General features: G+C 64.8%; 56 protein-coding genes and 1 tRNA gene (2 of these 57 only partly in view). 15 read left to right on the top strand and 42 right to left on the bottom strand.

The features are described from left to right. On the top strand, window positions 1–23 hold the 3' end of the coding sequence (locus ACZY1F_RS14490) for a DedA family protein (protein ID WP_463942607.1). 730 nt of this gene lie to the left of the window's left edge; the window shows 23 of its 753 coding nt (coding positions 731–753); its start codon lies beyond the left edge, outside the window; the stop codon is at window positions 21–23. Between the two features lie 102 nt (window positions 24–125). On the opposite strand, the gene rdgB is transcribed toward ACZY1F_RS14490, so the two are convergent. The 6 genes from rdgB to clpS all read right to left on the bottom strand — a co-directional run bounded on the left by rdgB (window position 126) and on the right by clpS (window position 4522). Continuing rightward, complete coding sequence (rdgB, locus tag ACZY1F_RS14495) at window positions 126–782, bottom strand: RdgB/HAM1 family non-canonical purine NTP pyrophosphatase (protein WP_463942474.1); 657 nt, start codon at window positions 780–782, stop codon at window positions 126–128. 11 nt (window positions 783–793) lie between these two features. After that, window positions 794–1552: a ribonuclease PH gene (gene rph, locus ACZY1F_RS14500; protein ID WP_463915035.1), complete on the bottom strand. Its 759-nt coding sequence runs from the start codon at window positions 1550–1552 to the stop codon at window positions 794–796. Between the two features lie 87 nt (window positions 1553–1639). Further along, a complete protein-coding gene (locus ACZY1F_RS14505) occupies window positions 1640–2437 on the bottom strand; it encodes an MBL fold metallo-hydrolase (protein WP_463915036.1) in 798 nt (265 codons plus the stop codon). Then, window positions 2434–3501: a glutamate racemase gene (gene murI, locus ACZY1F_RS14510; RefSeq protein ID WP_463942475.1), complete on the bottom strand. Its 1068-nt coding sequence runs from the start codon at window positions 3499–3501 to the stop codon at window positions 2434–2436. The genes ACZY1F_RS14505 and murI overlap by 4 nt, the downstream gene beginning before the upstream one ends. A 69-nt stretch (window positions 3502–3570) precedes the next feature. Continuing rightward, the gene (locus ACZY1F_RS14515) at window positions 3571–4137 is read right to left on the bottom strand and encodes a DUF2017 domain-containing protein (protein ID WP_463942477.1); all 567 of its coding nucleotides are present in this window, start codon (window positions 4135–4137) and stop codon (window positions 3571–3573) included. Then, on the bottom strand, window positions 4130–4522 hold the full coding sequence (gene clpS / locus ACZY1F_RS14520) for an ATP-dependent Clp protease adapter ClpS (RefSeq protein ID WP_463915039.1): 393 nt from the start codon (window positions 4520–4522) through the stop codon (window positions 4130–4132). Before clpS ends, ACZY1F_RS14515 begins: the two co-directional genes overlap by 8 nt. Before the next feature lie 273 nt (window positions 4523–4795). Here clpS and ACZY1F_RS14525 point away from each other — a divergent pair, with 273 nt between their 5' ends. Further along, window positions 4796–6124, top strand: a complete 1329-nt coding sequence (locus tag ACZY1F_RS14525) for a nicotinate phosphoribosyltransferase (protein WP_463942478.1) — start codon at window positions 4796–4798, stop codon at window positions 6122–6124. A 9-nt stretch (window positions 6125–6133) separates the two neighbouring features. Then, window positions 6134–6766, top strand: a complete 633-nt coding sequence (locus ACZY1F_RS14530; protein WP_463942480.1) for an isochorismatase family protein — start codon at window positions 6134–6136, stop codon at window positions 6764–6766. 103 nt (window positions 6767–6869) lie between these two features. On the opposite strand, the gene ACZY1F_RS14535 is transcribed toward ACZY1F_RS14530, so the two are convergent. The 8 genes from ACZY1F_RS14535 to ACZY1F_RS14570 form a co-directional block, all read right to left on the bottom strand. Then, on the bottom strand, window positions 6870–8654 hold the full coding sequence (locus ACZY1F_RS14535) for a DEAD/DEAH box helicase (protein WP_463942481.1): 1785 nt from the start codon (window positions 8652–8654) through the stop codon (window positions 6870–6872). Then, window positions 8654–8995: a DUF3039 domain-containing protein gene (locus tag ACZY1F_RS14540; protein ID WP_056349372.1), complete on the bottom strand. Its 342-nt coding sequence runs from the start codon at window positions 8993–8995 to the stop codon at window positions 8654–8656. Before ACZY1F_RS14540 ends, ACZY1F_RS14535 begins: the two co-directional genes overlap by 1 nt. A gap of 136 nt (window positions 8996–9131) precedes the next feature. Further along, on the bottom strand, window positions 9132–9914 hold the full coding sequence (gene nagB / locus ACZY1F_RS14545) for a glucosamine-6-phosphate deaminase (protein ID WP_463942482.1): 783 nt from the start codon (window positions 9912–9914) through the stop codon (window positions 9132–9134). 29 nt (window positions 9915–9943) lie between these two features. After that, complete coding sequence (locus ACZY1F_RS14550; RefSeq protein WP_463942484.1) at window positions 9944–11515, bottom strand: transporter; 1572 nt, start codon at window positions 11513–11515, stop codon at window positions 9944–9946. Further along, on the bottom strand, window positions 11497–12303 hold the full coding sequence (locus ACZY1F_RS14555) for an ABC transporter ATP-binding protein (RefSeq protein ID WP_463942485.1): 807 nt from the start codon (window positions 12301–12303) through the stop codon (window positions 11497–11499). Before ACZY1F_RS14555 ends, ACZY1F_RS14550 begins: the two co-directional genes overlap by 19 nt. Before the next feature lie 72 nt (window positions 12304–12375). Further along, a complete protein-coding gene (locus ACZY1F_RS14560) occupies window positions 12376–13476 on the bottom strand; it encodes an NADH:flavin oxidoreductase/NADH oxidase (protein WP_463942486.1) in 1101 nt (366 codons plus the stop codon). Further along, window positions 13476–14480 carry a tetratricopeptide repeat protein gene (locus ACZY1F_RS14565; protein ID WP_463942488.1) on the bottom strand — a complete coding sequence of 335 codons (1005 nt, stop codon included), beginning with the start codon at window positions 14478–14480 and terminating at the stop codon, window positions 13476–13478. The genes ACZY1F_RS14560 and ACZY1F_RS14565 overlap by 1 nt, the downstream gene beginning before the upstream one ends. A gap of 65 nt (window positions 14481–14545) precedes the next feature. Beyond that, window positions 14546–16246 carry a DUF8094 domain-containing protein gene (locus ACZY1F_RS14570; protein ID WP_463942490.1) on the bottom strand — a complete coding sequence of 567 codons (1701 nt, stop codon included), beginning with the start codon at window positions 16244–16246 and terminating at the stop codon, window positions 14546–14548. Between the two features lie 217 nt (window positions 16247–16463). Between ACZY1F_RS14570 and ACZY1F_RS14575 the strand changes: the two genes are divergently transcribed. Then, the gene (locus ACZY1F_RS14575) at window positions 16464–17792 is read left to right on the top strand and encodes an AI-2E family transporter (protein ID WP_463942492.1); all 1329 of its coding nucleotides are present in this window, start codon (window positions 16464–16466) and stop codon (window positions 17790–17792) included. Window positions 17793–17816: 24 nt separating this feature from the next. On the opposite strand, the gene ACZY1F_RS14580 is transcribed toward ACZY1F_RS14575, so the two are convergent. Together ACZY1F_RS14580 and ACZY1F_RS14585 are read right to left on the bottom strand one after the other, a co-directional pair. Continuing rightward, on the bottom strand, window positions 17817–18617 hold the full coding sequence (locus ACZY1F_RS14580; protein ID WP_463942494.1) for an alpha/beta hydrolase: 801 nt from the start codon (window positions 18615–18617) through the stop codon (window positions 17817–17819). 96 nt (window positions 18618–18713) lie between these two features. Then, on the bottom strand, window positions 18714–19070 hold the full coding sequence (locus ACZY1F_RS14585) for an Rv1322 family protein (RefSeq protein ID WP_463942495.1): 357 nt from the start codon (window positions 19068–19070) through the stop codon (window positions 18714–18716). Between the two features lie 37 nt (window positions 19071–19107). Between ACZY1F_RS14585 and nucS the strand changes: the two genes are divergently transcribed. Both nucS and ACZY1F_RS14595 read left to right on the top strand, forming a co-directional pair. Then, window positions 19108–19803 carry an endonuclease NucS gene (gene nucS, locus ACZY1F_RS14590; protein ID WP_463942497.1) on the top strand — a complete coding sequence of 232 codons (696 nt, stop codon included), beginning with the start codon at window positions 19108–19110 and terminating at the stop codon, window positions 19801–19803. 317 nt (window positions 19804–20120) lie between these two features. Continuing rightward, on the top strand, window positions 20121–20324 hold the full coding sequence (locus ACZY1F_RS14595) for a cold-shock protein (protein WP_011692441.1): 204 nt from the start codon (window positions 20121–20123) through the stop codon (window positions 20322–20324). Window positions 20325–20472: 148 nt separating this feature from the next. Here the strand turns inward: ACZY1F_RS14595 and ACZY1F_RS14600 are convergent, their stop codons facing one another. The 14 genes from ACZY1F_RS14600 to ACZY1F_RS14665 form a co-directional block, all read right to left on the bottom strand. After that, window positions 20473–23022, bottom strand: a complete 2550-nt coding sequence (locus ACZY1F_RS14600) for a bifunctional lysylphosphatidylglycerol flippase/synthetase MprF (protein WP_463942499.1) — start codon at window positions 23020–23022, stop codon at window positions 20473–20475. Next, window positions 23019–24326, bottom strand: coding sequence for an alpha/beta hydrolase (locus ACZY1F_RS14605; protein WP_463942500.1), 1308 nt, complete (start codon window positions 24324–24326; stop codon window positions 23019–23021). The genes ACZY1F_RS14600 and ACZY1F_RS14605 overlap by 4 nt, the downstream gene beginning before the upstream one ends. A gap of 4 nt (window positions 24327–24330) precedes the next feature. Then, the gene (locus tag ACZY1F_RS14610) at window positions 24331–24762 is read right to left on the bottom strand and encodes a DUF2550 domain-containing protein (protein WP_463942502.1); all 432 of its coding nucleotides are present in this window, start codon (window positions 24760–24762) and stop codon (window positions 24331–24333) included. A gap of 10 nt (window positions 24763–24772) precedes the next feature. Beyond that, window positions 24773–25057: a F0F1 ATP synthase subunit epsilon gene (locus ACZY1F_RS14615; protein WP_463942503.1), complete on the bottom strand. Its 285-nt coding sequence runs from the start codon at window positions 25055–25057 to the stop codon at window positions 24773–24775. A gap of 1 nt (window position 25058) precedes the next feature. Then, entirely contained in the window at window positions 25059–26513 is a 1455-nt protein-coding gene (gene atpD / locus ACZY1F_RS14620) for a F0F1 ATP synthase subunit beta (protein WP_463942504.1), read from the bottom strand. Between the two features lie 80 nt (window positions 26514–26593). After that, window positions 26594–27487 carry a F0F1 ATP synthase subunit gamma gene (locus ACZY1F_RS14625; RefSeq protein WP_463915062.1) on the bottom strand — a complete coding sequence of 298 codons (894 nt, stop codon included), beginning with the start codon at window positions 27485–27487 and terminating at the stop codon, window positions 26594–26596. A gap of 74 nt (window positions 27488–27561) precedes the next feature. Beyond that, window positions 27562–29199, bottom strand: coding sequence for a F0F1 ATP synthase subunit alpha (gene atpA / locus ACZY1F_RS14630; RefSeq protein ID WP_463859097.1), 1638 nt, complete (start codon window positions 29197–29199; stop codon window positions 27562–27564). 83 nt (window positions 29200–29282) lie between these two features. Continuing rightward, on the bottom strand, window positions 29283–30110 hold the full coding sequence (locus tag ACZY1F_RS14635) for a F0F1 ATP synthase subunit delta (protein WP_463942506.1): 828 nt from the start codon (window positions 30108–30110) through the stop codon (window positions 29283–29285). Beyond that, on the bottom strand, window positions 30110–30661 hold the full coding sequence (locus tag ACZY1F_RS14640) for a F0F1 ATP synthase subunit B (RefSeq protein ID WP_463942508.1): 552 nt from the start codon (window positions 30659–30661) through the stop codon (window positions 30110–30112). Before ACZY1F_RS14640 ends, ACZY1F_RS14635 begins: the two co-directional genes overlap by 1 nt. Before the next feature lie 53 nt (window positions 30662–30714). After that, window positions 30715–30933, bottom strand: a complete 219-nt coding sequence (atpE, locus tag ACZY1F_RS14645; protein WP_003804776.1) for an ATP synthase F0 subunit C — start codon at window positions 30931–30933, stop codon at window positions 30715–30717. A 79-nt stretch (window positions 30934–31012) separates the two neighbouring features. Further along, window positions 31013–31813 carry a F0F1 ATP synthase subunit A gene (atpB, locus tag ACZY1F_RS14650; RefSeq protein WP_463942509.1) on the bottom strand — a complete coding sequence of 267 codons (801 nt, stop codon included), beginning with the start codon at window positions 31811–31813 and terminating at the stop codon, window positions 31013–31015. A gap of 81 nt (window positions 31814–31894) precedes the next feature. After that, complete coding sequence (locus ACZY1F_RS14655) at window positions 31895–32233, bottom strand: hypothetical protein (protein ID WP_463942511.1); 339 nt, start codon at window positions 32231–32233, stop codon at window positions 31895–31897. Continuing rightward, window positions 32226–32708 (bottom strand): Cg1360 family ATP-synthase-associated protein, encoded by a 483-nt coding sequence (locus tag ACZY1F_RS14660; protein ID WP_463942513.1) that lies wholly within the window; start codon window positions 32706–32708, stop codon window positions 32226–32228. Before ACZY1F_RS14660 ends, ACZY1F_RS14655 begins: the two co-directional genes overlap by 8 nt. Window positions 32709–32801: 93 nt before the next feature. Next, window positions 32802–33914, bottom strand: a complete 1113-nt coding sequence (locus ACZY1F_RS14665; RefSeq protein WP_463942515.1) for an MraY family glycosyltransferase — start codon at window positions 33912–33914, stop codon at window positions 32802–32804. Window positions 33915–34221: 307 nt separating this feature from the next. Between ACZY1F_RS14665 and ACZY1F_RS14670 the strand changes: the two genes are divergently transcribed. Next, a complete protein-coding gene (locus tag ACZY1F_RS14670; RefSeq protein WP_463942517.1) occupies window positions 34222–35118 on the top strand; it encodes a glycosyltransferase in 897 nt (298 codons plus the stop codon). On the opposite strand, the gene ACZY1F_RS14675 is transcribed toward ACZY1F_RS14670, so the two are convergent. From ACZY1F_RS14675 to argS, 10 genes are all read right to left on the bottom strand, one after another. Next, complete coding sequence (locus tag ACZY1F_RS14675; RefSeq protein ID WP_463942519.1) at window positions 35115–35873, bottom strand: WecB/TagA/CpsF family glycosyltransferase; 759 nt, start codon at window positions 35871–35873, stop codon at window positions 35115–35117. The genes ACZY1F_RS14670 and ACZY1F_RS14675 overlap by 4 nt on opposite strands. Next, window positions 35870–36676, bottom strand: coding sequence for an L-threonylcarbamoyladenylate synthase (locus ACZY1F_RS14680; RefSeq protein WP_463942521.1), 807 nt, complete (start codon window positions 36674–36676; stop codon window positions 35870–35872). The genes ACZY1F_RS14675 and ACZY1F_RS14680 overlap by 4 nt, the downstream gene beginning before the upstream one ends. A 15-nt stretch (window positions 36677–36691) precedes the next feature. Beyond that, on the bottom strand, window positions 36692–37561 hold the full coding sequence (gene prmC, locus ACZY1F_RS14685; protein ID WP_463942522.1) for a peptide chain release factor N(5)-glutamine methyltransferase: 870 nt from the start codon (window positions 37559–37561) through the stop codon (window positions 36692–36694). Window positions 37562–37573: 12 nt separating this feature from the next. After that, a complete protein-coding gene (gene prfA / locus ACZY1F_RS14690; RefSeq protein WP_463942524.1) occupies window positions 37574–38647 on the bottom strand; it encodes a peptide chain release factor 1 in 1074 nt (357 codons plus the stop codon). Between the two features lie 108 nt (window positions 38648–38755). After that, entirely contained in the window at window positions 38756–41017 is a 2262-nt protein-coding gene (rho, locus tag ACZY1F_RS14695) for a transcription termination factor Rho (RefSeq protein ID WP_463942526.1), read from the bottom strand. 300 nt (window positions 41018–41317) lie between these two features. Then, window positions 41318–42292 carry a homoserine kinase gene (gene thrB / locus ACZY1F_RS14700; RefSeq protein ID WP_463942527.1) on the bottom strand — a complete coding sequence of 325 codons (975 nt, stop codon included), beginning with the start codon at window positions 42290–42292 and terminating at the stop codon, window positions 41318–41320. 2 nt (window positions 42293–42294) lie between these two features. Continuing rightward, on the bottom strand, window positions 42295–43401 hold the full coding sequence (thrC, locus tag ACZY1F_RS14705) for a threonine synthase (RefSeq protein ID WP_463942529.1): 1107 nt from the start codon (window positions 43399–43401) through the stop codon (window positions 42295–42297). Beyond that, window positions 43402–44718, bottom strand: a complete 1317-nt coding sequence (locus ACZY1F_RS14710) for a homoserine dehydrogenase (protein WP_463942531.1) — start codon at window positions 44716–44718, stop codon at window positions 43402–43404. Then, window positions 44711–46231, bottom strand: a complete 1521-nt coding sequence (lysA, locus tag ACZY1F_RS14715) for a diaminopimelate decarboxylase (RefSeq protein ID WP_463942533.1) — start codon at window positions 46229–46231, stop codon at window positions 44711–44713. The genes ACZY1F_RS14710 and lysA overlap by 8 nt, the downstream gene beginning before the upstream one ends. A 4-nt stretch (window positions 46232–46235) precedes the next feature. Beyond that, the gene (gene argS / locus ACZY1F_RS14720) at window positions 46236–47885 is read right to left on the bottom strand and encodes an arginine--tRNA ligase (protein ID WP_463942534.1); all 1650 of its coding nucleotides are present in this window, start codon (window positions 47883–47885) and stop codon (window positions 46236–46238) included. A gap of 170 nt (window positions 47886–48055) precedes the next feature. Between argS and ACZY1F_RS14725 the strand changes: the two genes are divergently transcribed. From ACZY1F_RS14725 to ACZY1F_RS14740, 4 genes are all read left to right on the top strand, one after another. Next, a complete protein-coding gene (locus ACZY1F_RS14725) occupies window positions 48056–48529 on the top strand; it encodes an FMN-binding protein (RefSeq protein WP_463942536.1) in 474 nt (157 codons plus the stop codon). 3 nt (window positions 48530–48532) lie between these two features. After that, window positions 48533–49399: an FAD:protein FMN transferase gene (locus ACZY1F_RS14730; RefSeq protein WP_463942538.1), complete on the top strand. Its 867-nt coding sequence runs from the start codon at window positions 48533–48535 to the stop codon at window positions 49397–49399. After that, complete coding sequence (locus ACZY1F_RS14735; RefSeq protein ID WP_463942540.1) at window positions 49396–50952, top strand: ferredoxin--NADP reductase; 1557 nt, start codon at window positions 49396–49398, stop codon at window positions 50950–50952. Before ACZY1F_RS14730 ends, ACZY1F_RS14735 begins: the two co-directional genes overlap by 4 nt. A 78-nt stretch (window positions 50953–51030) precedes the next feature. Beyond that, a tRNA-Arg gene (locus tag ACZY1F_RS14740) sits at window positions 51031–51103 on the top strand. Window positions 51104–51339: 236 nt separating this feature from the next. Here the strand turns inward: ACZY1F_RS14740 and ACZY1F_RS14745 are convergent. Beyond that, window positions 51340–52803: an HNH endonuclease signature motif containing protein gene (locus ACZY1F_RS14745; protein WP_463942541.1), complete on the bottom strand. Its 1464-nt coding sequence runs from the start codon at window positions 52801–52803 to the stop codon at window positions 51340–51342. A 258-nt stretch (window positions 52804–53061) separates the two neighbouring features. Here ACZY1F_RS14745 and ACZY1F_RS14750 point away from each other — a divergent pair, with 258 nt between their 5' ends. Next, window positions 53062–54120 carry a M4 family metallopeptidase gene (locus ACZY1F_RS14750; RefSeq protein WP_463942543.1) on the top strand — a complete coding sequence of 353 codons (1059 nt, stop codon included), beginning with the start codon at window positions 53062–53064 and terminating at the stop codon, window positions 54118–54120. 60 nt (window positions 54121–54180) lie between these two features. After that, complete coding sequence (locus tag ACZY1F_RS14755; protein WP_463942545.1) at window positions 54181–54522, top strand: protealysin inhibitor emfourin; 342 nt, start codon at window positions 54181–54183, stop codon at window positions 54520–54522. A 31-nt stretch (window positions 54523–54553) separates the two neighbouring features. Here the strand turns inward: ACZY1F_RS14755 and ACZY1F_RS14760 are convergent, their stop codons facing one another. Further along, the gene (locus tag ACZY1F_RS14760; RefSeq protein WP_463942547.1) at window positions 54554–55522 is read right to left on the bottom strand and encodes a GlxA family transcriptional regulator; all 969 of its coding nucleotides are present in this window, start codon (window positions 55520–55522) and stop codon (window positions 54554–54556) included. Between the two features lie 81 nt (window positions 55523–55603). On the opposite strand from ACZY1F_RS14760, the gene ACZY1F_RS14765 reads away from it, so the two are divergent. Further along, window positions 55604–55771: a hypothetical protein gene (locus ACZY1F_RS14765; RefSeq protein ID WP_463915088.1), complete on the top strand. Its 168-nt coding sequence runs from the start codon at window positions 55604–55606 to the stop codon at window positions 55769–55771. A 196-nt stretch (window positions 55772–55967) separates the two neighbouring features. Then, window positions 55968–56288: the 5' end (the start) of an ATP-dependent RNA helicase HrpA gene (gene hrpA / locus ACZY1F_RS14770; RefSeq protein ID WP_463942549.1), read on the top strand. The gene runs 3633 nt beyond the window's last position; the window shows 321 of its 3954 coding nt (coding positions 1–321); the start codon lies at window positions 55968–55970; the stop codon falls past the right edge of the window.

Consider the following 56288-nt stretch of genomic DNA (forward strand, 5'->3'; position numbering starts at 1 on the left):
AGCGCAAGACCAACCTGGACTAATTCGTTGCAGCGTCGCTGGCCGGCGCTGGATCCAGGACAAGGCTAAGGGAGCCCCACCGTGGTGGGGCTCCCTTAGCTGTTAACGCGTTTCGGGTGTGCGCGCTACTGCCGCGCCAATGCGTCGACGATAGCCGGCAGGAGGGCCCGGAAGGCCTGCCCACGGTGGCTGATGGCGTTCTTTTCCGCCGCCGACAATTCGGCGCAGCTGCGGTGCTCACCGGCTGGCTGCAGCACGGGGTCGTAGCCGAAGCCGCCCTCACCGCGGGGTTCGCGCAGGAGGGTCCCCTCAAGCTGGCCGTACTCCACCACTTCGCGGCTCCCGGCACCGGGTCCCGGGACCGCCAGGGCCGCAGCGCAGACAAAGGCGGCCCCCCGGTGCCCGTCCGGGACATCGGCGAGCTGGTCCAGCAAAAGCCTCAGGTTGGCGGCGTCGTCACCGTGCCGGCCAGACCAGCGCGCGGAAAAGATTCCCGGCGCCCCGCCCAGCACGTCCACGGCCAGCCCCGAATCATCGGCGATGGCCACCAGTCCGGTGGCCTCGGCCACGGCCCGCGCCTTCAACAGCGAATTCTCGGCGAACGTCACACCGGTTTCGACGACGTCGGGCGCACCTGCCGCCGCGGCGTCCACCACCTGGGTGTCGACGTCGAGCCCGGGGACCTGGCCCCGCAGCAACTCGCGGAGCTCCTTGAGCTTGCCTTTGTTGTGCGTGGCCAGGACGAGGCGAAGCACGGGCGCGCTGCCGGATTCAGCGTTCACGGGGTTCGGGTTCACAGTGCGTCTGCGAGGGTTTCGCGCTGGATCGCCGCCAGTGCGGTGGTGCCCATCAGGGCCAGGTCCAGCAGTTGGTTCAGTTCGTCGCGGTCGAAGGGTGCGCCCTCGGCGGTGCCCTGGACTTCCACGAACTTCCCGGAGCCGGTGACCACTACGTTCATGTCGGTTTCGGCGCGGACGTCTTCAACGTAGGGCAGGTCAAGCATGGGCACGCCGTCGATGATGCCCACCGAAACGGCTGCGATCGTGTCGATCAGGGGCTGGGCGTTCTTGGCGATCAGTTTGTTGTCGCGGGCGAACCGGATGGCGTCCGCAAGTGCCACGTAGGCGCCGGTGATGGCCGCGGTGCGGGTTCCGCCGTCGGCCTGGAGGACGTCGCAGTCCAGGACGATCGTGTTTTCGCCCAGGGCCTTGGTGTCAATGATGGAACGCAGCGAGCGTCCGATCAGCCGGGAAATTTCGTGGGTCCGCCCGCCGATTTTCCCCTTGACGGACTCGCGGTCGGAACGGGTGTTGGTGGCCCGTGGAAGCATGGCGTATTCCGCCGTGACCCAGCCGCGGCCTTCGCCCTTGAGCCAGCGCGGCACTCCTGCCGTCAGGGACGCCGTGCACAGGACCCTGGTGTTGCCGAATTCGATGAGGGCCGATCCCTCGGCCTGCTTGGACCATCCGCGGGTGATGCTGATGGGGCGGAGCTGGTCGGGGGCGCGGCCATCGGCGCGCACTACGGGCACTGCGGTTGTTTCAGAAGTCATGCCTTTAGCTTATCGACTCGGGGCGATCCGTCCCGCAGTAGAGAGGACAGTCGACCACGCAGGGCGGCGGACCAGAGAAGTATTGGATCAGACGGTGTAGTGCACACCGGCCACGGCAACGGCCACGTCGCCGCCGAACACGGGGCGCGCTTCGGCCATCACAGTGGTGGGCGAAGTCCACACGGGGATGTGCGTGAGCAGCAACCGGCGTGCGCCTGCGCGCCCTGCAGCCTCTCCGGCGCGTTTTCCGGTCAGGTGGACATCCTTGATGTCGTCGTCGCGGCCTTCCTCAAAGGCGGCCTCGCACAGGAACAGATCAGCATCCTTCGCTGCTTCCTCCAGCCCGGCACAGGAATCGGTGTCCCCGGAATAGGTGAGGACCCGGCTGACCGGATTTCCCTGCTTGTCCGGTTCTGTCACTTCCACCCGCAGGGCGTAGGCCTCCTCCACAGGGTGGTTCACCGCGAACGGCGTCACGGTGAACGGCCCCACCGTGACGGATTCGCGTTCGGTCCAGTTGGTGAAGTCGAATTCCTCGTGCATCCCTGGATCCAGCTCCAGGCCGTAGGCGGTGGCCATCCGGTCCGCCGTCGCGGCTGGGCCCCAGACCGGAATCCTGCCGCGTCCCCAACCGCCGGGCTTCCAGCGGACCGCCACGTGCAGCCCGCACAGGTCCATGCAGTGGTCCGGGTGCAGGTGGGTCAGGAAGATCGCGTCGATGTCTTCAAGGTCCGTGTAACGCTGGATGGCGCCCAGGGCTCCGCTGCCCAGGTCCATCACGATCTTCCAGGTCCGCTCGCCGTCGTTGGCGGTCAGGAGGTAGCAGGACGCCGGCGAGCCGGGGCCGGGAAAGGATCCGGTGCAGCCGACGATGGTGAGCTTCACTGGGCAGGACCTCCGGCCCGGTGGGCGCCAACGAAGTTCGAAATCCTGGGTCCCGACGACGATTGCCGGGCGCTGGCGGTCTGCGCGGCGGCGATCATCTCGGGGGTGATCCGGGCCAGGCTGCCGGTGGGGTACTGGGCCGCCACGTGGTCCACATGCCTGACGGACAGGACCTCCGGGCCCAGGAAACGGCGGGCCAGCGTTTCGAACTGGCTGGCGTCACCGGTGGCGATGAAGTGGTGTTCCGGGGGTGTCGCGGCGGTGCGCTGAAGATCGTGGGTGGCGAGGGCCCGGTACACGTCCTTGGCAGTTTCCTCGGCGCTGGACACCAGCGTCACGGCGTCGCCCATCACGAAGGAAATGACGCCGGTCAGCAGCGGATAGTGTGTGCAGCCCAGCACCACGGTGTCCACGCCGGCTGCCTTCAGCGGCGCCAGGTACTCTTCGGCGATGGCCAGCAGGGCGGGTCCGGTGGTGATCCCGGCCTCCACGTAGCTCACGAACTCCGGGCAGGCCACGGACGTGATCGTCAGGTCCGGCGCGGCGGCGAACGTGTCTTCGTAAGCCCGTGAACCAACAGTGGCGGAGGTTCCGATGACGCCGATGCGCCCGCTCCGCGTTGCAGCGACCGCCCGCCGGACGGCCGGCTGGATCACCTCGATAACGGGGATGCCGTATTTTGCCGTGTACCGCTCGCGGGCGTCCCGCAGGACAGCGGCCGACGCCGAGTTGCAGGCAATGGTCAGAAGCTTGACGCCGGAATCCACCAGTTCGTCCATCACACCCAGGGCGTTGGCGCGGACTTCGGCGATGGGCAACGGCCCGTAGGGCCCGTTGGCAGTATCCCCCACATAGAGGATGGACTCATTGGGGAGCTGGTCGATGATGGACCGCGCCACGGTCAGTCCGCCGACGCCGGAATCAAAGACGCCGATGGGGCGGGACCCCACCGGGCCGGTGGTGCTGCTGGCTGCGGAGTCCGATGCGGCTGCGTCTGACGGATCCATGCTCGAGGCTGTAGTCATGATTATTCGAGGATAGGTCTTCCCCGGGGCCGCAGCCATCACATTGTGGCGCCCGACTCATGTCAAATTTGTCACACTGGCGGACGTATCACGGAAGAGGACAGCTGTTCAGGCCCGGGAATCCAGGGACTGGAGCATCGCCTGGACCAGGGATTCCTGCAGCCAGGTGGTGAAGTTGTACACCAGGGCGAGGTAGCTTTCCACGTCCTCGGCCTGGGACCAGTCCTGCATCAGGTGCACGTGTTCGGCATCCTCTTCATCGCGGATATCCAGGCGCTCCGCCAGCACCAGGCGCACATCGTTCAGTGCCATGGACCAGAGCCTGGCCCCTTCAGCGGTGAGGACCACTTCGTCCTTGTCCAGGTCCAGCGCGGCGGCGCGCAGCGCGCCGATCTTGGTTTCGCGCAGCGAGCGCTCGGTGAGCTGGCGGAACTCCAGGGACGCGCCGTCGTCGTTCTTCATCACGTTGGGCAGCAACCGCTTAACCGCACGGTCCGTCGGTTCCTGGACATCCATGTCCAGTCCGATCAGGGCGGCGAGCGGATCCTGGCTGGCGTGTTCGGCCGGCTGGAGCATGGAGATGACGTCATCGATCAGGCTGCGGAGCAGTTCCCGTTCGGCGGGTTCCAGGAACCCGGTGATGCCTTTGAGCCCGTATTTGAATGCCTTAGCCACGTTTCCCCTTGCCCTGCCCGGACCCGCCGGATTTTCCTGAGTTTTTGGAGTTTCCACCATTCCCGCCGGTGGCCTTCTCCACCGTGGCCCAGAGGCCGAAGCCGTGCATGGCCACGGCATGCCGCTCAACCTGTTCCTTGCTGCCGTGCGCAACAATGGAACGGCCCTTTTTGTGGACTTCCATCATCAGCTTGTTGGCTTTGGACTCGGAGTAGCCGAAGTAGCTTTGGAAGACGAAGCTGACATAGCTCATCAGGTTGACGGGATCGTTCCAGATCACCAGGTTCCAAGGGATGTCCGGGGCGGTCAGGGAGTCGGTGGACGCCTCTGTCCCGGTCCGGGTGCCCTCCTGTGTATCAGGGCCGAGCGCAACGCTTAAGGTCATCTGTCCATTCTATGGGGAGCATGGGCCCACGCCGGCGAGGGCCCCGCGGCGAAGCGCAGCGAGACGAGGGAGCCGGTGGGTGGGCCCACGCCGGCGAGGGCCCCGCGGCGAAGCGCAGCGAGACGTGGGAGCCGGTGGGTGGGCCCACGCCGGCGAGGGCCCCGCGGCGAAGCGAAGCGAGACGAGGGAGCCGGTGGGTGGGCCCACGCCGGCGAGGGCCCCGCGGCGAAGCGAAGCGAGACGAGGGAGCCGGTGGGGACTAGAGTGAATTTCGTGAGTACCTCCGCCGGCTGGGACCATCCCCGCACGTCCTTTTACACAGACCACTACGAACTGACCATGCTGCAGGCGTCGCTGCATTCGGGCGCCGCACACCGCCGTTCGGTCTTCGAGGCCTTTGCCCGGCGCCTGCCCGACGGCCGGCGGTACGGGATTGTGGCGGGAACAGGCCGCCTGCTGGAAGGCATCGCCAACTTCCGCTTCGGCGAAGCGGAACTGGACTACCTGGGCCGGACCGGCGTGGTCAACCAGGACACCCTGGACTACCTGGCGAACTACCGGTTCTCCGGTGACATCTGGGGCTACCCGGAGGGCGAAGCATACTTTCCCAACTCCCCCATCCTCATTGTTGAATCAACGTTTGCCGAAGCCTGCATGCTGGAGACCTACCTGCTCTCGGTCCTGAACCATGACAGTGCCATCGCCTCCGCCGCATCCCGCATGATCACCGCGGCCGGCAACCGGCCCTGCATCGAAATGGGATCCCGGCGCACGCACGAGGAATCGGCGGCAGCGGCCGCCCGCGCCGCCGTCATCGCCGGATTCGACAGCACCTCCAACCTCGAGGCCGGCATCCGCTACGGCATCAAGACGGTGGGCACCGCCGCACACTCCTTCACGCTTCTGCATGACACCGAACGGGACGCCTTCGAGGCGCAGATCGCCTCCCTCGGTCCCGGCACCTCGCTGCTGGTGGACACGTACGACGTCGAAGCGGCGGTGCGTGCCGCCGTCGAGTTGGCGGGGCCCAAGCTGGGGGGCGTCCGGCTGGACTCCGGGGACCTCGTGGCCCAGGCCCAGTGGGTCCGGCAGCTGCTGGACGAGCTCGGCAATGTGAACACGAAGATTGTGGTTACCTCGGACCTGGACGAGTTCGCCATTGCCGCGCTGCAGTCCGCTCCGGTGGATTCGTACGGCGTGGGCACGTCCCTGGTCACCGGCTCCGGTGCACCCACCGCGAGCATGGTCTACAAGCTCGTCAGCCGCACCGACGACGCCGGCAACTTCGTCTCCGTAGCGAAGGCCGCCAAGAACAAAACCAGCATGGGCGGCCGCAAATATGCGCTGCGCAAGCTCAACGAGCGGGGGGTCGCCACCCAGGAAATCGTGGGCATCGGCCATCGCCCCGAAGACGACGGCAACGACCGGCCACTGCTTCAGCAGTTTATGAAGAACGGCGAGCTGCTGCCGGGCTGGACCGGACACGAGGGCGTGGTCCGCGCCCGCCAGCGGCATGCGGACACCATGGCCGAACTGCCCGGCGTCGTCAACCGCCTGCAGCGCGGCGAGCCTGCTATCCCCACTCTCTATGAAGAAAACTGAGGAGAACTGATGTCCCGCGCCCTGATTATCGTTGACGTCCAGAACGACTTCTGCGAAGGCGGCTCCCTGGCCGTGGCCGGCGGTGCCGACGTTGCCGGGGCCATCAGCGAGTACGTGGACGCCCATCACAACGAGTTCGACCATATTATTGCCACCCAGGACTGGCACATCGATCCCGGAGCGCATTTTTCCGACGCGCCCGACCTCAAGGACAGCTGGCCCCGGCACTGCGTCGCCGGCACGCGCGGCGCCGAACTCCATCCGGACCTGGACACCGAATACATCCAGGCCTACTTCCAGAAGGGCCAGTTCACCGCGGCGTACTCTGGCTTTGAGGGACTGCTGGCCCCTGAGGACGCCGTCCCCACCGGGGAACGCCAGCCGGGCGCTATGCCCGCTGACCCGGATGCCTACGCCCCGGCGGACAACGCCATCGGACTGGACGACTGGCTGCAAAGCCACGACGTGGAGGACGTTGTACTGGTGGGGATCGCCACGGACTACTGCGTTATGGCCACCTCGCTGGACGCGGTCCAGGCCGGCTACTCCGTCACGGTCATCCGTTCACTCACCGCCGGCATCGCCAAAGACCTAGAGGATGCCGTCGCCGAAATGGAGCTCGGCGGCGTCGAAGTCGCCTGACGCCTGATACCAGCCGCCTGACTGCGCCTGAAACCTGACATAGGACCAAGAACAAGCGTGGCCCGGGATGCACACCACCGGGCCACAACTGTCTTCTGGGCCGCTACTTCCGGCCGATGAACCAGTCCTGCAGCTTGCGCAGCCTGGACTGGAGCTGTTCCTCGTTCGCCTGGGCCACGGGCGGGCCGCCGCAGACCGTCCGCAGCTTGGTGTGCACCACGCCGTGCGGGGTTCCGGTCCGCGCCGACCAGGCCGCCACGTTTTTGGCCAGCTCGTTGCGCAGGTCCATCAGCATCCGGTGGTCCGGTATGGCCGGCGCGGCGGCGGCCGGCTCGGCTGCCGGCGCACGCCGGTTCTTGCGGTTGAGCTGTTCGTGCTGGCGCTGCCGAAGCAGCGTTCCCACCTGCTCGGCGTCCAGCAGCCCGGGGATGCCCAGAAAGTCCAGTTCGTCCTCCGAGCCCACTTCTCCCCCAGTGCCGAACTCGCCGCCGTCGAACAATACGCGGTCGAAGGACGCCTGCGAGTCGAGGGCCTCGAATTTTCCCTTGGTGAGGCTGTCGGACGCCTTGTCCTCCCGGTTGGCCTCCTCCATCAGCGAGTCCTCGGGATTGAACAGGCCGTCGCTGTCCTCTTTCTCGGGGCGGTCCAGCGCGTGGTCGCGTTCTGCCTCCATCGAGTTGGCCAGGGCCATCAGCGTCGGCACGGACGGCAGGAAGACCGAGGCCGTTTCCCCGCGCTTCCGGGCACGCACAAAGCGGCCCACCGCCTGGGCGAAGAATAGCGGCGTGGAGGTGGACGTCGCGTAGACGCCGACGGACAGCCGGGGCACGTCCACGCCTTCTGACACCATCCGGACGGCAACCATCCACCGTTTCTCGCTCACGGTGAATTCCTCGATCTTGCTGGAGGCTTTGGCGTCGTCGGAAAGGATCACGGTGGGTGATTCGCCGGTGATGCGTTTCAGCTGCCCGGCATAGGCCCTTGCATCATCGTGGTCCGTGGCGATGACCAGCCCGCCGGCGTCCGGAACCGTGCGGCGCACTTCGCTGAGGCGTTTGTCCGCCCCCGCCAGGACAGCGGGAATCCATTCGCCGGTGGGGTTGAGGGCTGTGCGCCACGCCTGCGACGTGATGTCCTTGGTGACCGCGGCCTCGCCGAGGGAAGCCGCCATTTCCTCGCCGGCACTGGTGCGCCACCGCATCTGGCCCGAGTAGGCCATAAACATGACGGGGCGCACCACGTGGTCACGCAGGGCGTTGCCGTAGCCGTACGTGTAGTCAGCTTTCGAGCGCCGGATGCCGTCCTTGTCCTGCGCGTATTCAACAAACGGGATGGGCGAGGTGTCGGAACGGAACGGCGTACCGGTGAGGGAGAGCCGCCGTGTCGCAGGGTCAAACGCTTCGCGGAGGCCATCGCCCCAGGACAGGGCTTCGCCGCCGTGGTGGATCTCGTCAAGGATCACCAGTGTGCGGGCGGCCTCGGTCTTGGCCCGGTGCAGCATGGGTTTGCTGGCCACCTGCGCATACGTGACGGCCACACCAACAAAACCGCGGCCGTGCTGGCCGTCGGAGTTCTTGAAGTTGGGGTCGATCGCGATGCCCACCTTGGCAGCGGCGTCGGCCCACTGCCGTTTCAGGTGGTCCGTGGGCGCCACAATGGTGACCCGGTTGACCGCCCCGGAATCGATGAGCATGGAGGCCACGCGCAACGCGAAGGTGGTCTTGCCGGCGCCGGGAGTTGCTACGGCCAGAAAGTCGCGGGGACCGGTCCTGAAGTAGAGGTCAAGGGCTTGCTGCTGCCAGGCACGGAGTTTTTGGGCGGTACCCCAGGCTGCGCGTTCCGGATAAGCCGGTGGCAGGGTGGGGCCGCCAAAGAGCGTCTCCGTCACTACTTGTTGTTGCCCGAGTCCCCTCCGGGACCCTTGCCGCCGTCGTTGCCCGGGCGGAGGCCGTCATAAACCTCTTTGCACATGGGGCACACCGGGAACTTCTGCGGATCCCGGCCTGGTGTCCACACCTTGCCGCAGAGGGCAATGACAGGGTCACCCGTCAACGCGGATTCCATGATTTTTTCCTTGCGCACGTAGTGCGAGAAGCGTTCCCGGTCACCGGGCTCCACTTCCTGGCGCAGCTCTTCGCGCTCGATGGTTGCCGTGGACGTTCCAGCCCCGGAAAGCTCGCGCATCGGGTCGTTTTCGAGAGGGTCCGTCATGCTAGTCATGGCATCCATCTTAGCGTCCCGGGAGGGCGGACGTTCGACGGCGGGAGGACCGTTTTCCACTCACCGCGCCGTTTGCCGTCGCCCGTTCCGCGCAACGCGGTACCCGCCCACCCGTGGCGTGTGGCCTGAATTACAGCCCCCGGAGTTACAGATCCTGCCATGCAGGCTTGTGATCGTATGTGTGCCGGTAGAAGTCAGCGAGCTTCAGCGACGACGCCGCAGCCTCATCCACCAGGATGGTGGCGTGCGGATGGAACTGGAGGACCGAAGCCGGGCAGATGGCGGCAACGGGCCCCTCCACGAAGTCGCGGACCGCCGGCGCTTTCTGCGCCCCGGTGGCGATGAGGACAACGTGCCGGGCCTCGAGAATGGTGCCTAGCCCCTGGGTCACCACGTGGTGGGGCACCTCTGCCAGGCTGGTGAAGAACCGGGCGTTGTCGCGGCGCGTCTGCTCGATCAGCGTTTTGATGCGGGTCCGGGATGCGAGCGAGGACCCGGGCTCGTTGAACCCGATGTGGCCATCCGTGCCTACGCCCAGGAGCTGCAGGTCCACTCCGCCCGCCGCCCGCATGGCGTCTTCGTAGTCGCGGCAGGCCGCGGCCAGGTCAACGGCCGCGCCGTCAGGCGTATGGACGTTGCCTTCGGCGATGTTGACGCGGCTGGTGAATTCCCGCCGGATGACTTCCCGGTAGGACTCCGGATGCCCGTGGGCAAGCCCCACGTATTCGTCCAGGGCAAAGGCGTGGGCATTGCTGAAGTCCAGTCCGTCATTCTGATGCCGCGCCTCCAGCTCGTCGTAGACGGGCAGCGGCGATGACCCCGTGGCGAGGCCCAGCACACTGGCTGGCTTCCGCCGGAGCAGGGCCTCGATGGCGTCGGCGACGAGCCGTCCGATCTGTTTGCTGCCCTGGAGGATGACAACTTCCATGTTGGCCGCCTTTCTGGTGCATTTCGGAATCAGCGGTTGACGGTCAACTGGGCCAGCATTTCGGGGCCACGGGCCTCCAGCCAGCGGCCACCGATCCTGATGCCCAGCACAAAAAGTACCAATCCCAGGATGGGGCCCACTGCAAGGTTGAGCCATCCGAAGACCGGATTTCCCGTCACGCTTTGGGCAATGACCAACGCGGCTTCCGGAAGCACCAGGATGGACAGGACACCCATGCCGCCGAACTGCACGGCCATGGTCTGGCCGACGCTGCCGGGGGGCTTCTTGAACGGGCTGTCCCCGGGCAGTGGCACTGCGACGTTGTACCGCGCCGAGACTACCGACGAGAGGCCAAGACCGGTCAGCAGAATTCCTACCGACAGTCCCAGCACGCCGGGCAGCCATTCCCAGCTGCCGGTGAACATAAACGGCACCACGGAAAAGACGAGCACCACCGGGACGGCAAGAATCAGGCAGGCCAAGGCCCGGCCCAGCCGGTCGGGGACACCCCGTACGCCCGTGGCAAGGTGAAGCGCGAACGCTGTGTTGTCGTAGGAAACGTCGGCGGAGATCGACCAGGCCATAAGGAAAGCGGTCAACGGGCCCAGCATCGCGAGGATCCCGAAGCTGTCCCCCTGGCTCGCCTGGAAGAACATCACCACGGCCAGCAGCGGAATCACAATGAGCGATCCGCCGTAACGGGGATCCCGCAGCCAGTAGGTCAGGGCCCGGGCTGTAACGGCTCCGGTAGGCGTGGCGGGCAGGAGCGCGAACAGCCCCAGCTTGCCGCCCTTCCGGCTCCCGCTCCCCTGGTACGGAGGGTTAACGAGAGCACGTTCCAGGAGGACTTTCCAGCACCATGCAAGTCCCGCGAGGGTGAGCAGCGAAATGAGCAGCTTCACGGCGGCCTCGGCGGGCCGTCCGGCGTCGACGTCGCCGCCCAGGGACCAGGCAGCGCCGAGCGGCGTCCAGGCTAGCGTCCGGGCAAAGTCAGGCAGGAACCCGGCGGACGCTGAGATCCCCTGCGACACCCCCGCAACAATGGGGCCCATCAGAATCAACGGAACCATAAAAACAATGCCGCTGACGTCCTTGAAGCGCCGCGACGCCGCCAAGCTGGCCGTGGCGGTGGTGACCACTTTAGACAGCACAATGCACGTCAAAACACCGAGGGCCGCTCCCAGTAAGGCGGCCACGGCAGGAACGAAGCCACGCGCCCACGTGCCCACGGTGGCCAGCGCAACAAGTGACGTGGCTACCCCCGGAATTCCGATCAGGCCGCCCAGGGCCAAGCCGGTCAGGAGCTGCCGCATGGGGACAGCAAATGTGGTGAAGCGGGCGGGATCGAGGGTCATGTCGGTTGCCGAAACCGCCACCGGGACGATCCCCCAGCCCAGGATGGCAGCTGAACCGCCAAGCACTATGGCCGTGTACGCCAGCTCGTTGTTCTCCTGCCGCAACATCACCAGGGCCACAACGAGAGCACCCACGATGAAGAGCGCATAGAGGACGCCGAACGCCAGGCCCACGAGCTGCCAGGGGCTGCGGCGGAGGCCGTTCCGCAGCAGCGTCAGCTTGAGCCTTAGGAGGTGCGCAACCATTCCAGGCCCTCCGTGTGGTTGCGTCCGCCGACAAGCTGGACAAACCTTTCCTCCAGCGTTGCCCCGGCGCGGACTTCGTCCACGGTCCCGGCAGCGAGAAGCCTTCCGGCCGCCACCACGGCGACGTGGTCGCACATCCGCTGGACCAGGTCCATCACGTGGCTCGAGACGATCACCGTCCCGCCGGAGGCTACATAACTGTCCAGGATGGAGCGGATGTTGGCGGCCGAGACGGGATCCACGGACTCGAAGGGTTCATCGAGCACCAACAGTCTCGGGGCGTGGATCAGTGCCGACGCCAGGGCTATCTTTTTTGTCATGCCGGCCGAATAGTCCACCACGAGAGTGCCGGCGTCCTCGTTGAGGTCCAGGGCGGACAACAGCTCCCCCACGCGGGAGGCCACCACGTCTTTGTCCATGCCGCGCAGCAGCCCGGCGTAGGTGACCAGCTGTTCGCCGGTGAGCCGGTCAAAGAGGCGGACACCGTCAGGGAGAATGCCCATCAGTTTCTTTGCTTCCAGCGGCCGGGCCCAGACGTCAACCCCGTGGACAATGGCTGTGCCGAAGTCGGGCCGCATCAGGCCGGTGGCCATAGACAACGTTGTGGTCTTGCCGGCGCCGTTGGGTCCCACGATGCCAAAGAACGAACCCGCCGGGACGTCGAGGCTGATACCGTCCACGGCGATTTTTCCGCCGAAACGCTTGGCGAGCCCGCGGATGGACAGGGCAGGAACGGGCCCGGTGTGCGCCACCGGATCAGAGTGGGGATCAGGATGCGGAGCAGTCATAACGCCAGCCTAGACCCAGGGCCCTGCCGAGGGGGTCCTCCCGCAGGACTAGGGCCAAAGGCGTAGGGAAGGCTAGAACGAATGCCGCGGCAGTGCCCGTTCATACTGCGGCGCCCACGGGAGGTCATGCCCAAGTTCAAAGGCCGCCCGGAGCCACCAGTGCGGATCCCGAAGCGCGGCCCGGGCAATAAACACACCGTCTGCCTGCCCGGTGGCCACGGCATGCTCCGCCTGGCCCGCGGAGGTCAGCAGGCCAACGGTGCCTGTGGGGATCCCGGCTTCCCGGCGGATGCGTGCGGAGAACTCCGTTTGATAGCCAGGACCCGGAGTGATGTCCTGATGGGCCACGGCCCCTCCGCTGGAGACGTCGATGAGGTCCACCCCGTGCTCCGCCGCCTGGGCGGCCAGCCGGACCGAAGCCTGGACATCGACGCCGCCCGGCGCCCAGTCGGTGGCTGAAATGCGCAGCAACAGGGGCATAGATTCAGGGATGACGTTGCGGACGGCATCAACAACGGCGAGCATCAGCCGGTTCCGGCCGGCTTCGTCCCCGCCCCAGGAATCGATCCGGGTATTGATCAGCGGGCTTTGGAACTGGTGCAGGAGATAGCCGTGCGCGCCATGGATCTCCACGGTGTCGAAGCCGGCGTCAACCGCACGCACTGCGGCCGCCGCGAAATCGGCAATAACGTCCTGGATCTGCGCCTCGGTCAGCGCAGCGGGGTCAGCATAGCCATCGAAAGCAAGCCCGGACGGACCCACCGTGGGCCAGCCGCCCTCGGATTCCGGGACGCTGCCCCGCAGGCCGGCGAACGGCCAGTAGGTGGACGCTTTCCGGCCGGCATGGGCGAGCTGGGCCCCGATCTTCGCTTCCGCCGCACCGTGCCGGTGCACAAAGGACGTGATCCGCTGCCAGGCCTCTGCCTGTTCGTCGTTGTACAGCCCGGCGTCACGGGGGCTGATCCTGCCGGCGGCATTCACGGCCGCCGCCTCGGTGAGGATCAACGCGGCGCCACCCGCGGCGAACGAGCCCAGATGCATCAGGTGCCAGTCATTCGGAATCCCCGGGGCGCCGTCGGGATCACAGCTGTACTGGCACATCGGTGAGACCCAGCCGCGGTGCGTAAGTTCCAGGGAACGGAGCCGGAGCGGCTGGAACAGGGCGGCCGGCACTAGAACAGGACCCTGGCGAGTCCTTGGCGTGCCTTGGCAACACGGGGGTCGGAGGTGCCCACCACGTCAAAGAGCTCCAGGAGGCGTACGCGGGCGGTCTCCCGTTCCGGGCCGAAGTTCCGGCCGATGAAGCTGACCACGCGGTTGAGCGCGTCCTCCACGTGGCCGCCGGACACGTCCAAGTCCGCCACGCCCAGCTGGGCGGCCAAATTGTCAGGCTCGTTGGCGGCGAGGGTACGCAAGGCTTCAGAGTCCTCTGCGGAGAGCGGCTGGAGCCGGGCCATCAGCTCCACCTGGGCGAGGCCGGCCTTGGCCTCCGCGTCGGCGGGCATTTCCAGCAAGGCCTGGCGGTAGGCCACCGCTGCTGCCTCATAGTCGCCCGCTTCGATGGCGTCGAAGGCGGCCTGGTGCAGCGGCGGAAGGGGTGCCGGTTCGGTTTCCGGCGGCGTACCGCCACCGCCGAGGCTTCCCGTGACACCATTGGCGGCGGCCACTTTGAGCAGTTCATCCAGGAGGGGCCGGATCTGGGCTTCCTCGGCGCCACCTTGGAAGAGCGGTACGGGCTGGCCCTTGAGCACGGCGACGGCGGTAGGGACGGCCTGGACCTGGAAGGCCTGAGCCAGCTGCGGGAAGGCTTCGATGTCCGCCGCCCCCAATACGATGCGGCCGCCGTAGCTGTTGATGACCCGCTCCAGCGAGTCGAGCATCGCGGCGGATTCCGGCGAGTACGCCGCCCACAGCGCGAAGACCACCGGCACCTGCGCGGAGAGCTCCACGAGTTCCTGGAAATTGCCTTCGGTAACTGTGACCCGCAGCGGCGCCGCGCCGTCGTCGGGCGTTACCGCCCCTGGCTCTGCGCTGGCACCCGTATCCCCGGGAACCGGCGGATTGCCGGGAGCAGGAGGTGCCTGGCGCTGCTTCAGGGACGAAAGGTCGACGGCGCCACGCAGGTTAAGCAGGCTGGCAGCGGCTGGAGGGACTGGGCGGGAAGCTGGCGAACTCATGCTTTCCACTCTAGCCACTCCGGCCGCTGCCGGGGGTACTGCTTCAGGGACTGGACCCTGCGGACCTACTTGAAGCTTGCGCCCACAAGCCCGCGCGTTGCCGCCACCAGCTTGATGGGATCCGTCGAACCTGTCGGCGGGACGTAGACCGCCATTGATTCTGCAAAGTTCAGCACCATGCCGGTGGTGGTGTCCTTGCCGCCGGCAAGCGCCGCCGCGTCGTCGCCGATGGTGAGTTTGTCACCGGAGGCTTTCGGTGTGCCATCAAAGCCGAAGTTGATCCGGCCCAGCACCAGCGCCCCGCCGTCGGCCGTGCGGAACACCACGGTGCTTTCCGGCACCACCTTGTGGGTGAAGGAGAAGTTGCCGTTCGCGCCCGAGGCGACCACCTCGGCCTGGTAGGACAGTGTGTCAGCAATGTAAGGCGAAGAAGCGCCCTCCACCAGCTTGTCCTTGAAACTCGACTCTGCGTTGCTCAGGCGGTCGGCCAGCCCGGCCAGGGCTTCTTCGCCGCTGTACAGCAGGCCCGATTTGTCGTTGGCGGCCAGTGTGTCGGTGCCGTCCCGGCCAATGGCGGGGAAGGTAGTTCCCGGCTGCAGCGGGGTAGTCTCGGTGAGCTTGTAGTTCTCCCGGGGCGAGGGCTGAACCAGGGTGAGCAGCTGCGGGACGACGTTGCCGTCGCCCTGTGTGACCGCGAGGACAGAACGGGGCCAGCTCCGGTCGCTGGTGACCACGGTGGTGAGGAGCTTGGTGGAACGGACAGGCATCCGGGCTTCATAGGTGCCCACCTGGGAACGGATCTTGTAGTTCTGGGTACGGACCTCAAGCTCCGTCCCGGCGACCCGCTCTGCGAGCTTGGCTGCGTCCTTCGCGGCGTCGCCGGCATCGGCAGCGCTGGAGACCTGTTCCAGGATCCTGCGGAACTGGGCATCCAGGAGGACCGGCGCAGCGGCCTGGGCGGCTTCCGGTGTCGCAGATCCGGTGGCGGGAGCCGGAGCGGGTGTGGTGGCCGCGTTCGCAGCAACACCCGTTCCGGCCATAACGAGGGCGGTCACTGCGGCCGTGACCATGCCGCCGGAAACCATGCCGAGCCGTGCGGAGGACTTCGCTTCAGCCTTGGCCCGGGCACGCCGGGCGAACAGGCTGCCCTTGCCGGTGCCTTCACCATCCCGCTTGCGGGTGGACAGAACCACCAGAGCGAGGCCGGCGAGGATCAGCAGGCCGCCAATCACCATGAGCGGGATGGCCCAAGGGGTGGAGGTGTCATTCGGGAACGTCATGGAGATCGACGACGGTGCGGGCTTGGTGCCGTCGGACGCCAGCAGCAGTGACCATTCGCCGTCAGCCGGCGGCGTCCACGAGTACTCCAGCTCACCGCTCGCGTTCTCAGTGGACACCCAGAGGTCGGATCCGGACGGATTCGGCGCCGCGGCGTCGCCGTCGGCGTGCTCAACCTGCAGGGATTTGTTGTCCTCGGAAACCCCCGTGATGGTGTTGTGGGCCGTCGGGCCCACCCAGGCGTCCACGTCGCCAGGCCGGCCGGCCGCGAGCAGGAAGTTACCGTCGCCTTCGATCTTGATCTTCACCGTTCCGCCCTGCGCGGTGCGCAGGTTCTGGTCGATGACGGTCAGTGGCGCCTCTGCGGCATCTGCCGGGGCGGAAGCCGTAAAGGTCTCGGAGGGAGCCCAGATTGTCTTTTGGCCGATACCGGCCAGAAGTGTCAGGAGGCCGAGCAGCACGAGTGCAACTGCAGTCTTGAAACGCAAAGGAAACACCTATCATTCGCGGGGGTTTACTTTCAATAGTAACCGTTTTGTTACCAGAACCCCCGTTTGGGCGCCGGCAGAGTCCGGAAACAACGGCGCCCGGGCAGGCCCGACGGGCGCCCTCGCTCCAGTTGGCAAGGCTGCTGATAGTGTTTGCGATGATCATCACACCGGCCCGCAAAGGCGGCGCCACGCACGGAACAGGCCCCATAAACCAGTGACTGACAAGACGGAAGAGTCCTCCACGGGACACGAAAATCAACCGGCCGCTGGCGCTGTGGAATCCTCGCCGGACATGCCTGCGACGGCGACGCGACGAGGGTCAGCAGCTGCGGCCCTTGGCCAGCTTGTGCGGCGCCTGCGCCAGCCGCTGCCGGGCGCCCAGCCCAGGCTCCGGTTTGAGTTCCCGCCGGAATACAACCACACGGAAGAACCTGCCGCTACCGAAGCCGACGAGACTGACGGAACGAGTGGTAGGCCCGAGCAGTTCGGCCGTCCGGGTCCGCGGATGTCGATGCAACATCCCCTTTATATGGGCTTCATGGGCACTGTGGGCGTGGGGCTTGCCCTGCTGGTCTACTGGATCGGCTCCAACACCACGCAGCTGCTGCTGTGGATTGTGGCTGCCCTGTTCATAGCCCTGGGCCTGGAACCTGTGGTGGGCTGGCTGGAGTCCCGCCGGATTCCCCGCCCGGCCGGCATTCTCCTGGCCGTCCTGGTCCTGGTGATGGCTGTGGGAGGGTTCTTCGCCACCCTCATCCCCACCATCGTGGAACAGGTCACCGAAATCGTGGAGCAGGCACCCACCTGGGTACGGGACTTCATCGACTCTGAATTCTTCCGCAACGTGGATGACCAGTTTGGTGTGCGCGACCGCATCAGCGAGGAACTCGACAAGTTCGTCAACAATCCCGAGGCCATGGGCGGAATCTTCGGCGGGGTGGTGGGCTTCGGCTCCACGCTGGCCAACGGCCTCTTCGGCACGTTGATTGTCCTGGTCCTGAGCCTCTATTTCCTCGCAGCCCTTCCAGCCATGAAGAAGTGGGGCTACCGGCTCGCTCCGCGGTCCCGCCGGGCCAGGGTGGAGGCCCTCTCCGAGGAAATCACCCGGTCGGTCGGCAACTACGTGATCGGGCAGGCCTGCGTGGCTTTGCTCAATGCCACGTTCGCGTTCATCGTGATGTCCATTGTGGGTGTCCCATTCGCCCTCTTGCTGGCCTTCGTGGTGGCCCTGCTGGCCTTTATCCCCCTGGTGGGCGGCATGATCGCCGGCGTTGTGGTCCTGCTGGTATCGCTGACGGAGGGCTGGCAGACCGCCGCCATCTACGGCATCTGCTACTTCGCCTACCTCCAGTTCGAGGCCTACTTCATCTCGCCGCGCATCATGCAGAAAGCCGTGGCCGTGCCGGGCGCCGTCGCCGTGATCTCCGTGATTGCCGGCGGTAGCCTGCTGGGAGTCCTGGGGGCGCTGATCGCCATCCCCACAGCGGCGGCCATCCTGCTGCTGGTCAAGGAGATCTACATCGTCCGCCAGGACAAGCACTAACTCTCCACCACCAGCGGCCAGGAACTAGGCGGCCGCGCTGGCCACCGGGCCGTTCCACACCTGCGGCAGACCTTCGGGTCCGGAGCCTACCTCCGTTACCTCATCCACAATTTCGTTGAGCACCCGGGAAGCGTACTTCTCCCCCACCCAAAGGTGCTTGGCGCCGTCGACGCCCACCACCCGGGCCTGCGGCACCAGGCTGAAGCGTTCAGCGGCGGCCGTGGGCTGGAGGTAGTCGTCATGCTCCGGCACGAGGACAGTAAGCGGCTTGGCGGATTCCGCCCAACGGCGCAGGTGGGCGTCCGATGCGCGATGCAGCGGCGGCGACAGCAGCACGGCACCTTCGATCTGGCTGGCCACCGGCTCAACCGCCCCGTACATCAGCGCCAACTCGGTGCCGAAGGACCAGCCCACCAGCCAGCGGTTGGGCAGTTGGCGTTCGACGGCGTAACGCACCGCCGCCTCAACGTCCTGCCGCTCGCCGATCCCCTCTTCGAAGGACCCGGCACTGGTTCCCCGCGGCGACGCAGTCCCGCGGGTGTTGAAGCGAAGCACGGCCACGCCGGCGAGGGCAGGAAGCCGGTAGGACGCCTTGCGGTACACGTGCGAGTCCATAAAACCGCCGTGCGTCGGCAGCGGATGAAGTGTGATCAGCGTCGCCGTAATCGGGCCGGACTCCGGCAGCGCCAGTTCCCCCACCAGAATGTGGCCATCCTCGGTGCGGAGCTCGATGTTCTCACGCCGGGCAGGCAACACTGTTGACGCGCGGATGGGGGTGGGCCCTGTTGGCTGGCTGAATTCGTACGACGCCGGATCAAAAGTCATGCCTGCCAGCTTAGCGACTCCCGTGGACCGCAACGTGCGGTGTTGCGACTCGTAGCGGGGCTTCTCCTGAGCGCCGTTCGCCCGGGCCAGTGCCAGTCAGCGGTAACGGTAGGTCCGGGACAGCCAGCAGTTTGTGTGCCAGTGCCGGCGTTCAGCCAGGCCTGCGGCCGCACCGAAGATATGATCGTCCTTCCACACCACCAGATGGGCGATGCCGGGGACAACCGCGGTGGAGCAACCCGGGCAAATATAGGTCTTTTCCGCATTCCTGGCGGTCATGGTCCTGACCATCCACTCGCCGTCGGGCGCGCTTTCCCGCCGCGCGATTCCAGCCCGTGCCCGCTCCAAATCCAGCTCGGGAACGGGGCTGTTGCCCTTCTTACCGGCCGGCTTTCCGGCAACTACACCCGGCCTACCGGAGGCTGGTCGGCGGGGGCGGTTGGAACGCGGCATGCCTCCATTCTGCCCCAGCCCCGGTAGTGTGTACGGCGTGCGACTTGTGATAGCCCGATGTTCAGTTGATTATGTTGGCCGGCTTAAAGCCCATCTCCCCCTTGCCACCAGGCTCCTGCTGGTCAAGGCAGACGGCTCGGTGCTGGTTCATTCCGACGGCGGCTCGTATAAGCCGCTGAACTGGATGAGCCCGCCCGCCACCCTCCGGGTGTCCTCGCCGGAGGACATTGACCTGGAGCTGGGCGTCACTGAACAGTGGACCGTCCAGTCGGCCAAGACCGATGACCGCCTAATCATCAACATCCACGAGCAGCTGCACGAGTCCTCCCACGACCTCGGGGTGGATCCCGGCCTGATCAAGGATGGCGTCGAAGCTGACCTCCAGCGCCTGCTCGCCGATCAGATTGAGACCCTGGGCTCTGGCTTTTCACTTATTCGCCGGGAATACTTCACCGCAATCGGCCCCGTGGACATCCTGGCCCGCGACTCCAGCGGGGCCACCGTGGCCATTGAGCTGAAGCGGCGGGGCGACATTGACGGCGTGGAGCAGCTCACCCGCTACCTTGAACTCCTGAACCGCGACCCGCTGCTGGCCCCGGTCCGCGGCATCTTCGCTGCCCAGCAGATCAAGCCGCAGGCCAAGGTGCTGGCAAACGACCGCGGCATCGACTGCATCACGCTCGACTACGACGCCATGCGCGGTGTAGACGACAGCGACTCCCGGCTTTTCTGAGTCCAGCAAACCGCTCTTCTGACGCCGGGTATCCGCACGAGTTACGGCCTTCGGCCCCTGACAAGGGGATTCGTCCGCTTTTATGCCCAAAATTTGCCGTATTGACCGGTCAGAGGCGTTGACCTGACGGAATCGGCGTGAAATTCTTAGATCAGTCTTTGTGTAGGTGTTTTTCATGCTCGCAAGACATGTTGCGAGCGCGAAGCTCCTGCAGCGCATGTTCCCAGGAACGGCATTGAAGGATTCTTCTCGCGGAGTGACCGAGTCCGGCACGAGGTGTGCCGGACTTAGACAAGTTCCATAATGAGGAGAAATAAATGGCACAGGGAACCGTCAAGTGGTTCAACGCTGAAAAGGGCTTCGGCTTCATCACCCCGGATGACTCCGATGGCGATGTCTTCGTTCACTACTCGGAAATCCAGACCGGTGGCTTCAAGACCCTCGACGAGAACCAGCGCGTTCAGTTCGAAATCGGTCAGGGCGCCAAGGGCCCCCAGGCTACCGGCGTAACGCTGGTCTAGTCCCCCGCCCGGCGGCCGACGTCTGCGCGGTCTCCAGGGAAAGAAAAGATCCCCGGCATTCCTGCCGGGGATCTTTTCTGTGTCCCCAGCGTCTGTGTCGACCATGACTGCTCCAGTCACAAGTGTTTTGCGCCGCCTCCCATGGCGATTAGCTTCCCTGGCCCACCAGGCCCCGAACCAGCCGCGCCCCCTGCTGCAGCGAGAGGCCGGGCAAATAGGCCCGCGTGAGCGCCCGCCCGATCGCCGGCAGCTGCAATGGATCCTGGTAATACAGGTAAAGCGCCCGGTACTCGGGTTGGAAGCGTGATTTGAAAGCCGCCAGGGACCGGAATCCGTAGACCGGTTCGAGGGCGTGGCCCACCACATTGAGGATCCGGACAAGATTCTCTGCCTGCAGCGGCTCCCCCGGCGTTTCGTCGCCGGGCCGGCTGGCGAGCGGGGACCCGGAGAGCGAGATCACTTCGACGGATTCGCGCAACTCCAGGACCGCCGAAGCAATGAGGAACTCCATCACCCCGGGAAATCCGTCGGCACCCCGGCGCATGACGTCCAGCGTGCGGCTCACCAGCGTCCCGCCGTCGTAAACGGGCAACCAGCTCGTTAGCCCGTGCACGTGGCCGTCGCCGTCCACGGCCAGGCAGCACAGCACTTCGTCGTCCATCAGTTCGTCCATGCCGCCGAGCGTGAACCCCATTTCCGGAACCGTTTTTCCTGCCGCCCATTCCTCCGACACTTCGCTGAGGCGGGCCCGCAGGGCGGACGGAAGCCCGTGGTAGGTGCCCCAGACGGCTTTGACGCCCATCTTTGCGGCGCGGTTGCGGGCAGTCCTGACGTTCTGCCATTCCTTGCCGGTGAATTCGAGGTGCTTGACGGACAGCCTGGTCTCCTGCGCCACGGACACTCGTTGGAAGCCCCGGTCCTGCAGTAGGGGCCACAGCGTGTCATCGCACGAGTAGAAGGCCGGGATAAGCGCGCGGTTGCCGCAATAGGAAAGAAACCCTTCGGCGGTCTGCTGACGGGCGTCCGCCGCACCGAAGGGGCCCGCCAGCGTCAGGGCTACACTGCCGTGCAGCTGGTAGGCGACCGCACCGCGGCCCTCCGGGCTGAACCAATACCGGTTGGGCTCCCAGAGCGCCATCCACGACAGTGAATCTCCACCCTCGTGCAACAGCTTCCGCGCCGCGGTCCTGTCGTCGTGGCCTGAATCGCTGCCGTGGTGGCGGCCCAGGAGCACGGACCAGACGCCGGCCAGCGCAACGAGCCAGAAGACCGGTCCTGCATAGCCAAAAATCAGGGACTCGAGGCCGTCCCGTTCAGCAAAAACCCGGCGGTAGAGATTCGGCAGCGGAACCGGCAGATACTGCCTGGACAGTTCAGCCAGCAAACCCAGTAGGCCGCCGTCGCGTGTCATCCCCCCAGCGCCAATCCAGGCCACGGCGTAGCTCCCCGACAGGAGGAGCCAGACGCCACCTACCACCGCCAAGAGCCGACGGCGGGCGGCTGGAATGGTCTCGACGCGGAACTGGCGGCGGTTAGCCCAAAGCAGGACGGCCAGCAGCAAGGGGACGATCACCAAGGGAAGGATGTGGGCAAAACCCGAACCCATGGCGGCAGTATACGGCCGCGCGGGATAGTGCGGGATCAGCGCGAACAGGGCCAGGTAGACGGCGGCCATCGCCGTGACCGCCACCTGAAGGGCCAACGTGATGCGCAGCGCCATGCGGCGGCCCCGGCGCATTCCGTCAGCACAGATGAGGAGCAGAACCACCGGGACCACTGCCAGGGCGAGGCCAAAGGGTCCGGCGAAGCCCGTCCGCCCCACCTCCAGGCAGGATGCCTCCACTGTTGCTCCGCAGTTTGCTTCGAGCTGACCCAGTGTGGGCATGGGGTTCAGCAACACGTCCCGGAGCAGCGCCAGTGGACCGGTGGGCGTCCGGGCAACGGCTGTAAGAATAGGTCCCACGGCGAACACGGCCACCGTCAGGGCAAGCAGGTTCCTGGTTTCCCTGCCGCTTGAACGGGGCGGGTGAAGCTGGCCGTGGTCGCCCTGGTTCCACCAGCTGGCTACGAGACCCACCAATGCACCTACCAGGCCGATTACCGTCTCGGCATGCCCCACATACAGAACCAGCAGCAGCGACACCGAGAGCACCGCCGTCCGCAGCCGGCGCCGCCACAGGACAGGAATCCTGCCGCTCGCTGCCAGCGAAGCCGCAAGGACAGCGGCGTAGGGACCGATCAGGCTGTAGTCCGCCATCAGCCCCAGCCAGCCGTCTCCCGCATACCGCGCCAACTGGGTCAGAAGCAGGAAGACTGTAACACCAGCAAACTGGCCTCCGAGGAAAAACGCTGCAGCCTGAAGCGGCCCCAGGTTCCTCTCGGCCAGGCCCAGCAGCAGCAGGATCATCAGGGACGCCACCAGATAGGCCAGCGGGTTCGTGGCAAAGAACAGTGACGTCACCAAGGCCCACCAGTTGCCGGCCTTCAGACCGGGGGCGCTGACACCTGCGACGGAAAGTAGCTCCTCCGGCGGTCCGCTGAGGAAGCTGCTGGTTACCGCCCCAACCAACAGGAAAATGCCGAGGATGCTGAGCGTCAGCGGCACCGAGCGCAGGTAACCCCCCATTCTTCGGCCAGCCGGAAGCAGGACGGTTGACCAGAGCAGTCCCGGCGCACGGGATTCGCCAGCTTCCCTCATGTCGCCCACCCCCAGTGTGCTGCCAGCAGCTCAAGCCCATTGTCCATGCCGGGAGTCAGCACGTCCCACGAATGGCCGGTGTGGGCCACCACGTCCGAGCCCACGGTGAAACCCGCTCCGCTGGCCGCCGCCTCCAGGGTCCGCAGATTTGCCACGAACTCCGGATCGGTGGCCCCGGCCGCGAAATACGCCACGCTGCCAGGATACTTGCGCTCCTTCAACAGCGTCAGCGGTACCTGGGCATCAAAGGCGTCGGTGTCGCCGTGGAAGGCAGCGTCGACCGTCTTCTGGCGTTCCTTGGCGAGCGCGGGCTCGCTCTCGCTGGAAAAGGCGAGAACACCCGTGTACAGCTCCGGGTGTCGGGTGGCCAGCTGAACTGCACAGGTGGCACCAAAACTGAAACCGCCGATGGCCCATTGCCGGTGATCAGCGTCCACGTCCAACTTTCCTGAGATCCAAGCGGGAACGTCCACGGAGAGGTAGGTATCTGCCTTGGCGATGGCGCTGTCCATGCAGAGATTGTTCGCTGACTGGTTGCCGTTGGGATCAACCACCACAACGACTGGTGCCACTCCCCCGTGCCGGGCGGAGAAATTGTCCATCCGTGCCGGAAGCGACCCGCCGGTCAGCCAGTCGGCGGGGCCGCCGGGCTGGCCGGGCACCAGAACCAGTACCGGAAAGCTGGGACGGTTCGAAGCAAAATAGGCCGGCGGAAGGTAAATGTAGGCGTCGCGGGTCTGGAGGCCCGAGGCGGTTCCTGGAATGGATGCGGAACGGAGAACGCCGTGGGCAGGGAGCTCATTGGCGGGTTTCCATCCGTCCAGGGACGTTTCCGGGCTGTTCGGCTGGCGCATCAGCTCCTGTTCCAGGGCCGGTATGCGGCTCAGCGCCGTTCCCGTCAGGTCCGCGACTGTCCGGTTGAGGCCGAAATAAGCGTTGATCTGCACCGCAGCCAGCAGCACCACTGCGAGGAGGGCAAGCACATCCAGCGCACGGCGGCGCCACGACGCCGCACGGAGCCGGAGCAACACGAGCAGAAGTGCGGCCACAGCGGGAAACACCCACGCCAGGACGTCGAACGGCAGTTCTTCGGGGAAGGTTGAGGCCCAATAGATGAGGACCCAGTGGACCAGGAGCACCATTACGGCCGCGGCGGCCACTGCTGTGGCAACACTGAGGAACCAACGGCGGCAGCCAAGGGCGCGCGGACGCCAGACCAGGGAAAGTGCGGCGGTGGCACCAAGTACCCAGGCGGCCCAGTACACCGGTCCGTCGGTCAACCGGATATCAGCGATCCAGTCCACGTGGCTAGCGCCAGGTACCCACGCCGATGACCGGCCCGGCTTCCAGCCAGGATGACAGTCCCGTGTAGGCATCGAATTTCATGGCCAGCCGCAGATCCTGGCCTTCGTACCGCAACTCGACAATCACGACGTCGGGCTGGACCTTCACGGCCTCGGCCTCGGTGGGCTTGCGGCGGCCCAGCAGCTCCAGGGAGCTGCGTTTGAACTCATGTTTGGGCCGCACGCTCAGGGAAAGCAAGCGGAACCATTCAAGGTCGTTGTCCTGATAACGACAAACCCCCATCTGCCAGCTGTTTTCAGCAATGCAAATGGAGGCGTCCACGGTGCCAAGGGCGCGCCGCAAATTAAAGCGGCGCACCCCCGAAAGGCACAGTGCCAAAACCAGCAATCCAAAAACGATTGCCAAGGCGATGAACGTAAGAGTCGGAGCGTCCATCAAGGTCGTGCTAGCGGATCCCAGCAGTAGCCGCGTCACCCAGTTGGGCGTTGTCAGCAACAATCACCACGCGGTTGTTGTCGACGGAGAAGAATCCGCCGTCAACAACCACGGCAATGCGGTTCCCGGAAACCGGCTCAATGGCCAGTTCACCTTCGGCCAGGATCGCCAGCAGGGGCGCGTGGCCGGGCAGGATTCCGATCTCACCATCGCTGGTGCGGGCCTTGACCATCTTGGCCGCTCCGGACCACACGAAGTGATCCGCTGCGACAATCTCAACCTCAAGCTCAGCCATATTACTTGGTCTGTTCCTGGATCTTGGCCCACTGGCGCTCAACGTCGTCCAGGCCGCCGACGTTGAAGAACGCCTGCTCTGCAACGTGGTCAAGTTCGCCGTCGCAGATAGCGGTGAAGCCTTCAACCGTGTCCTTGATGGTCACGGTGGAGCCCTCGACGCCGGTGAACTGCTTGGCGGTGTAGGTGTTCTGGGAGAGGAACTGCTGGATACGGCGTGCACGCGACACGACGATCTTGTCCTCTTCCGACAGCTCGTCAACACCAAGGATGGCGATGATGTCCTGGAGTTCCTTGTTCTTCTGCAGGATCTGCTTCACACGGACAGCCGTGTTGTAGTGGTCCTGACCGATGTACTGCGGGTCCAGGATGCGGGACGTCGACGTCAGCGGGTCAACGGCCGGGTACAGACCACGGGAAGCAATTTCACGGGAAAGTTCCGTGGTTGCGTCGAGGTGCGCGAAGGTCGTGGCCGGGGCCGGGTCGGTGTAGTCATCTGCGGGAACGTAGATGGCCTGCATCGAGGTGATCGAGTGGCCCTTGGTGGACGTGATGCGCTCCTGGAGGAGACCCATCTCATCAGCCAGGTTGGGCTGGTAGCCCACGGCCGACGGCATGCGGCCGAGGAGGGTGGAAACCTCGGAGCCTGCCTGGGTAAAGCGGAAGATGTTGTCAATGAAGAGCAGCACGTCCTGGTTCTGCACATCGCGGAAGTACTCCGCCATGGTCAGAGCGGACAGCGCAACACGCAGACGCGTTCCCGGCGGCTCATCCATCTGGCCGAATACAAGGGCGGTGTCCTTGAGGACGCCGGCCTCTTCCATTTCAACCCAGAGGTCGTTACCTTCACGGGTACGCTCGCCAACACCGGCGAATACCGAGGTACCACCGAAGTTGCGGGCCACACGGGTGATCATTTCCTGGATCAGAACCGTCTTGCCCACGCCGGCGCCGCCGAACAGGCCGATCTTTCCACCCTTGATGTACGGGGTGAGAAGGTCGATGACCTTGATGCCGGTTTCCAGCATCTCCGTGGAGCCTTCGAGCGTTGCGAAGGCCGGAGCCTTGCGGTGGATCGGCCAGCGTTCGCTGATGTTCAGTTCCGACTCAGCAACGTCCAGCGGCTGGCCGAGGACGTTGAAGATGTGGCCCTTGACGCCGTCGCCCACGGGCACGGTGATCGGAGAGCCGCTGTCCACTACGTTGGTGCCGCGGACGAGTCCGTCGGTAGCCTGCAGGGAGATGGCGCGGATGAGGTTGTCGCCCAAGTGGAGGGCAACCTCGAACGTGATGGTCTTGGTCTCACCGTTGAGGGTAATCTCCGTGGTGAGGGCGTTGTAAATCGAGGGGATTGCGTCAGCCGGGAATTCGACGTCGACAACCGGGCCAATAACACGTGCAATACGGCCGGTAGCACCGGTCGTCGCGGCTACGTGTTCGGTAGCAGTGGCAGTCATCTCTCTCACTTCACTCAGTAGATGGCGTGGAATTTAAGTTTGTTCTTTGGTGCAGGTACAGCTGGACCGGACCGTGCAGGCTAGGACGCGTTCAAGGCGTCGGCACCGGCAACAATTTCGGAAAGCTCCTGCGTAATTTCAGCCTGACGGGCAGTGTTGCGCAGACGCGTGTACTTCTTGATGAGGTCCGTGGCATTGTCACCGGCGGACTTCATCGCCCGCTGGCGGGCTGCGAGCTCGGAAGCTGCTGCCTGCAACATGGCGGCGAAAATGCGTGACTCGATGTAGCGCGGGAGCAGGGCATCAAGAACCTGCTCGGCTTCCGGCTCGAATTCGTAGAGCGGCAGGAGGTCCGATTCGGACGCGGCCTGCTCTTCGACAACCTCAAGCGGCAGCAAACGGATAACCGTCGGCTCCTGCGTCACCATGGACTTGAAGCGGGTGTACACGACATGGATCTCATCGACACCGCCCTCTTCGTAGTCTGCAGCGAAGGCTTCGAGCAATGCCGCGCCAACCTCACGTGCAGTTCCAAACTCCGGCGCATCGGTGTTGCCGGTCCACACGCGCTCGTAAGAAAGGTTACGGAAGTCGAAGTACGCCTGTGCCTTGCGGCCCATTACGTACGTCTTGACTTCTTTGCCCTCCTCGTGGAGCAGCTCTGTGAGACCAACCGCCTGCTTAAGCACAGTCGCCGAGTAGGATCCTGCAAGGCCGCGGTCCGCACTGATGACCAGGACGGCTGCCCGGCGGATTTGCGCCGGCTCGGTGACCAACGGGTGGTCGATTTCGCTCTGGCTTGCGACAGCAGAAACGGCACGCGTAATCGCGTTTGCGTAAGGCAGTGAAGCCGCTACGCGTGCGCGGGCCTTGCCAATGCGCGAGGTAGCGATCAGTTCCATCGCCTTGAAGATCTTGCGCATCGACGTGGTCGAGCTGATCTTCTGGCGGTAGACCCGAATCTGGGCTCCCATACTTTTCCTTTCCTAAGATCCCGATGGCCGGGACTGCCGGAACCTCAGGGTTCCGGCAGTCCCTGCCAGCGAAACTAGCGCTTCTGCTTGACGATCTTTTCCTGGTCTACATCGGCTTCCGAGATAGCTTCGTGCTCCTCGTGGCCGGCGCCTACCAGGCGGTTGTCACCTTCACCGAAGAAGCCCTTTTTGAAGCTCACAATCGCGGTCTTCAGTGCTTCAGCGGTGTCATCGTCCATAACGTTGGTCTGCGCCAGCGTGGTCAGGATGGAGGACTTGTGCTTGAGGTGCTCCAGGAACTCGGTCTCAAAGCGGTTGATGTCCTCAACGGGAACCTCGTCGAGGTGGCCGTTGGTACCTGCCCAGATGGACACAACCTGGTTCTCGATCGGGAACGGTGAGTACTGGCCCTGCTTGAGCAGTTCCATCAGGCGGGCGCCGCGGGTCAGCTGCTGGCGCGATGCGGCATCGAGGTCCGATGCGAACATGGCGAAAGCCTGCATGTCGCGGTACTGGGCCAATTCCAGCTTCAAAGTACCGGAAACCTTCTTCATGGACTTGACCTGCGCAGCACCACCAACGCGGGACACAGAAACACCCACGTCGACGGCCGGACGCTGGTTGGCGTTGAAGAGGTCCGACTGCAGGAAGATCTGGCCATCGGTAATGGAGATCACGTTGGTCGGGATGTAGGCAGAGACGTCGTTTGCCTTGGTTTCGATGAGCGGCAGGCCGGTCATCGAGCCGGCACCGAGCTCGTCGGAGAGCTTGGCACAACGCTCCAGCAGACGGGAGTGCAAGTAGAAGACGTCGCCCGGGTAGGCTTCGCGTCCCGGCGGGCGGCGCAGCAACAGTGACACTGCACGGTAGGCCTCAGCCTGCTTGGAGAGGTCATCAAACACGATGAGGACGTGCTTGCCGCCGTACATCCAGTGCTGGCCGATGGCCGAACCGGCGTACGGTGCCAGGTACTTGAAGCCTGCGGGGTCAGACGCGGGAGAAGCCACAATGGTGGTGTATTCCAGTGCGCCGTTGTCCTCGAGGGTCTGACGGACAGCCGCAATGGTGGATGCCTTCTGACCGATTGCCACGTAGATGCAACGCACCTGCTTGGTCACATCGCCGGAAGCCCAGTTGGCCTTCTGGTTAATGATGGTGTCGATAGCGATAGCCGACTTGCCGGTCTGGCGGTCACCGATGATCAGCTGACGCTGGCCGCGGCCGATCGGGATCATGGCGTCGATAGCCTTCAGACCGGTCTGCATCGGCTCGTGGACCGACTTGCGCTGGGTCACGCCGGGCGCCTGGAGTTCCAGTGCACGGGTGGTTTCGGCCTTGATCTCGCCGAGGTCGTCGATGGGCTGGCCCAGGGGGTCAACCACACGGCCGAGGAAGGCGTCGCCTACCGGTACGGACAGAACCTGACCCGTACGGTGGACTTCCTGGCCCTCTTCGATTCCGGTGAAGTCACCGAGTACGATGACACCGATCTCGCGGACGTCAAGGTTCTGGGCAAGGCCCAGGGTGCCGTCTTCAAAGCGAAGCAGCTCGTTCGCCATGACCGAGGGAAGGCCCTCAACACGGGCGATGCCGTCACCTGCGGTTGTTACACGGCCAACCTCTACGCGCTCTGCGTTTCCGGGTTCGTAGGACGCCGCGAACTCGTTCAACGCATTACGGACGTCGTCGGCGTTGATGGTCAATTCGGCCATCTGCAGTCCCTGCTCTCCTGTTTTCGTGATCATCGTTGCTCACGATGACCGGGGTTTCGTTTCGTTAAGTTGTGCTTGTCCGGCTAACCGGCCAGTTGGCGGTGAAGCTGTCCCAGCCGGGTGATAACCGAAGCGTCAAGCACTTCGTCACCCACCTGGACGCGGATTCCACCGATCAGTTCAGGATCAACGGTGATGTTGATCTTGAGCTCGCGACCGTACAGGGAATTAAGCCCTGACTGGAGGCGGGCAAACTGCGTTTCCGTCAAAGGACGGGTGACGCTGACCGTTGCAATCCAGCGCTGCTGCCGTTTGGCTGCCAGCTCGGCGAACCGGGCTACGAGCCTGGTCGGCTTGATGCCGCGGGGCTGGGAAACTGCCTGCGCAATGAGGACGTTTGCTTCCTCGCCTGCGCCGGGATTCAGCTTCCTCGCCAACCCGGTCTTCGCTGCAGAACTGGCCTGCGGCTCCGACAGAGCACGTTGTACCTCATGGTTGGAGGCAACGGCCTGGTTGAAGGAGAACAAATCGTTCTCCAGCTCTTCCAGCCCAGAGATTCCGGAGGCAGAAACGGCCGACTTGTTTTCAGCAACGGCAATGACCACCGTTGCGGCAAGCGTCTCGAGTGCATCGCCGATATCTCGGGCCGATGCCCAGCGTGAACTGGCCAGTCCGCCCGCGATGTCCGCAGCCTCAGCGGAGACTTTTCCGCTAACAAGCTGCTTGACCAGCGCCGACTTTTCGTCACCGGTGCGGGACGGGTCAGTCAGGGCGCGGCGCAAGCCAGCCGAGCTGTCCACCGTTCCCAGGATTCCGAAGAGTTCCTTAGCCAACTGCAGCGAGGCCAACGGAAGTTTTGCTTCCAGTTGGGTCAGCGCCGTGGTCAGCGATTCGCTCGATACACCTGACATTACTTAGCTGCACCTGCGTTCTGGTTCTCCAGATCTGCCAGGAAGCGGTCAACCACACGGGCGGAACGCTCGTCATCGTTGAGCGCTTCGCCAACGATGCGGCCTGCCAGCGTGGTGGCCAGCGTGCCTACCTCGGAGCGCAGGGACACAACTGCGGCCTGGCGCTCCGATTCGATCTGCACGTGTGCCTGGGCCGTGATGCGGGCAGACTCAGAGGCGGCCTTTTCCTTCAGATCTGCAAGGATCTGGGCGCCTTCTGCACGGGCTTCCTCGCGGATGCGGTTGGCTTCCGCGCGGGCCTCCGTGAGCTGCTCCTTGTACTGTTCGAGGGCGGCTGATGCTTCTGCCTGGGCCTTTTCAGCCTTGGCAATGCCGCCTTCGATCGCCTCTGCGCGCTCTGCAAACGTCTTCTCGAACATCGGGACAACGAACTTGACCACGATGAACATGAGGACAGCAAAGCCGGCGAGGACAACGCCCATTTCCCAGACGTTGGGTACCAGTGGGTTAGTCTCGCCCTCTGTGGCGGCTGAGATGATCACCTGGTTCATAATTCACCCGTCCTTTTCTACTCGGTTCTGGATGCTCGCTAGGTTCTAAAGGTTTACTTGAGAACGAAAGCGAAGACCAGGCCGAGGATGGCGAGGGCTTCAGTCAGCGCGAGGCCAAGGAATGCGATCGGCTGCAGGACGCGCTGGGCTTCCGGCTGACGTGCCACACCGTTGATGTAAGCAGCGAACACGAGACCCACACCGATACCACCGCCGATAGCGGAGAGGCCGTAGCCGATGAGGTTGAGGGAGCCGTTGATGGAGCCTTCCATTTTTCTTCCTTTCAAGATGCCACCCATGTGGCAGGTTGTTTGGGTTGCTTCATCCCCGTAAGGGGAAGTTTGTGGATGCCTAGTGGCTGTCCGCGTGCAGGGCGCCTTCAATGTAGATGGCAGTCAGCAGCGTGAAGACGTAGGCCTGGAGCGCCATGATCAGCGCTTCCAGCATGTACATGGCAATGGCGCCCACCAGGACGAGTACCGAAGCTCCCTTGAGCAGGACGCTCTCCTGCATGATCAGGAACTCAATGCCCGAACCGGCGATCATGACGATCAGGTGACCGGCCAGCATGGTGGCAAACAGTCGCAGGCTGTGCGTGACCGGCCGGACCAGGAAGTTCGAGATGATCTCGATGGGGATGATGAGCGGGAGAATATAGAACGGTACGCCGGAGGGTACGGTGGCCAGCTTGAAGTACTTCAGGCCGTTCTTCTTGATGCCGATGGCAATCCAGGTGACATAAACAATGCCCGCGAGGACATAGGCGCCGCCGACGTGCGAGAAGCTCGGGAGCTGAATCACGGGAATGGCGCCGTAAATGTTGTTTACGAGGATAAAGAAGAAGAGGCTGAACAACAGCGGCACATACTTCATAAAGTCTTTGCCGCCGATAATGTCCTTGGCGATGCTGTTACGCACAAAGCCATAGGCCATTTCACCAGCGAACTGGAGCTTGCCGGGAACAAGCTGCTGCTTCCGCGCAGCTAGCAGAAAGAATGTGGCGATAATGACGACCGACAGGATTACGAGCAGCATCTGCTTGGAGAATCCGTCAGCCACCCCCCACGGCAGGATTGCCGGCAGGTGCATTTCTTCAATTCCAGGAGGATTGAACTCTCCTGAATCTTGGGCCGGGAGCGCAAGCGCGATCAACGCGTTTCCTCTCTGCAGTGTCCATCATTGGGCGTTGGTCGAGGATCCGCGGATTTGTGCTCCGCAGCTCCCCCTGTGAAATTATTTGGCATTTGTGTTTCCGTCCGCGGACGGGCCGCTGTCTGCGCTGCTCTTACCGGCCGTGGTTCTGGAGCTGGTAAGGCCATGCATGTGGGAAAGATAGAAACCCCCGAGTGCTCCAAGCAGAGCGCCTGCGAGCACGATCCAGCGGGTTCCCCACAGATAATCCAGACCCCACCCTATCAAACTCCAGACGAGGATTCCGCCAATAATGTAGCTAAAGACGGCCATTCCGGCGTTGTATCCGCCGTCATTGTTTTCGGCCGACACCCCCGGCGTTGGGGCAGCGTTCTTGGGCACGGAGGAACCGTTTTTTGCTGGTCGTTTCCGATCAGACATCGTTCGGCTCCTTGGGCTCGGGGTCGTTGTAGATCTGCAGGCGCGCTTTGCTGAAGCCATAGATTTCGGCTGCCTGCCAGAAGACAACAGCGGCAACGGCACCGATCAGGAACCATCGCCCGTGAAGCCAGGCAGGGGCTCCGATCACAAACAGGACAACCGCAAAACCCACTACCTTGACAAAGTAGGTGGCCACGAACATTCCAATGGCACCGGAGGGGTTGTTGCGCCCCATGAAGTGGCCCACCAGAAGACTGATGGCGAAGAAGACCATCACCAGAAGGCCGCCCAGAGTACTGGACAGGACGCCGCTGGGGCCGTTGAGGATCGCCGCCGGGATACCGGCCAGGATCAGTGCGCCTGCTCCGGCAGCTGAACTATATGCGAGGAGGCTAAGCCACAGGGACCGAGTGGGACCGGAAACACCAACGGATCCGCTGCCGGACGCACGTCCGGATTCGGCGTTGGAGGTCATAAGATCCCAATCGTCGGTGCCCTGGGGCTGGTTTGGAGGGCAGCTTAGGCTGCCCTCAAATTCTACACGAGATAGAAATAATTCCGAACGCTGTTACGCAGTCGACTGGTCGCTGTTGCGGCGCAGGTACGGCCAGGCAGTAATCAGGCCCATGACGAGCGTGGCAAAAATGTCGGCAGCCAGCACAACTTGCCAGGGGAAGACGGCAAAAGCCAAACCCCCGAAGGACAGGATGGCGGTCCAGAGGTACATCAGGATCACAGCCATCCGGTGCGAGTAGCCGATATCCAACAGCTTGTGGTGGAGGTGGCCGCGGTCTGCGGACCAGGGTGAGCGGCCCCGCGCCGTCCGGCGGACAACAGCAAGGCCGAGGTCAAGCAGTGGCAGGAACAGCACGGCGAAGGGCAACAGAATCGGTATTACGGTGGAGATACCGTTGGCGCGGTCGTAAAGCCCTGAGCCGATCTGACCGGTGGAGACGATACCGGCGGCCGCCATCAGCAGGCCGATCAGCATGGCACCGGAATCCCCCATAAAAATCTTGGACGGGAACCAGTTGTGCGGCAGGAATCCGATGCAACTGCCAACGACGACGGCGGTGAGGAGGGTGGCCAGGTCCGAGTAGTCCAGCAGGACGGCGTTCCGGTGCACCCAGTACGCCGTGAAGAAGAAGGCGGTTCCGCCGATGATTGCCACGCCGGCGGCCAGCCCGTCGAGGCCGTCAATAAAGTTGAAGGCGTTCATGGTGGTGACGATGAGCCCGGCCGTCAGGACCACCCGTAGCAGTTCGTTCTCCAGGTAGATCGGCTCCGGAACCCAAGGGACGATGGTCATCCGGACCCCCCAGATGGCCACCACCATGGCTGCGGCGCTCTGGCCGATGAGTTTCACCCACCACCGGATGTCCAGCAGATCGTCTGCGATCCCCACGAGCACAATCAGCGCCGCGCCCGCCAATACGCCCCATGGTGAGAAATTGTTCCGGTAGATGTCCTTGACGAAAAAGGACTGGCTGGCCACGATAAGCGCCACCAGTATGCCAAGAAAGATAGCCACACCGCCGAGCCGGGACACCGGCGTCGTATGCATGTCACGGCTGCGGATGGGGGCATGGAGTTCAAGCCGGTGCCCAATGACCCGGGCACCCCAGGTGGCTCCGTAGGACACAATGGCAGCCGTCAGCCCCATAAGCAGGTACATAATCATGCGATAGCGGCCGTTTCGTCGGTGTGCGGCGCAACCCTGCAGGTGCGCGCGGGCATGGACAGCAGCCCGAACAGGTGGTCCTCGATCGATGGGCTCACTGGCGGGGAATCTGACTTTCGATAAATGAAACTTCTCCGTCGCCGGGCGCGCAGCAGGCAGTGCGGTTTTTCTTGTACGCAGTGCCTTACAGGGCTGTATTACAGTGGACTCTAGTCAAGATACTAGCGCCAACGGCTCCATGGCTTCGCGCCACACTGGCGCATTGCGAGCGGGGAATCCCCTGAAGGCCATGCTGAAAGGAATCCCCATGACCGTCCGGGTTGCAGTTGCCGCCGTGACTTTTAACCGTCATAAAGAGCTCTCCGTCCTGCTGGAGGCCATTAATGCGCAGTCCGCGGCCGTGGACACGATCTGTCTTGTCGACAGCGGCACGGACCCGGCACGCGACGTTGCCGTCCGGCATGCAAATGTCGATTACGTCCGTTCCGAGGCGAACCTCGGCGGGGCAGGCGGTTTTGCCCTCGCCGCACTGAAGGCCGTGGCCAGCGGCGCCAAGTGGGTCTGGATGATGGACGACGACGCCGAGCCGGCAGATCCCGAATGCCTCGCCACGCTGCTGCGTGAGGCTGAGGCACGCGACCTTGAAGCCGTGGTCCCGCTGGTGGTTGCGCCGGGTCATCCCGACCGGCTGTCCTTCTTCTTCCGGCTGGACGGAAAAGTCACCCACGATCGGGCGGTACTGGAAAAAGTAGGCTTCCTGCCCAACGACGGACACTTCTTTAACGGTGCCCTGATCAGGTCCGACGTGTTTTTCAAGGTGGGCCTGCCGGACATGCGCCTATTTATCCGCGGCGACGAGGTGGACTTCACGATCCGCCTCCGCAAGGCGGGCATCCGGTTCGGCACGGTAACCACTACAGCCATTACCCACCCACATGCGATTTCCGAGACGCAGCACGTTTTTGGTGCACGATGGCATGTGATCGTGCCGGATTCGGCATTCAAACGCTATTACTACTACCGCAACCGCGGGTACCTGATCCGGCGCTATTTCCGGATTAAGTCGCTAGTGGCCGACGTCGGCGGATACCTTGGCTATTTTGCGCAGCGCCGTGACCTGCCGGGATTGCTCGCCTGGGCAAGTTCCTTCACGAAGGGCCTGCGTGCCAAGGGCTTCGCGCCGCTGGAGGACCAGAAGTTCTAGGACGCGCGCCGCAGCCGGCGGCGGGCCAGCAGCCACAGCAGCACCCACGGCTCGCCAAACACACGGTACGCGACACGGCGGGGATGCAACAACAGCCGCCATGCCCACTCGAGCCCGAGCCTCCCGAGCCATCGTGGCGCAAGCTTCTGGATTCCGGCCAGCTGCTCGATCGCGCCGCCCACCGTGCAATAGATGGCCGGTGGGAGCGTGCCGAGCCGGCGCTGCAGTACTGATTCCTGCAACGGCATGCCCAACCCGAGCAGGACAAGCTGGGGCTGCTGCTCCGCGAGCCAGCCCACCGCGGCCGTTTCGACGTCGTCGTTCCAGCCTTCGCCGGGCAGGCCCGCAACCGTGGCACCGGGAACTATAGTCCGGAGTTTTTCGACGGCCAGGGCGTTCGCCTCGGCACCGGCACCAACCACCGCAATCCGCTTCAAGCCGGCAATCTTGCCCAGGAACGGCAACCAGTCCGTGGAACCCAGCCGGTACTCCATGACCGGCCCTTCGGCGTTGCGCGTCCGGCCCCACAGCCACAGCACCGGCGCCCCGTCGAGGAGCACCACGTCGCTGTCCTCATATACGGAACGGAAGCCGGCGTCGGAATGTGTCAGCGTGACGCTGTGCAGGTTATGTCCGACGACGGTCCGCTTGGTCCCGGCAGCGACGAACCCCGCCAGCACCTCAAGCAATTCGTCCACCTTGAGCGGCGTCGCATCCACGCCGAGGAAGGGGATGCGCTGGCGTGCCAGGTTCACCCGTCAGTCTCCCGAACCGGCGCGGCCGGCTGTTCGACGGCCGGCTCTGCGACTGCCGGCTCTTCGACTGCCGCCTCTTCGACTCCTGATTCGGCAGGCAGAGCGACTTCTTCAAGCTCTTCCTCGGGCTCAGCCATCGGAATTTCGCCCAGGCCCAAAACACCCGGAACGTGCTCGCGGAGTTGCTCCAGTGACACGGCGCCGTTCCGAACCACTCGCAGCAACGGCCCTGTGGCATCCACAATGGTGGAGGGCACAGCGTCGGTTCCTTCCAGCGGCCGGAAACCGCCTTCGAGGTAGACCTCCACGGACTCCGCGAGTTGGGCGCGTGCCTCGGCCGCGGTCTGTGCAGGCGGCTGGCCAGTCCGGTTGGCGGAGGACACAGCCAGCGGACCGGTCAGTGACAGGAGTTCCTGGGCCACTTCGTCAGCGGGCATTCGCAGGGCCACTGTTCCCTTAGTCTCACCCAAGTCCCACTCCAGTGACGGCTGGGCGTGCAGGATCAGGGTCAGCCCTCCCGGCCAAAACGCTTCGGTGAGCTTACGGGCATCAGCGGAAACATCCGTGGCCAGCCCGTCCAGCGCATTAATTCGGGGAATCAGCACCGGCGGCGGCATGGTGCGGCCACGCCCTTTGGAAGCCAGCAGCATGGTGACGGCCTGCGGAGAGAAGGCGTCGGCGGCAATTCCATAGACCGTGTCGGTGGGGAACACCACACACTTCTTTTCGCTGATGGCACGCTGGGCGTGCTCCAGGCCCTGGGCCCGCTGATCCTCTGACGTGCAGTTGTAGGTTGTGGTCACTGGCCTATTCTTTCATCACTCGTGGTGCGGACCGGCAAGCACGGCGCTGGTGGCGCGTTCCTTGCCGTTGAGGTCCAGGTGCGTGGTGATCTCCGTCCAGGCACCCGTCCGCTGCATCATGCCAGCGATCCAGCCGGCCTGGACTTCCGCGTGTTCCATCACGAAGTAGCCGCCGGGAACCAGCAGCCGGGCAGCCGAGGCGGCCGCCGCCGTCGGAAGTTCCATTCCGTCCGCTCCCCCGCCGTACAGGGCTTCGGGAGGATCGTGCAGGGCAACTTCGGGTTCATTCGGGATAGCTTCGGCAGGAATATAGGGCGGGTTGGAGATTACGACGTCGAAGGTTCCGTTAAGTTCAGGCAGTGCGTCCCGTAGGTCCCCCAGGACCAGCGTGACGCCAAGTGGCGCGAGGTTCCGGTCCGCCCACGCGTGCGCGAACGGGCTGTACTCCACGGCGTGGACTTCGGCGCCGGGCACCTCGTGGGCGATGGAGCCGGCGATCGCGCCGGAGCCCGTGCCGAGGTCCACAATCCGCGGGTGCGCCATACCCTTGACATGGTCTATGACCAGCTGCACCACGGACTCTGTTTCCGGCCGGGGGATAAAAACCCCGGGCCCCACCGCAAGCTCCAGATACCGGAAGTGCGCCACGCCTGTGATGTGCTGCAAAGGGATCCGCTGTGCCCGTTCAGCAACAAGTTCGGCATAGCCTACTGGTGCCGGGGTGTCCCCCAGCATCATCGCCCGAAGCCTGCCGAGCCCCACACCGAGCAGGTGGTCCGCCAGGAGTTCTGCGTCGACGCGGGGGCTGGGGACCCCGGCGTCCCGGAGGATGACCGTGGCCTCGCTGACGGCAGCCGCGAGGGACTGCTCCGACCCGAGTGTCATGGGCACCCGGGGCTAGTCGCCGATGGCGTCCAGGCGTGCCTGTTCGTCCATCTCGATGGCGGACTGGATGACCGGTTCCAGGTCACCGTTCATGACCTGGTCCAGGTTGTATGCCTTGTACCCGGTGCGGTGGTCCGCGATCCGGTTTTCCGGGTAGTTGTACGTGCGGATGCGCTCAGACCGGTCCATGGTGCGGATCTGGGACTTACGCTGGGCCGAGTTCTCGGCATCGATGATTTCCTGCTGGTGCGCCAGGATGCGGGCGCGGAGCACGCGCATGCCGGCTTCGCGGTTCTGCAGCTGTGATTTCTCGTTCTGCATGGCCACCACGATGCCGGTGGGAAGGTGCGTGATACGGACTGCGGAGTCCGTAGTGTTCACGGACTGGCCACCAGGACCCGACGAGCGGTAGACGTCGATCTTGAGGTCGTTCTGGTTAATGTCCAGCTCCTCGGGCTCGTCGACCTCGGGGAGGACCAGGACACCGGCGGCAGAAGTGTGGATGCGGCCCTGCGATTCAGTAACGGGCACACGCTGCACGCGGTGGACGCCGCCTTCGAACTTGAGCCGCGCGTACACGCCCTCGGCAGGATCGTTCGAGTTGCCCTTGACGGCCATCTGGACGTCCTTGTAGCCACCGAGATCGGATTCGTTGGCTGAGATAAGTTCAGTCTTCCAGCCGCGGGATTCCGCGTACCGGGTGTACATCCGCAGGAGGTCGCCCGCGAACAGTGCAGCTTCGTCGCCACCTTCACCGCCCTTGACCTCGAGGATTACGTTGCGGGCGTCGTCAGGGTCGCGCGGGATGAGCAGGCGGCGGAGGTTAGCCGAGGCCTTCTCCAGGGCTGCTTCCAGCACCGGAACCTCGGCAGCAAACTCAGGGTCCTCCGAGGCCATTTCCTTCGCAGCGGCGAGGTCGTCCTCAAGGGCATGCCACTTGTTATATGCCTCCACGATGCCATTGAGCTGGGCAGACCGCCGCCCCAACTTCCGGGCAAGCCGCTGGTCAGCATAAACAGCCGGATCCCCCAGCTGCGCCTGGATAGCATCATGCTCATCAAGCAGGCCCTGTACGGACTCAAACATTTTCAAAACCTCTTTCGACTCTTACAAGTCTAGTTTCACGGGACTTAACGACGAACCGCCCAAAATATGCCGGCCATCAGGCCGGCATATTTTGAGCGGTGAGCGCAGCTACTTGTCGTTATCCGACTTCGCACCAAGCGTTGTCTTCTGGACCTGCATGAGGAACTCGACGTTGCTCCCGGTCTCCCGGATCTTGTTGGTCAGCAGCTCAAGGCTCTGCTGCGTTTCGAGTCCGGAAAGGACGCGGCGCAGCTTCCACATGATCTTGACTTCCTCGGGGGAAAGCAGGTTCTCTTCGCGGCGGGTACCGGACGCGTTGACGTCCACCGCCGGGAAGATGCGCTTGTCCGCCAGCTGGCGGGACAGGCGGAGCTCCATGTTGCCGGTGCCCTTGAACTCTTCGAAGATGACCTCGTCCATCTTGGAACCGGTCTCCACGAGGGCGGTTGCCAGGATGGTCAGCGAGCCGCCGTTTTCGATGTTGCGGGCTGCGCCGAAGAAACGCTTCGGCGGGTACAACGCAGCGGAGTCGACACCACCGGACAGGATACGGCCGGAGGCCGGTGCTGCCAGGTTGTAGGCACGGCCCAGGCGGGTCATGGAGTCCAGCAGGACCACCACGTCCATGCCCATTTCCACCAGACGCTTGGCGCGTTCGATGGAGAGCTCGGCCACGGTGGTGTGGTCATCCGCGGGACGGTCGAAGGTGGAGGCAATGACCTCACCCTTGACTGTGCGCTGCATGTCCGTGACTTCCTCGGGACGCTCGTCAACGAGCACCATCATGAGGTGGACCTCAGGATTGTTGATGGTGATGGCGTTGGCGATGGACTGCAGGATGAGCGTCTTGCCTGCCTTCGGCGGGGAGACGATCAGGCCGCGCTGGCCCTTGCCGATCGGGGCAACCAGGTCGATGACGCGGGGGCCGATCTTCTTGGGGTCAGTCTCGAGGCGCAGGCGCTCGGACGGGTACAGCGGAACCAGCTTGGCGAATTCGACGCGGTCCTTGAGTTCTTCAGGCGTCTTTCCGTTGACCGACGTGACGCGAACCAGGGCGTTGAACTTCTGGCGGGCAGTCTGCTGGCTGCGGTCTTCGCCTTCTCGCGGTGCACGAATGGCACCAACACAGGCATCGCCCTTGCGCAGGTTGTACTTCTTGACCTGGGCCAGGGAGACGTAGACGTCGTTCGGGCCCGGCAGGTAGCCGGAGGTGCGGATGAAAGCGTAGTTCTCCAACACGTCCAGGATGCCGGCGACGGGCAGCAGGACGTCGTCCTCGGTGACCTCGACGTCGTCGACGTCCGGTCCCTGGGTGCGTCCCCGACGGCGGTCGTTGCGGTCGCGGAAACGGTCGTTACGGGAGTTGTCCCGGCTGTCCTGGCCACCCTGGCCGCCGGAGCGGTCATTGCGGTCATTCCGGTCGCGGCGGTTGCGGCGGTTCCGGCGGCTTCCGCCATCAGTGTCGTCGCCATCGCGAGCGTTATCGCGGTTGTTGTCGCGGTTGTCATCGCGGCGGGCACCGTCACGCTGGCCTGCGTCACGGCTGCCTGCATTGTCGCGGCCGCCATCGGTGGTCTCGCGGGTAGCGGTTTCACGGGACGTGGTGTCACGGGCAGGGGTTTCGCGAGCCGTGGTGTCACGGGCTGCGGTGTCGCGGGCGCCCCGGGTGCGGCCGCTCTCACGACGGTCAGCACGTTGACCGTCGCCTGATTCGGCAGCCTGGGAATCGGCACGCTGGGTTTCGGTGCGGTCCGCCTGGCGCTGTTCAGCGGCGGGCTGCTCGGCCGGAGCCTCAGTGGCTTCTGCCTGCGTTGACGTGGCGGCGGCTTCGCCGCGGCGGCGGTTGCGGGTACGCGGCTGGCGGCGTTCGCCTTCAGCCGCGGCCTCAACGGGCGCCGACGCCGAAGCCTCAGCGGGTGCAGCAGCGGGAGCTTCGGCGGCTGGTGCCGCTGCGGGTGCCGTTACTACTCCGTCGCTGACAGCGCGGCGGCTGCGTCCACGGCCACGTGCACGGGTCCCCTCAGCGGCCGGTGCCTCCGAAGTTTCGCTTGCTGCAGCCACCGGTGCAGCAACCGGGGCGGCAGCGGCCGGAGCTACGTGGTTTTCGGTCGCCTTCTCGGCCGCCTTGGCCGGGGCCTTGGCCGGTGCCTTGCTGGCTGATGTGCCTGCGCGATGGGCGGAAATAGCGGTCACCAGATCCCCCTTACGCATGCGGGATCCACCGGAAATCCCCAGCTGGCTGGCCAGAGCCTGCAACTGGGCGAGCTTGAGGCCGGCGAGGCCACTGCTCTTGGCGGGTGCGGCCGTTGACGATCCGGCAGCAGAAGTTGATGGTTCAACAGCTGAAGACAGCTCAGTGGTTTCGGTCACGAAGGATCCTTCCCCCTCGACGGCGTCCAGACTGGGAGCTGGACGCGATGATTTTGATCTGGGCTGCAGTTCAGATCTGCAGCCGACATTTTCGGTCTTGCCGGTTGGATTTCGGCCAGCAGGGCCGGATACTGATTCACCTCACGCACCGATTAATGGCGGGGCGCCGGGCTGACGATTCAGGGGCAGTCAATTCTAGGCTGCAGATTCCTGCGACAGACCAAGCAGGCGGCACCGGAAAATATTGCGCAGTAGGAGATCACTAACAACTGAATGCAGCTGCCGATCAGATAGGCGGGATTACCGCCGGTGCATGTCCACCTTAGCACCTTCGACGTCTACTGCCAGCTTCAGCACGCGCCAGGCGATGCCCGGCGTGTTCGCTGCGGTAAAGGACTCAATGAACCCAAGCACCTCGGCGGCTTCGGCGTCGCCGTCGGCGAGTACCAGGACCGTAGGTCCGGCACCCGAAACCACAGCCGCGTGGCCGGCGTTGCGCAGTGCCCTGATGAGGGCCGCGCTGGGTCGCATCGCCTCGGCGCGGTAGCTCTGGTGAAGGTAATCCTCCGTGCCCGCGTGCAGAAACTCCGGCTTCTGGGTCAGTGCATGGATCAGCAGCGCAGCCCGGCCAGAGTTCATTGCCGCGGCATGATGGCCCACAGACGCTGGCAGCAGGGCGCGCGCGGCCTCGGTGGACAATTCAAAATCGGGGACAGCCACGATGGGAATCACGGAGCCGGCCACGGTAGCGCGCGTGCTGCTGTACTGGTCACTGTCCTGCCATGACAGCGCCAGTCCGCCGAAAATCGCGGGCGCGACGTTGTCCGGGTGGCCTTCCATCTCGCTGGTCAACTGCAGGATCCAGTCCCGCCCGCGACGCGCAGCTTCGGGCACCATGGCGTTGGCAGCCGAGACCGCCGCCACCACGGCCGATGCCGATGATCCCAGGCCGCGGCCGTGGGGGTTGACGTTCGTCGCCGTGATCCTGAGCCCGCCGTGGCGGTAACCAAGCCGCGAAAAGGCAGCCTCCATCGCCCTGACCACCAGGTGGCTGGCGTCGCGCGGCAGCGTGTCCGCCCCCTCTCCGCTGAGCTCAAAGACGAGCTCAGCGGATTCGAGGCTTTCCACCGTCAGGGTGTCGTGCAAAGCCAGGGCGAGGCCCAGGCTGTCGTATCCCGGTCCTAGGTTGGCACTGGTGGCCGGGACCCTGACGGTGACACGCTGTCCTGCTTCGATCACAGGCACGGTAACGGTGGTGGGCGACGTGGTTTTCAAGGCTACTTTTCTTCCAGTCCCAGTTCAGCTGCGACGGTCACGACGTCGTTGGAGACCTTGACGGGCTGCACTTCGCTGCCGTCTTCGGTGCGGAGGGCCCACTGGGGGTCCTTGAGGCCGTGGCCGGTAACGGTAATGACGATCGTCTTGCCGGTAGGAACTTCACCGGCGGCGTGCTTTTTGAGCAGGCCGGCCACACCGGCGGCGGAGCCGGGCTCCACAAAAACGCCTTCGCGGGCGGACAGCCAGCGGTGGGCATCCAGGATCTGCTCGTCAGTAACAGCGTCAATGAATCCGCCGGACTCGTCACGGGCCGCGATGGCACCGTCCCAGGACGCCGGATTGCCGATCCGGATGGCAGTGGCGATGGTGTCAGGCTCCGTGATGGGGTGCCCCGCCACGAACGGTGCCGCGCCGGCGGCCTGGAAGCCCCACATCTGGGGGGTTTTGGTGGAAACGGCAGGCAAGGTTCCGGCGGTAGCGGATTCGAACGGCGCCGAGTATTCCTTGTAGCCCTTCCAGTACGCGGTGATGTTGCCGGCGTTGCCTACGGGCAGGACATGGATGTCCGGAGCATCGCCGAGTGAATCGACGATCTCAAACGCGCCTGTCTTCTGGCCCTGGATGCGGGCCGGGTTGACGGAGTTGACCAGGAACACCGGGTAGGACTCCCCCAGCTTCCGCGCAATGTCCAGGCAGTTATCGAAGTTGCCATCTACCTGGAGCAGCGTGGCGCCGTGCGCGATGGCCTGGCTCAGCTTGCCCATGGAGATCTTGCCTTCGGGAACCAGCACGGCGCATTTCAGTCCCGCAGCCGTGGCGTAGGCCGCGGCGGAAGCTGAGGTGTTGCCGGTGGACGCGCACACCACGGCCTTGGCACCGGAGGCAACAGCGGCGGTCATGGCCATGGTCATGCCCCGGTCCTTGAACGAACCGGTGGGGTTCATCCCCTCGACCTTCAGGTACACGGTGGAACCGGTGAGCTCGGAGAGCTTCTGCGCGTGGACCAGCGGGGTGCCGCCCTCGCCCAGCGTGATGACCCTGGTGGATTCCGTGACGGGCAGACGGTCAGCGTATTCGCGGATAACGCCGCGCCATTGGTGAGCCACTTAGACTCCTTCTACCCGCAGAACGGATGTTACTGAATTGATGACGTCCAGGCCCTTGACGGCCTCGACGGTGGCTGCGAGGGCAGCCTCTGATGCGCGGTGGGTAACAATTCGCAGCTCGGCCGACTCCACGTTGGACTCAGCGTCCCGGTGGATGGTCTGCCGCATGGTTTCGATGGACACGTCATGCTCCGCAAAGAGTTGGGCAATCCGGGCCAGCACGCCGGGCTGGTCCGCGACGTCCAGGCCGATGTAGTAGCTGGTCGTGGCTGCGGCGATCGGCAGGGCCGGAACGTGGCCGGTGGTGGTCTCCGTGCGCTGCGGTCCACCCAGGACGAGGCGGCGGGCCGCCGAGACGAGGTCACCCAGTACGGCAGACGCCGTCGGGGTTCCACCGGCGCCCTGGCCGTAGAACATCAGCTCGCCGGCGTTTTCCGCCTCGATGAAGACGGCGTTGAACGCGCCGCGAACGGCGGCCAGCGGGTGCTCGCGCGGCAGCAGCGTGGGGTGCACGCGCACGGAGACGCCTTCGCCGCCTTCGGCATCGGTGAGCTTTTCGGCGATGGCCAGCAGCTTGATGACAAAGCCCGCGTCCTTGGCTGCGGCGATGTCCGCGGCACTGACGGAGGTGATGCCCTCGCAGTGGACGTTTTCCAGGGCGAAGCGGGTGTGGAAGGACAGCGTGGCCAGGATGGCGGCCTTGGCGGCGGCATCGTGGCCTTCGACGTCGGCGGTGGGGTCAGCTTCCGCGTAGCCGAGGCGCTGGGCTTCGGCGAGGGCGTCGGCGAACTGGGCGCCGGTGGAGTCCATCTGGTCCAGGATGAAGTTGGTGGTGCCGTTGACGATGCCCAGGACGCGGGTGATACGGTCGCCGGAAAGGCTGTCGCGGATGGGGCGCAGGATGGGGATGGCACCGGCCACGGCGGCTTCGTAGGACAGCTGCACACCGGCCTTGTCGGCCTCTTCGTAGAGGGTGGGGCCGTCTTGCGCGAGCAGGGCCTTGTTGCCGGTGACAACACAGGCGCCGTTGCGCAGCGCGGAGAGGATCAGTGAGCGGGCAGGCTCGATCCCGCCCATGAGCTCGATCACGAGGTCGGCGTCCTTGACCAGGGTGTCGGCGTCGGTGGTGAAGAGGTCCTGCGGCAGGTCCACATCGCGCTTGGCGTTGACGTTGCGCACCGCGATGCCGCTGAGCTGCAGGCGCGCGCCGGTACGGGCGGCAAGGGCGTCGGCGTCCTCGATGAGAATCCGCGCAACCTGGGCCCCAACGTTGCCACAGCCCAGCAGGGCTACTTTCAGGGTTCGCAATTCAGTCATTCGGCACTCCCATGTCGCGGTTAAGCAGATCTTGTTCGGTTTCCCCGCGGACAATCAGCCGGGCAGATCCGCCGCGCACCGCGACAACGCCCGGCCGGGCCAGATAGTTGTAGTTGCTTGCCAGGGCCCAGCAGTAGGCGCCGGTCCCCGGTACAGCAAGCAGATCACCGGCTGCCACGTCCTCGGGCAGATATACATCTCTAACAACTATGTCGCCGCTCTCGCAATGTTTGCCCACCACGCGGGACAGCTGCGGGGCCGCGGAGGACGTGCGGGAGGCCAGAATCGCCGAATAATCCGCGTCGTAGAGCACCGGGCGGGCGTTATCGCTCATGCCGCCGTCCACTGACACATACCGGCGGGGATGCGTAACGTTCTCGGGGCCTGCGTCGCTGGCCGGGGCGTCCACGCGCACGGTTTTCAGGGTACCCACCTCGTACAACGTAAACGTGGTGCTCCCCACGATTGCGCGTCCGGGTTCGATGGAAATCCGGGGTGACGTGATCCCCAGCTCAGCACATGTGGAACGCACGACGGCGGCCATCGCCTGCGCGATGTCAGCTGCGGGGCGGGGGGTGTCCACCGGGGTGTAGGCAATGCCGTAGCCGCCGCCGAGGTCAAGCTCGGGCATCACGATGGAGTATTTTTCCTGCATGGCCGCGTGGAAGCGCAGCAGCTTCTGCGCCGCGAGTTCGAAGCCGTCCGGCTCGAAGATCTGCGAACCGATGTGGCAGTGCAGGCCCAGCAGCTCGATGCTGGCGTAACCCGTAGCAGCAGCCACAGCCTCCTCCGCTGCTGACAGCCCGGCCTGCTCCGTGGAATCCCCGGCCATAGAGAGGCCGAACTTCTGGTCCTCGTGAGCGGTGGCGATGAACTCGTGGGTGTGCGCATGCACGCCCGGCGTCAGGCGGAGCATGACCTTGGCTGTTTCACCCCGGCCCATGGCGATCCTGGCGACGCGGTCCAGCTCGTCGAGGCTGTCCACCACGATGCGTCCCAGTTTCATATCCAGCGCACGGTTGATCTCGGCGTCGGATTTGTTGTTGCCGTGCAGGCCCAGGTTTTCGCCCTTGATGCCGGCCCGGGCTGCCACGGCAAGCTCGCCGCCGGAACAGGTGTCCAGCCGGAGTCCTTCGTCTGCCACCCAGGCGGCTACTGCGGTGCACAGGAAGGACTTGCCCGCGTAGTAGACGTCCACTCCCCCGCAGATGTCGGCGAACGCGGCGTCAAAGGCGTCCTTAAAGGAGCGGGCGCGGGCCCTGAAATCGGTCTCACTCATCACAAAGAGCGGCGTGCCGAACTGTGCCTTGAGCTCGCTGACGGCGACGCCGTCGATGGCAAGCTCACCGGCGTCGTTCTTTTGGACATTCTGCGCCCACATGGGTTCGTGGAGCGCATTCAAGTCCGCGGGAACGGTGAGCCACTCGGGCGCCAACGGGGATCCGGTGTTGGTGTCCTGTGCTGAAACGTCCTGTGCTGAAACGTCGTGTGCTGAATTTTCCTGTGCCGGCATGGGTTTACATCCGTTCCGGCGCGGATACGCCCAGCAGGTCCAGGCCGTTTGCCAGCACCTGGCTGGTGGCGTCGTTCAGCCACAGGCGAGTGCGGTTGACGTCAGTGACGGGTTCGTCGCCCTGCGGGGCAACGCGGCAGGCGTCGTACCAGCGGTGGTACGCGCCGGCAATGACTTCGAGGTGGCGGGCCACGCGGTGCGGTTCACGCAATTCGGCAGCTTTGGCCACAATCGAGGGATAGCTGCCCAGGTAGGAGAGCAGTTCGTTTTCCGTGGCATGGTCCAGCAGGGAAGCCTCGAACGCGCTCCGGTCCACGCCTGCGGCCACGGCGTTGCGGGCCGTGCCGCGGGACCGGGCGTGGGCGTACTGGACGTAGAACACCGGGTTCTCGTTGCTGTGCTTCTTCAACAGGTCAGGATCCAAGGTGAGCGGGGAATCCGCCGGAAAGCGTGCCAGGGAGTACCGTACGGCGTCCTTGCCCAGCCAGTCGATGAGATCCTTGAGCTCGATGATGTTGCCGGCACGCTTGGACAGCTTGGCGCCGTTAACGGACACCAGTTGGCCGATCAGGACCTCAATATTCATCTCGGGATCGTCGCCAGCACACGCGGCGATGGCCTTGAGGCGGTTGATGTAACCGTGGTGGTCCGCACCCAGGAGGTAGATCTTTTCGGTAAAGCCGCGGTCCTTCTTGGACAGGTAGTACGCGGCATCCGCGGCAAAGTAGGTGGGTTCGCCATTCGCGCGAATCATCACGCGGTCCTTATCGTCCCCGAAGTCCGTGGTGCGCAACCAGACCGCACCGCCGTCGTCGAACACGTGGCCCTGCTCGCGAAGGCGGGCAACGGCATTTCCGATGGCCCCGGCGTCGTGCAGTTCCTGCTCCGAGAAGTAAACATCAAAGGCAACGCCAAAATCGGCGAGGGTGTCCTTGATGTCCTTCATCTGGGCCTTGTAGGCGGCGGCGCGGATGACGGGAAGGGCGGCCACCTCGGTGAGTTCGCGGATGTCGGGGTGCACGGTCAGGACGTCATGGCCGAGGTCGGCAATGTATTGCCCCGGGTAGCCGCCGTCCGGCACCGGAAGTCCGTGCAGCCGAGAATAGACCGAGTTCGCGAACACGTTCATCTGCGAACCGGCGTCGTTGATGTAGTACTCGGCGGTGACCTCGGCGCCCGAAGCACGCAGTACGCGGGCGATCGCATCGCCCAAGGCGGCCCAGCGGGTGTGGCCGATATGCAGCGGACCGGTGGGGTTCGCCGACACAAACTCCATGTTCACCACGTGGCCGGCGAGCGTGGTGGTGGTGCCGTAGTCCCGTCCGGCCTCCACAATGGCCTTCGCCAGGGCACCGGCTGCAGCGGCGTCCACGGTGATGTTCAGGAACCCGGGGCCAGCGATGTCCACGGCAGAGACGCCGCTGATGGACTTCAGGCGGGCGCTCAGGACGGTGGCGAATTCGCGCGGGTTGGTGCCGGCCTGCTTGGACAGCTGGAGGGCGATGCTGGTGGCCCAGTCGCCGTGCTCCCGGTTCTTCGGTCGCTCCACGCGCACCTCATCAGGGACAGCTGATGCGGAAAGCGCGATTTCGCCAGCGGCGACGGCGTCTTTCAGGCAGGCGGATATGGCGAGGGAGAGTTCTTCGGGAGTCACCCCTCTAGCCTACCGGGGGCCGCCACGTGGACGAATTTGGGCGTGGTGCGTGACTGTCTCCGGGCAACTTTTCCGCACAGCGGACGCCCTGCTCATTCACAGGGTGAACCAATAGGCTGAATCCGACGTTGAGTACAGCGTAAGCACCCGCCCACGAAACGAGCCCCAATATGAGACCGTCAGTCCGCAAGAGTGTTTTCGTCGGCATCGCCGGCCTGTCCCTCGCGGGAACGGTGGCTGGCTGCGCGCCGGCTGCCACACCGGCCACGCCCGCTCCGGCTGCCGACAACACATCCGGCGCCTCCACTGCCCCTTCCGGCACGGCGTCAACGCTGGCCAGCAGCGGGTCCCTCTATCAGGACGGCACCTACAGCGCCGACGGCACCTATGTTTCCCCCAATGGCACCGAAACGGTGGGGGTTGAGCTGACGCTCGCCTCCGGCACGGTCACGGCCGTCAACATCACCCAGCACCCTTCGAGCCCGAACACGCGGAAATTCCAGGGCGAGTTCGCCGGCGGGATCGCAGCGCAGGTTGTGGGGAAGAGCATCGACGAACTCAACATCTCCAAGGTGGCGGGGTCCTCGCTCACCAGCGGCGGCTTCAACCAGGCCCTGGACAAGATCAAGGCCGAGGCCCAGTAGGCCGTGCCGGACCCGGAGGACTTCCGCTTCGACGGGATCGGTACCGGTTGGGAAATCTCCACGCCCCGACCGCTCAATGCCGGCGTCCGCGCCCGGCTGCTGGCCGTGGTGGAGCGGTACGACGGCGCCTGGTCCCGATTTAGGTCCGATTCGACAGTCAGTGCCATGGCCCGCGAGCCCGGGCGGCATGAGCTGCCGGCGGAAGCCGCCGACCTTGGCCGGCTGTACCGCTCGCTGTACAACATCACCGGCGGAGCGATGACGCCCCTGATCGGCGGCAGCCTGGAACGCCTCGGGTACGACGCCGCATATACCCTGCGGCCTGCAGGGTCCGCGCTGCCGGCGCCCCGCTGGGAGGACGTCCTGGCGTGGGACGGCTCTGTGCTCACCACGTCCGCTCCCCTGGTCCTGGACATCGGTGCCGCAGGAAAAGGCCAGCTGGTGGACCTGCTCGCTGTGGAGTTGCGCTCCTGTGGCGTGGACTCCTTCATGATTGACGCCAGCGGCGACCTGCTTCACCGCGGGCCTGATCCGGTGACCGTGGCATTGGAGCACCCGTACGATCCGGCGAGGGCCATCGGCACCGTGCCGCTGGCAGGCAGTGCTTTGTGCGCGTCAGCCTCAAACCGCCGGGCATGGGGCGACGGCCTGCACCATGTGCTCGATGGCACCACCGGACTGCCCGTCAGCACCACGGTAGCCACGTGGACCATGGCGGAAAGCACCATGGTTGCCGACGCTCTGGCCACCGCCCTGTTCTTTGTCCCCGGCAGCGATCTGGAACAGACTTTCGATTTTTCCTGGCTGACGGTTTTTTCTGATGGAAGTGCTGCCTACTCGGCCGGATTTGAAGGGACACTGTTCTCATGAGCCCCGTTGACGCCCCCAAGGCAACCGCCGTATTCAGCGCTGGCCGGCTGGACACCTTGTTGGGTAAGTACACGATGTACCGGCTGATCCTGCTGGTGCTGGGAGCCCTTGCCGCCTACAGCCTACTGCTCAACGCCCTTGGCTGGCTGACGTTCGGCATCGCGCAGATGCTCGTTCACCTGGCGCTGTGTCTTGGCCTGACCTATGTGTCCAACCGCGGGCTGGCTGCCCTTTTCCACGTCCGCCCGCATTCCGAGTCCTCGTTGATCACCGGCCTGCTGCTGTATTTCCTGTTTTGGCCCTCCTTTATGCCCCTAGATATGGCAGGGGTGGCCCTGGCCTGCGTGCTGGCCTCCGCCTCCAAATACGCCCTGGCCTGGCGTGGCCGGCACATCTTCAATCCTGCCGCCGCCGGAGCGTTTGTGACCGGACTGACCGGGCTGAACATCGCGACGTGGTGGGCGGCAACCCCCGCCATGCTCTGGCTGCTGGTTCCGGGCATCCTCTTGGTGCTCTACCGGACACGTAAGTTGCTTATGGCGGCCGTGTTCCTTGTGGTTGCCGCGGCGATTGTGAGCGCTGAGCTGCTGCAGGCCGGGCTCACCCTGGGCAGTGCACTCTGGCAGGCCCTTGCCCAACGGCCGCTGCTGTTTTTCGTCGGCTTTATGCTGACGGAGCCTCTCACCCTGGCGCCACGCCGCTGGCAGCAGCTCGCGCTCGCCGCTGTGGTTGGGGTGGTTTTTGCGGTGCCGTACAACTTCGGCTTCATCGCCAACTCACCGGAGCTGGCTCTGCTGATCGGCAATCTGCTGGCGTTCCTTGTGGGCCAGCGCGGCGGGGTCAGGCTCCGGTTCGCTGGTTCCCGTCCCCTGACTCCCAGCACTACAGAGTTCGTTTTTGAGCCGTCCCGGCCCGTCCGGTTCGTGCCGGGACAGTACATGGAACTGGATCTGCCGCACGCCAAGTCAGACGGTAAAGGCCGACGCCGGGTGTTCAGCTTGACCGGTGCCCCCGGTTCCGGGACGGTGAAGTTCGGCGTCCGGACGGCGGAGCCCCTGTCCGCGGCGAAGAAAGTCCTGCTGGACCTGAAGCCTGGTGATGAGGTGGCGGCCACGTCCGTGGGCGGAGATTTTGTCCTGCCCCGCGATCCCCGGACCCCCGTCCTCCTGATCGCCGCGGGCATCGGCATCACGCCTTATCTTGCCCATCTGACTTCCGGCGCCGCGCAGGACCGGGACGTGGTGGTGCTGCTACTGGCGCGCAATCCTGCCGAAATTGCCTACGCGGCCGAGCTGCAGGCGTCCGGGGCGCGCATCCTGGCACGCCTCGCGGACGGTTCCGTCCCGCCGCCGTTCATCACCGATGCCGGGACACCGGAGCCGGGCACGGCTGGCGCCCGGCTGGACGGAGATTCCCTAAAGGTCCTCGTGCCGGACATTGCCAACCGCGCCGTCTACGTGTCCGGGTCACCAGCGAGCGTCGCTTCGCTGCGCAGTGCAGCCCGGAAGGCGGGCGCGCGGCGCGTTCACGCGGACTCTTTTTCGGGCTACTGAAGCGAGCCGTTTTTCCTTGCAGGCACCTTCCTGCTAAGCTCTAGGACGTCCCGCTGGCAACGGCAGGATCCCTGAATTGCCCTCGTAGCTCAGGGGATAGAGCGTCTGCCTCCGGAGCAGAAGGTCGTTGGTTCGATTCCAATCGAGGGCACAGATGAAACCCCCGCCACTTGCAAAAGTGGCGGGGGTTTTCTGCGTTTATCCGCCGGGCGCGCGCGGATACTTCAGGCCTTACCGCCCCGCGCGATCGGACAGTTCAAGCCATACGAAGCTGCTCAACCAAACTGGCGCGTGCAGACACCCGCCGCGTGTATAAGGCGGGGCGTCCGTGGCACGCCGACTTGTCAGGCCCTGCGTCTGACGCTGGGCCTCAATACGCGGCCCGCGCTAAGGCGGCGTGGTGCTCGATGCCCCCGACGTCTGCGGCGCTGGCCAGTGGGGTGGTTCCCAGTCGGGGTGTTCGCTGGTGTAGTGGCGTCCGGTGGGTGATATCCAGCCGGGTGGTTCGTTCTTGGTGGCGGTGGTGGGTTTCCAGCCGGTGGTGTGTCTGAGTCTGTGGTGTTTGTGGCAGGGCTGGCCGAGGTTGCTGATTCCGGTGGTGCCGCCGTGGGCCCAGGCGAGGAGGTGGTCGGCTTCGTTGTCCAGGGAATGGTTGCTGCAGCCCGGAAACGGGCATTTCCCGTCCCGCAGCCGGAGCCATTGGCGCTGGGCTTTGGTGAGCCGGTAGCTGCTCCGCCCGATCTCCAGCGGAGCCCCATCACGCGGATCGATCAGGACGCGGTGGAACGATTCGGCGCCGTCGGCGACGAGCTGCCGGGCCATGGAGGGCGGGATGGGCCCGTATCCGTCCAGCGTGGCTGGTTCATCGGTCAGGCCCAGCAGTGCGAACACCGGCACGGTCACGAGGACTTGGGCCCGCGGTGACGGAACACCGTCGGCGATTGCCAGTCCCGTTTCGCCGATGCCGCCCGTTTCGCCCCTACCGCCTGTCACCCCGTCCAGGCCCGTCATGCCAGAGGTTCCGGCACCGGCGCTGCTGTTGGTCAGGAGCCAGGTGGCAACGGTGTCCGCCCGGAGCTGGCTGAGGGTCCGGTCCTCGTCCGGTCCTTGGAGTGCGCGGGCTGCGGTGGTTGTCCGGTTCCAGACCCCCGCCGCCTGGTCGGCGGGGAGGTAGGCCGAGAGCCAGGCCATGCCGTCGCGGTCCGGGGCATACTCCACCCGCCGATCCTGGACACCACGTGCATGGCGTTTTTCGATACTGACCGGGTGGTGGCGTTCCCGCCAGGTCCGGGCCTTGTGCCGGAACCGGCCGGGGATGAGCTCACCCGCCGGGCCACGTGCCGGATTCACGACCTCGGGGTCCAGGAAATGTGCTTCCAGCGCCTGCGCCCCGGCGGGGTCCAGGTTGGTGGTTTCGTCGACCATGATCCTGGCGTGCTGCCAGGAAATGGTTCCGGCCTGCAGTGCGGACAGCGTCAGCGGCAGAGTCGTGGTCAGGGAGTGGGCTTCGGCGAGCAGGGCGCCTGCGGAGCGTTCGCTGACGGTCATGGCGCAGGCGACCACGGCGACCACGGCCATCTCCTGACCCCTGTGGTCCTGCGGGGACTCAGCCGGGCCCGCCAGGGCCTCGGCAGCGGCGCTGTAACCGGCAGCCAGCCAGACTTTCAGGGCGGCACTTTTCGCGTCCAACCGTGAGATCGCAGCCAGCCCGTCCAGGAATCCATCCGCCGCCCGCCGCAGCGGATCAGCCCCGGAACCCTTGCAGTCTGCCCCGCCACGGAGCCGCGCAGCGAGCTCAGCGAAGGACGCTGAAAGGGCCTCCGCCGTCGCCACAGCTGCTCTGCTATCCATACTCAAATCATCCCGTGAGGGTCTGACAATAACGGCGAGGATGAATGGCCATGTGCATAACCCTGTGAGCAAGACCTCAAGGCCGACGTACGGACCTCCAGAATTGGGGGCCCCGGAGGGGCCCCGGAGGGGCCCCGGCTGTCCCTTCACGCCATGAAGCAGAGCCCCGGCTGTCCCATCGCGCTGGATTGAGTGCGCCTTCAACAGATTGCCGGTGGCCCCTCGTAGGCTGATTCAACGAACTCGAGGGGGTAGGCCATGCACGTTCCAGCCACATTCTGTTCCATCATTCCGCCGTATTTGCTGCGGCGGCTGGCTCGCTTGGACGAACCGCAGTTTTCCGCGGCTGCGCGGGCGGCCAAGGAAGCGCTGAGCCACGTTCGGTCCGTCCTGTCGGCCCGTACCCTGCCGGTCCCGGCGGCTCCCCCGGGACTGCGGCAGGTCCGCCCTGGCCCGCCCAACAGGAGCGTCTACGATGCCGGCGGTTCCGAGAATCTTCCGGGAAAGCTGGTGCGCAAGGAAGGCGAACCGGCTTTCGGCGATCAGTCTGCTGATGAGGCCTACGACGGCCTTGGGCACACGCACCGCCTGTTTGCCGACATTTTCGGCCGTAACTCCATCGACGGCCAAGGCTTGCCGCTCGATGCCACAGTGCACTTTGGCAGGCTCTACGACAACGCTTTCTGGGACGGCCGGCAGATGGTCTTCGGCGATGGGGACGGAGAAGTTTTCGAGCGTTTCACGCGGTCGCTGAGCGTCATCGGGCACGAACTTACGCACGGCGTCACCCAGTACTCGGCGGGGCTGGCTTACCGCAACCAGGCAGGTGCCCTTAACGAATCCATGTCCGATATTTTCGGCGCGCTCGTGGAACAGTACCTGAACAGCCAGTCCGTGACCGATGCCAGCTGGCTCATCGGTGAGGGACTCTTTACACCTCAGGTTGAGGGATCGGCTCTCCGCTCGCTGAAGGCCCCAGGCACAGCGTACGACGACGACGTGCTGGGTAAGGATCCGCAGCCAGATTCGATGGACTCGTACGTGCGGACGAGCGCCGACAACGGCGGCGTCCACATCAACTCCGGCATCCCAAACCGGGCCTTCTACCTCACGGCGCAGTCACTTGGCGGCAATGCCTGGGAGGCACCGGGGCGGATCTGGTACGACGTATTGACCGGCGGCTCGCTGCCCGCCACCGCCACTTTCCGCGTATTTGCCAAAGCGACGGCGGCATCCGCCGTGGACCTGTTCGGCACCGATTCGCCGGAGCATGACGCCGTGCGGCAGGCGTGGGAAACTGTGAAGGTCAAGCTTTAGTTGAACGCCTGCCCGCCGGGAGCCGGCGGCCAGGCCGCAGGAAAGCCCAGGACCGAGGCCATGAAGATCAGTGTGGAGCGCAGCGGCGGCATCGCAGCCCTGACCCGCGTATGGACAGTGCACGCCCAGACCGCGAGCGCCAAAAGCCAGTGGCAACCAATTGTGGAAGCCTGCCCTTGGGACGCCGTGCCCAAGACCCTCCGGGCCGCGGCCGCAGAGGTGCAAGGCAACGAGCCAGACCGATTCATCTATTCGATCCGGGCCGGCCAGCGCCGGGCGGCGCTACCGGAGCAGGCTGTCACAGGACCATGGCGCGTGCTGGTGGACACCACCCGGGCGGCTTCCGAGGACGGCCCCGGGTTGCGGGACATGGCTGCACCGCAAGGACCTGCCCCGTCTTGATTCGCCCGCAAGGGCATAGCTGCGTCGCCGGTCAGCCTGCCGTTACGAGTTGCCCCCGGAACGCCCGACGGTAGGACTGTGGGCTGGTGTCCAGCACCTTGGAAAAATGATGCCGGAGCAAGACTGGATGGCCAAAGCCCGATTCCCGGGCAACTTCGTCGATGTTCAGGTCAGTGGATTCCAGCAGTTCCTGCGCCCGGAGGACCCGCTGCGAGTTCAGCCAGGCAGCAGGTGTGGCCCCGGTTTCGGACCGGAAACGGCGGGCAAACGTCCTGGCTGACATGTGCACGCGTGCCGCCAACTCAACAACAGTGTGCTCCTGCTCCAGGTTCTGCACCATCCAGCGCAGCAGCTCTTCCATCGGCGCGGATCCACAAGCAGGCATGGGCCGGTCGATGAACTGGGCCTGGCCGCCGTCGCGGTGCGGCGGCACCACCATGTCCCGCGCAATGGCAGCGGCCACGTTGGCGCCCAGCTCAACGCGCACCAGATGGAGGCAGGCATCGATTCCCGCCGCGGTACCGGCACTGGTGATCAGGTTCCCGTCCTGCACGTAGAGCACGTTTTCATCGACCTGCACTTCCGGATACCGGCTTGCGAGCTCATGGGAATAGTGCCAGTGCGTTGTGCATCGCCGCCCGTTCAAGAGACCGGCGCGTGCCAGGGCGAAGGCTCCGGAACAGATGGACATCACCCAGGCTCCCCGGGCGTGCGCGGCGCGCAGTGCCTCCAACACCGATTCCGGTACGTCCTCGTTCCGGCCGAACGGCGTCATGATCACGAGGTCCGCGTCTTCAGTAGCGTCCAATCCCACCGAAACATTCATGGAGAGTCCGGATTTCATCCGGACTTCACCGGGCACCGGCGTGCAGACACGGAAGTCGAAGGCGGGGACGTTGCTGCCGCGACCCGATCTGTCGATGCCAAACACCTCGCACGCCGTGGCGAACTCGAAGATCGAAAAGTTGGGAACCACTATGACTGCCACTGATTTCAGCATGCATCCATTATGGCAGAAATTAGATCTTTTTGGGCATTTCTGCCACTGTTTCCTGAGCATGCATCGGAGCAGCATTGAGTCATGGAAATCCTCGGAATTGCCCTAGTGGTCCTGCTTCTCGTTGTTCTCGCCGCCACCGTCTCAGCGCTCTTGCGTGATGGCCGCGGCCATACCCCGCCCGTCACCTCCGACCAGGCCTGGTCCGCCCTGGACCTGCCAAGCACCAACTACACACTGCGCATTTTCTAACCCGCACGTATGCCTCAAGCCGCCATTATTAACCCATCAGTATTAACTCGGAAGGACCCGGCTCATAAGAGCCGGGTCCTTCCCTCATGTGCTCGTCTGCGTGGGTTCCGGGAGTGCGGGGCCAGGCGGGGCCGGCAGCGGACTGCCGGCGGCAAGAGCGGGAAACACGCGCCGCCCCAGTAGACTGGCTGCAGCCATGACATTTCATATCTCGTACCCTGCTGAGCTGCCCGTTTCCGAGCGCCGCGAGGACCTGATGGCTGCCATTGCAGCGAACCAGGTGACCATCATCGCCGGCGAGACCGGCTCCGGCAAGACCACCCAGATCCCCAAAATGTGCCTCGAGCTGGGACTTGGGGACAACGGCCTGATCGGGCACACCCAGCCACGGCGGCTCGCTGCCCGCACCGTCGCTGAGCGCATCGCCGAGGAACTCGGTGTGGAGATCGGCCAGGAAGTCGGCTTCCAGGTGCGGTTTACCGGCGAAGTCAGCCGCGCCACCAAGGTCAAGCTCATG

This window comes from Pseudarthrobacter xylosi (assembly GCF_055412765.1).

Bases quoted from the DNA above. Each gene is read 5' to 3' on its own strand.
- ACZY1F_RS14760 (WP_463942547.1), bottom strand. From the start codon at position 55,522: ATGCTGAAATCAGTGGCAGTCATAGTGGTTCCCAACTTTTCGATCTTC.
- ACZY1F_RS14530 (WP_463942480.1), top strand. From the start codon at position 6,134: ATGTCCCGCGCCCTGATTATCGTTGACGTCCAGAACGACTTCTGCGAA.
- prfA (WP_463942524.1), bottom strand. From the start codon at position 38,647: ATGTTTGAGTCCGTACAGGGCCTGCTTGATGAGCATGATGCTATCCAG.
- ACZY1F_RS14635 (WP_463942506.1), bottom strand. From the start codon at position 30,110: ATGTCAGGTGTATCGAGCGAATCGCTGACCACGGCGCTGACCCAACTG.
- ACZY1F_RS14625 (WP_463915062.1), bottom strand. From the start codon at position 27,487: ATGGGAGCCCAGATTCGGGTCTACCGCCAGAAGATCAGCTCGACCACG.
- ACZY1F_RS14670 (WP_463942517.1), top strand. From the start codon at position 34,222: ATGACCGTCCGGGTTGCAGTTGCCGCCGTGACTTTTAACCGTCATAAA.
- ACZY1F_RS14550 (WP_463942484.1), bottom strand. From the start codon at position 11,515: ATGGTTGCGCACCTCCTAAGGCTCAAGCTGACGCTGCTGCGGAACGGC.
- prmC (WP_463942522.1), bottom strand. From the start codon at position 37,561: ATGACACTCGGGTCGGAGCAGTCCCTCGCGGCTGCCGTCAGCGAGGCC.
- ACZY1F_RS14755 (WP_463942545.1), top strand. From the start codon at position 54,181: ATGAAGATCAGTGTGGAGCGCAGCGGCGGCATCGCAGCCCTGACCCGC.
- atpE (WP_003804776.1), bottom strand. From the start codon at position 30,933: ATGGAAGGCTCCATCAACGGCTCCCTCAACCTCATCGGCTACGGCCTC.
- ACZY1F_RS14615 (WP_463942503.1), bottom strand. From the start codon at position 25,057: ATGGCTGAGCTTGAGGTTGAGATTGTCGCAGCGGATCACTTCGTGTGG.
- ACZY1F_RS14735 (WP_463942540.1), top strand. From the start codon at position 49,396: ATGAGCCCCGTTGACGCCCCCAAGGCAACCGCCGTATTCAGCGCTGGC.
- ACZY1F_RS14565 (WP_463942488.1), bottom strand. From the start codon at position 14,480: ATGAGTTCGCCAGCTTCCCGCCCAGTCCCTCCAGCCGCTGCCAGCCTG.
- ACZY1F_RS14595 (WP_011692441.1), top strand. From the start codon at position 20,121: ATGGCACAGGGAACCGTCAAGTGGTTCAACGCTGAAAAGGGCTTCGGC.
- ACZY1F_RS14665 (WP_463942515.1), bottom strand. From the start codon at position 33,914: ATGATTATGTACCTGCTTATGGGGCTGACGGCTGCCATTGTGTCCTAC.
- ACZY1F_RS14655 (WP_463942511.1), bottom strand. From the start codon at position 32,233: ATGTCTGATCGGAAACGACCAGCAAAAAACGGTTCCTCCGTGCCCAAG.
- ACZY1F_RS14600 (WP_463942499.1), bottom strand. From the start codon at position 23,022: ATGAGGGAAGCTGGCGAATCCCGTGCGCCGGGACTGCTCTGGTCAACC.
- atpD (WP_463942504.1), bottom strand. From the start codon at position 26,513: ATGACTGCCACTGCTACCGAACACGTAGCCGCGACGACCGGTGCTACC.
- ACZY1F_RS14580 (WP_463942494.1), bottom strand. From the start codon at position 18,617: ATGACTTTTGATCCGGCGTCGTACGAATTCAGCCAGCCAACAGGGCCC.
- rph (WP_463915035.1), bottom strand. From the start codon at position 1,552: ATGACTTCTGAAACAACCGCAGTGCCCGTAGTGCGCGCCGATGGCCGC.
- ACZY1F_RS14765 (WP_463915088.1), top strand. From the start codon at position 55,604: ATGGAAATCCTCGGAATTGCCCTAGTGGTCCTGCTTCTCGTTGTTCTC.
- ACZY1F_RS14555 (WP_463942485.1), bottom strand. From the start codon at position 12,303: ATGACTGCTCCGCATCCTGATCCCCACTCTGATCCGGTGGCGCACACC.
- ACZY1F_RS14745 (WP_463942541.1), bottom strand. From the start codon at position 52,803: ATGGATAGCAGAGCAGCTGTGGCGACGGCGGAGGCCCTTTCAGCGTCC.
- nagB (WP_463942482.1), bottom strand. From the start codon at position 9,914: ATGGAAGTTGTCATCCTCCAGGGCAGCAAACAGATCGGACGGCTCGTC.
- ACZY1F_RS14710 (WP_463942531.1), bottom strand. From the start codon at position 44,718: ATGACTGAATTGCGAACCCTGAAAGTAGCCCTGCTGGGCTGTGGCAAC.
- ACZY1F_RS14540 (WP_056349372.1), bottom strand. From the start codon at position 8,995: ATGGATGCCATGACTAGCATGACGGACCCTCTCGAAAACGACCCGATG.
- ACZY1F_RS14585 (WP_463942495.1), bottom strand. From the start codon at position 19,070: ATGCCGCGTTCCAACCGCCCCCGCCGACCAGCCTCCGGTAGGCCGGGT.
- murI (WP_463942475.1), bottom strand. From the start codon at position 3,501: ATGGCTGCGGCCCCGGGGAAGACCTATCCTCGAATAATCATGACTACA.
- ACZY1F_RS14640 (WP_463942508.1), bottom strand. From the start codon at position 30,661: ATGAACCAGGTGATCATCTCAGCCGCCACAGAGGGCGAGACTAACCCA.
- ACZY1F_RS14750 (WP_463942543.1), top strand. From the start codon at position 53,062: ATGCACGTTCCAGCCACATTCTGTTCCATCATTCCGCCGTATTTGCTG.
- ACZY1F_RS14660 (WP_463942513.1), bottom strand. From the start codon at position 32,708: ATGACCTCCAACGCCGAATCCGGACGTGCGTCCGGCAGCGGATCCGTT.
- lysA (WP_463942533.1), bottom strand. From the start codon at position 46,231: ATGCCGGCACAGGAAAATTCAGCACACGACGTTTCAGCACAGGACGTT.
- ACZY1F_RS14725 (WP_463942536.1), top strand. From the start codon at position 48,056: ATGAGACCGTCAGTCCGCAAGAGTGTTTTCGTCGGCATCGCCGGCCTG.
- ACZY1F_RS14610 (WP_463942502.1), bottom strand. From the start codon at position 24,762: ATGGACGCTCCGACTCTTACGTTCATCGCCTTGGCAATCGTTTTTGGA.
- atpA (WP_463859097.1), bottom strand. From the start codon at position 29,199: ATGGCCGAATTGACCATCAACGCCGACGACGTCCGTAATGCGTTGAAC.
- clpS (WP_463915039.1), bottom strand. From the start codon at position 4,522: ATGACCTTAAGCGTTGCGCTCGGCCCTGATACACAGGAGGGCACCCGG.